This is a genomic window from Pseudomonadota bacterium, from assembly GCA_026388275.1.
Lineage (GTDB): Bacteria > Desulfobacterota > Syntrophorhabdia > Syntrophorhabdales > Syntrophorhabdaceae > JAPLKB01.
This window is the reverse complement of the sequence record JAPLKB010000029.1, coordinates 1-48316: the sequence shown is the minus strand read 5'-3', so window position 1 is coordinate 48316 and position 48316 is coordinate 1. Positions and strand designations below refer to the sequence as shown.

General features: G+C 42.7%; 43 protein-coding genes, 1 tRNA gene, 1 other RNA gene and 1 pseudogene. 26 read left to right on the top strand and 20 right to left on the bottom strand.

Annotated elements, in window-relative coordinates:
• On the top strand, positions 1-337 hold a 337-nt coding region (locus NT010_08155), incomplete at its 5' end, for a hypothetical protein (protein MCX5806023.1).
• 468 nt (positions 338-805) lie between these two features.
• Here the strand turns inward: NT010_08155 and NT010_08150 are convergent.
• Entirely contained in the window at positions 806-1723 is a 918-nt protein-coding gene (locus tag NT010_08150) for a helix-turn-helix transcriptional regulator (protein ID MCX5806022.1), read from the bottom strand.
• A 67-nt stretch (positions 1724-1790) separates the two neighbouring features.
• On the opposite strand from NT010_08150, the pseudogene NT010_08145 reads away from it, so the two are divergent.
• Positions 1791-1952: pseudogene (locus tag NT010_08145) on the top strand (helix-turn-helix domain-containing protein).
• Positions 1953-2154: 202 nt separating this feature from the next.
• Here the strand turns inward: NT010_08145 and NT010_08140 are convergent.
• The gene (locus NT010_08140) at positions 2155-2859 is read right to left on the bottom strand and encodes a VPLPA-CTERM sorting domain-containing protein (GenBank protein ID MCX5806021.1); all 705 of its coding nucleotides are present in this window, start codon (positions 2857-2859) and stop codon (positions 2155-2157) included.
• Positions 2860-3150: 291 nt separating this feature from the next.
• On the opposite strand from NT010_08140, the gene NT010_08135 reads away from it, so the two are divergent.
• The 5 genes from NT010_08135 (at position 3151) to NT010_08115 (ending at position 7214) form a co-directional block, all read left to right on the top strand.
• Positions 3151-4041: an energy transducer TonB gene (locus NT010_08135; GenBank protein ID MCX5806020.1), complete on the top strand. Its 891-nt coding sequence runs from the start codon at positions 3151-3153 to the stop codon at positions 4039-4041.
• Positions 4042-5478, top strand: coding sequence for an ABC transporter ATP-binding protein (locus tag NT010_08130; GenBank protein ID MCX5806019.1), 1437 nt, complete (start codon positions 4042-4044; stop codon positions 5476-5478).
• Positions 5475-6182 (top strand): energy-coupling factor transporter transmembrane component T, encoded by a 708-nt coding sequence (locus NT010_08125; GenBank protein MCX5806018.1) that lies wholly within the window; start codon positions 5475-5477, stop codon positions 6180-6182. The genes NT010_08130 and NT010_08125 overlap by 4 nt, the downstream gene beginning before the upstream one ends.
• Before the next feature lie 165 nt (positions 6183-6347).
• Positions 6348-6554, top strand: coding sequence for a hypothetical protein (locus tag NT010_08120; GenBank protein ID MCX5806017.1), 207 nt, complete (start codon positions 6348-6350; stop codon positions 6552-6554).
• A 66-nt stretch (positions 6555-6620) separates the two neighbouring features.
• Positions 6621-7214 (top strand): hypothetical protein, encoded by a 594-nt coding sequence (locus tag NT010_08115; GenBank protein MCX5806016.1) that lies wholly within the window; start codon positions 6621-6623, stop codon positions 7212-7214.
• Between the two features lie 46 nt (positions 7215-7260).
• Here NT010_08115 and NT010_08110 read toward each other — a convergent pair whose 3' ends face one another.
• The 9 genes from NT010_08110 to NT010_08070 form a co-directional block, all read right to left on the bottom strand.
• Positions 7261-7491: a hypothetical protein gene (locus tag NT010_08110; protein MCX5806015.1), complete on the bottom strand. Its 231-nt coding sequence runs from the start codon at positions 7489-7491 to the stop codon at positions 7261-7263.
• 2 nt (positions 7492-7493) lie between these two features.
• Complete coding sequence (locus tag NT010_08105; GenBank protein MCX5806014.1) at positions 7494-8114, bottom strand: hypothetical protein; 621 nt, start codon at positions 8112-8114, stop codon at positions 7494-7496.
• 572 nt (positions 8115-8686) lie between these two features.
• Positions 8687-10495 carry a fibronectin type III domain-containing protein gene (locus NT010_08100; protein MCX5806013.1) on the bottom strand — a complete coding sequence of 603 codons (1809 nt, stop codon included), beginning with the start codon at positions 10493-10495 and terminating at the stop codon, positions 8687-8689.
• An 18-nt stretch (positions 10496-10513) separates the two neighbouring features.
• Positions 10514-12586 carry a TonB-dependent receptor plug domain-containing protein gene (locus NT010_08095; GenBank protein ID MCX5806012.1) on the bottom strand — a complete coding sequence of 691 codons (2073 nt, stop codon included), beginning with the start codon at positions 12584-12586 and terminating at the stop codon, positions 10514-10516.
• Between the two features lie 403 nt (positions 12587-12989).
• A complete protein-coding gene (locus NT010_08090) occupies positions 12990-13757 on the bottom strand; it encodes a PilZ domain-containing protein (GenBank protein ID MCX5806011.1) in 768 nt (255 codons plus the stop codon).
• A gap of 118 nt (positions 13758-13875) precedes the next feature.
• Complete coding sequence (locus NT010_08085; GenBank protein ID MCX5806010.1) at positions 13876-15144, bottom strand: sugar phosphate nucleotidyltransferase; 1269 nt, start codon at positions 15142-15144, stop codon at positions 13876-13878.
• Positions 15141-16376, bottom strand: coding sequence for a sugar phosphate nucleotidyltransferase (locus NT010_08080; protein ID MCX5806009.1), 1236 nt, complete (start codon positions 16374-16376; stop codon positions 15141-15143). Before NT010_08080 ends, NT010_08085 begins: the two co-directional genes overlap by 4 nt.
• A 326-nt stretch (positions 16377-16702) precedes the next feature.
• Positions 16703-16948: a lipopolysaccharide assembly protein LapA domain-containing protein gene (locus NT010_08075; protein ID MCX5806008.1), complete on the bottom strand. Its 246-nt coding sequence runs from the start codon at positions 16946-16948 to the stop codon at positions 16703-16705.
• Between the two features lie 356 nt (positions 16949-17304).
• Positions 17305-19734, bottom strand: a complete 2430-nt coding sequence (locus NT010_08070) for a PAS domain S-box protein (GenBank protein ID MCX5806007.1) — start codon at positions 19732-19734, stop codon at positions 17305-17307.
• Between the two features lie 467 nt (positions 19735-20201).
• Here NT010_08070 and aspS point away from each other — a divergent pair, with 467 nt between their 5' ends.
• From aspS to NT010_08005, 13 genes are all read left to right on the top strand, one after another.
• Positions 20202-21947: an aspartate--tRNA ligase gene (gene aspS / locus NT010_08065; GenBank protein ID MCX5806006.1), complete on the top strand. Its 1746-nt coding sequence runs from the start codon at positions 20202-20204 to the stop codon at positions 21945-21947.
• A 42-nt stretch (positions 21948-21989) separates the two neighbouring features.
• Entirely contained in the window at positions 21990-23798 is a 1809-nt protein-coding gene (locus NT010_08060) for a histone-lysine N-methyltransferase (GenBank protein ID MCX5806005.1), read from the top strand.
• A 4-nt stretch (positions 23799-23802) separates the two neighbouring features.
• Complete coding sequence (locus NT010_08055) at positions 23803-25104, top strand: 3-isopropylmalate dehydratase large subunit (GenBank protein MCX5806004.1); 1302 nt, start codon at positions 23803-23805, stop codon at positions 25102-25104.
• Positions 25105-25106: 2 nt separating this feature from the next.
• The gene (locus NT010_08050) at positions 25107-25601 is read left to right on the top strand and encodes a 3-isopropylmalate dehydratase small subunit (protein ID MCX5806003.1); all 495 of its coding nucleotides are present in this window, start codon (positions 25107-25109) and stop codon (positions 25599-25601) included.
• 56 nt (positions 25602-25657) lie between these two features.
• Positions 25658-26800, top strand: a complete 1143-nt coding sequence (gene icd, locus NT010_08045; GenBank protein MCX5806002.1) for an NADP-dependent isocitrate dehydrogenase — start codon at positions 25658-25660, stop codon at positions 26798-26800.
• Positions 26801-26886: 86 nt separating this feature from the next.
• Positions 26887-28006, top strand: a protein-coding gene (gene prfB, locus NT010_08040) for a peptide chain release factor 2 (protein ID MCX5806001.1) whose coding sequence is annotated in 2 segments (ribosomal slippage) — positions 26887-26955 and positions 26957-28006 — 1119 coding nt in all. Because the reading frame shifts where the segments join, the coding sequence is not laid out codon by codon here.
• Between the two features lie 6 nt (positions 28007-28012).
• Positions 28013-28246: a hypothetical protein gene (locus tag NT010_08035; GenBank protein MCX5806000.1), complete on the top strand. Its 234-nt coding sequence runs from the start codon at positions 28013-28015 to the stop codon at positions 28244-28246.
• A gap of 8 nt (positions 28247-28254) precedes the next feature.
• On the top strand, positions 28255-28515 hold the full coding sequence (locus tag NT010_08030) for a cell division protein ZapA (GenBank protein MCX5805999.1): 261 nt from the start codon (positions 28255-28257) through the stop codon (positions 28513-28515).
• A non-coding RNA gene (gene ssrS / locus NT010_08025) (6S RNA) lies at positions 28516-28694 on the top strand.
• A gap of 152 nt (positions 28695-28846) precedes the next feature.
• On the top strand, positions 28847-30400 hold the full coding sequence (gene rny / locus NT010_08020; GenBank protein ID MCX5805998.1) for a ribonuclease Y: 1554 nt from the start codon (positions 28847-28849) through the stop codon (positions 30398-30400).
• A 1-nt stretch (position 30401) separates the two neighbouring features.
• Positions 30402-31166: a TIGR00282 family metallophosphoesterase gene (locus NT010_08015; GenBank protein ID MCX5805997.1), complete on the top strand. Its 765-nt coding sequence runs from the start codon at positions 30402-30404 to the stop codon at positions 31164-31166.
• A gap of 95 nt (positions 31167-31261) precedes the next feature.
• Positions 31262-32497, top strand: a complete 1236-nt coding sequence (gene tyrS, locus NT010_08010) for a tyrosine--tRNA ligase (GenBank protein ID MCX5805996.1) — start codon at positions 31262-31264, stop codon at positions 32495-32497.
• 42 nt (positions 32498-32539) lie between these two features.
• Positions 32540-32616 (top strand) — tRNA-Asn (locus NT010_08005).
• A 205-nt stretch (positions 32617-32821) separates the two neighbouring features.
• Here the strand turns inward: NT010_08005 and NT010_08000 are convergent.
• A complete protein-coding gene (locus NT010_08000) occupies positions 32822-34228 on the bottom strand; it encodes a DEAD/DEAH box helicase (protein MCX5805995.1) in 1407 nt (468 codons plus the stop codon).
• A gap of 352 nt (positions 34229-34580) precedes the next feature.
• Here NT010_08000 and NT010_07995 point away from each other — a divergent pair, with 352 nt between their 5' ends.
• The gene (locus NT010_07995) at positions 34581-35027 is read left to right on the top strand and encodes a CBS domain-containing protein (GenBank protein ID MCX5805994.1); all 447 of its coding nucleotides are present in this window, start codon (positions 34581-34583) and stop codon (positions 35025-35027) included.
• Between the two features lie 67 nt (positions 35028-35094).
• On the opposite strand, the gene NT010_07990 is transcribed toward NT010_07995, so the two are convergent.
• A complete protein-coding gene (locus NT010_07990) occupies positions 35095-37230 on the bottom strand; it encodes a PBP1A family penicillin-binding protein (GenBank protein ID MCX5805993.1) in 2136 nt (711 codons plus the stop codon).
• Between the two features lie 150 nt (positions 37231-37380).
• Positions 37381-37779 carry a PaaI family thioesterase gene (locus NT010_07985; GenBank protein ID MCX5805992.1) on the bottom strand — a complete coding sequence of 133 codons (399 nt, stop codon included), beginning with the start codon at positions 37777-37779 and terminating at the stop codon, positions 37381-37383.
• A gap of 77 nt (positions 37780-37856) precedes the next feature.
• Here NT010_07985 and NT010_07980 point away from each other — a divergent pair, with 77 nt between their 5' ends.
• The 3 genes from NT010_07980 (at position 37857) to NT010_07970 (ending at position 40728) form a co-directional block, all read left to right on the top strand.
• Positions 37857-39491 (top strand): radical SAM protein, encoded by a 1635-nt coding sequence (locus tag NT010_07980; protein ID MCX5805991.1) that lies wholly within the window; start codon positions 37857-37859, stop codon positions 39489-39491.
• A gap of 112 nt (positions 39492-39603) precedes the next feature.
• A complete protein-coding gene (locus NT010_07975; protein MCX5805990.1) occupies positions 39604-40185 on the top strand; it encodes an NAD(P)H-dependent oxidoreductase in 582 nt (193 codons plus the stop codon).
• 66 nt (positions 40186-40251) lie between these two features.
• Positions 40252-40728, top strand: a complete 477-nt coding sequence (locus NT010_07970) for a MaoC family dehydratase (protein ID MCX5805989.1) — start codon at positions 40252-40254, stop codon at positions 40726-40728.
• Positions 40729-40764: 36 nt separating this feature from the next.
• Here the strand turns inward: NT010_07970 and NT010_07965 are convergent, their stop codons facing one another.
• The 4 genes from NT010_07965 to NT010_07950 all read right to left on the bottom strand — a co-directional run bounded on the left by NT010_07965 (position 40765) and on the right by NT010_07950 (position 43916).
• Entirely contained in the window at positions 40765-41283 is a 519-nt protein-coding gene (locus NT010_07965) for a pyridoxamine 5'-phosphate oxidase family protein (protein MCX5805988.1), read from the bottom strand.
• Entirely contained in the window at positions 41280-42626 is a 1347-nt protein-coding gene (locus NT010_07960) for a deoxyribodipyrimidine photo-lyase (GenBank protein ID MCX5805987.1), read from the bottom strand. The genes NT010_07965 and NT010_07960 overlap by 4 nt, the downstream gene beginning before the upstream one ends.
• A 102-nt stretch (positions 42627-42728) precedes the next feature.
• Positions 42729-43172: a hypothetical protein gene (locus NT010_07955; protein ID MCX5805986.1), complete on the bottom strand. Its 444-nt coding sequence runs from the start codon at positions 43170-43172 to the stop codon at positions 42729-42731.
• A 12-nt stretch (positions 43173-43184) separates the two neighbouring features.
• Positions 43185-43916: a DUF2071 domain-containing protein gene (locus tag NT010_07950; protein MCX5805985.1), complete on the bottom strand. Its 732-nt coding sequence runs from the start codon at positions 43914-43916 to the stop codon at positions 43185-43187.
• A gap of 72 nt (positions 43917-43988) precedes the next feature.
• On the opposite strand from NT010_07950, the gene NT010_07945 reads away from it, so the two are divergent.
• Positions 43989-44915: a TIGR01777 family oxidoreductase gene (locus tag NT010_07945; protein ID MCX5805984.1), complete on the top strand. Its 927-nt coding sequence runs from the start codon at positions 43989-43991 to the stop codon at positions 44913-44915.
• Positions 44916-44957: 42 nt separating this feature from the next.
• The gene (locus tag NT010_07940) at positions 44958-45527 is read left to right on the top strand and encodes a nitroreductase family protein (protein MCX5805983.1); all 570 of its coding nucleotides are present in this window, start codon (positions 44958-44960) and stop codon (positions 45525-45527) included.
• A gap of 174 nt (positions 45528-45701) precedes the next feature.
• Here NT010_07940 and NT010_07935 read toward each other — a convergent pair whose 3' ends face one another.
• Complete coding sequence (locus tag NT010_07935; protein ID MCX5805982.1) at positions 45702-45962, bottom strand: hypothetical protein; 261 nt, start codon at positions 45960-45962, stop codon at positions 45702-45704.
• Positions 45963-46436: 474 nt separating this feature from the next.
• Positions 46437-48122 carry an NAD(P)/FAD-dependent oxidoreductase gene (locus tag NT010_07930; protein ID MCX5805981.1) on the bottom strand — a complete coding sequence of 562 codons (1686 nt, stop codon included), beginning with the start codon at positions 48120-48122 and terminating at the stop codon, positions 46437-46439.
• Between the last annotated feature and the right edge of the window lie 194 nt (positions 48123-48316).

Genomic DNA, 48316 nt, shown 5'->3' with positions numbered 1-48316 from the left:
TACTGCTAACCTTGGAAGTCCTGACTTTTTTACCATATTTGATGAAATAATGGAGACGCCTGTAACCAATGTTAAATTAGAGAAAATGCTTACCGCATATAAACAAGCCAAACCGAAATCGACATCTAAACCTATGCCTATTAAAAAGAAAGTTGCTGTCTTAAAAAATGCAAAATCATACTTTGAGAAAAAGACCGGGATGTATACGAAATCAGATATTCAGACATTTCTTGATGAACTGCGGGTTTTAGTCTCTTTCATGGAAAAGCATGTTGAAACAGCCCCGGAGATTGTATCGGTGAAACAACCAGATAAAAAACCTGTTCCGCAGGTGTGAGAATTAATGTGTGCAAGCGGCTTTACTGTTCCTTGAAAGGCAAGGATTATCAATAGAAACGTGTCTCTTCCATCATTATTGGTATGGTTATTTATAACACGAACAAATGCACACACTACACGGTTTCCCAGAGGCAAGAATTACAGGAAGGCAGTAGTACCACAGCCAAAAGCCACGCAGTGTGCATTTCGAGAAGAAAGCAGTGCCTCAGGCAAAAACCGCGCAGCGCGCATTCCTGGAATACAGCCGTTCTATAAAAGTACACAAAAACCGGATGAACCTGAATTTCTAACATAAAAATGCAATTTGCCTCACAAATTTAGTGCAATTTACTTACGGGATGAGCTTTTGCTGCTGTTTGTGGAGTAAATATGCCGGTTTTATTATAAATATGTTTTTGCAAATTTATATATAATTCTAAAGAGTTATAAAGATTACTGAAACTTAAATACGAAAGAAGCTAATTCTTCATTTAGTCGAATAGAGGATTTTTCCGGAATCCTTAAAATTATAGTTGCCCATTTTTGCCACCCTTTTCCGGAAGTCCGGTGACCGCAGGACCTCAATGAATGCCTGGACTCCAGGCTCGAAGAAGGTTGACTGGTCCAGGATCATATCGAATTGCTCCTCACGGATGGGAATAAAGGCAAGCCCGAAAATGTTTGCAACTGTAATAGTGGCAATACCTACATCCGCTTCTTTTGAATAGATCGACTGGCCGATTTCCAGGTGTGTATAGGATTCGTTGCCGTAGCCTCTTATTTCAGAGGCAGGGATTGACAATTGCTTCAGGTGGAGGTCCGTCAGGACTCGTATGCCTGACCCCTTTTGGCGATTGATAAATTTTACATCCTTGCGCCTCAGATCGTGGAAGTCTTTGATACCCAGCGGATTTTTCGTAGCCACTACAAAACCGATTTCCCGGTGAAACAGGTTGACGACGACAGGCTTGATGTTCGGGGTACAGGCAGGAAGGAAAGGGACATTGTATTCCCCGGACTTCGGATCAAAGAGATGCGACCATGCGATATCCGTGTGCCCTGTGTTCAGCGCCTTCAGACCTTCCGTACTCCCAACGCTCGCAGAGAACATAAAGAATTCGGGATAAGATCTCTTCATGTGTGCCTGAAGAAGGTCCAGGATGATGTCATTACTTCCGGCTGCCAGAAGAGCGTACTCCATTTTTCTGGTCTTCTGTTTTGCCTGTTCCAGGCCGGCATTTGCGTTAGTCTCTATCCACTCCTCGATTATTTTTCTGGGGAATATCCATTTGCCTGTTATCCGTGTCCCGGGAATCTTCTGGGCTGTTGTCAAAGCATAAACCTGCTTCTCGTGTATGCCCAGGAACTTGGCAAGCTCTTTCGTGTTCATCATCTCGTCCGACATTATTTTCCCTCCTTGAGATAGTAGTAAATAATAAATCTAATTTGGACGGCTGTCAAAGAGAATTATAATGCGGGAGAGGGCACACATGAGTCAAACTGTGTTTGCCCATTGCCTCAATGTTTCAGCCGGTTATGTATCTCAATTGGAACGCGGCACGAAGCCTCCTACCGGCGCCGTACTGACGCTTCTCAACGTGATTTATCGCAAAGGCATTGACACAATCCTCTGACCTGAGATTTCAAACAAGTGACTGAATAATCGTCAAGGAAACGATACTGCCATCCTCTTAATTAGCTATTGAATATAAAGAAAGACTTGTCTTATGAATTTACAGCGAAAAGATTAAACTGCAAGAAAACATGAGCAACAAATTAGACAGCCCGCAACTTACAAGGCTGCAGGCTGTCTAATTTGTGAAATATGCTATTATATCAGATTGATTTCCTTCTCTTTATAAACCCAAGTCCGGCAAGACCGGAACCGAGGAGCCATATAGCTGCCGGAATTGGCACCATATTGACCTGGAAATTGTCCATAACGAATTTATTGTAGCTTTGAGTATTGGGGTCGTAGCCCGACATGTAAACTGCGTCAATATTATTCCCGGTCTGAGAAAAGGGTCTCCACGTCGAGTCTGCAGTTACTCTACCGGAATCATATATTTTTGTCCAATTTCCATTATCATCATAGTCATAAAACTGGACATTGATTGCGCCTGCCGCTTTCGGTCGCCTATAGTCAAACGCAACTGAGTTAACAGGATGATCAAATTGAATCCATCCATCTGCAAATCCACCATTATACCACATAATATGGCCATCCACGTTGCCATTTTTATCAGCAAATACTTCGGAAGGGTATCCAGGTTTATCGGCATAGCCAAATTCATAGCCACTAGTGATTACATTGGCCACAACACCGCTATTGATTGGATTAACTGTCCAATTCACTCCCTTGGCCGCATACTGATTGGTAATCTTGTCGCCGAGAGGCCTTGGGTCAGGAGAATGAGGGTTAGTGTAATGGGTCCCGGAGCTAATTCCCTCCTCATCAAAGCTGATCGTGACCAGCCCAGCTCCTGCGCCCGATGCCATACAAAAAACCAATACTAAACTTAATAATAATATCTTTTTCATAGTTCCTCCTAAGAAATTGCTTTATTGTTCTTGTACTTATTTGTAGTTATAAGTAAGTTTTAGTTCCACATTGTCTAACATACACTTTTTTACATTATTTGTCTGTAGGAAAAATACGACATTTTTTGTAATCCAAGAAGATTTTTAGCCCCATAGGACAACCTGGTAAAAATATGTTACCCCGCAGGCTGCTTTGCCGGTGCGGAAAAGTACCTTATCCGGACTGGAACCAACTAAAACCTACAACTTTTACCCTCATTATGTTATATTTATTCCCTCATTGGAGTTGGAGTGAACCGCGGCCCCGCAATTTCGGGGAATGAATTGCTCCGCGATAAGCCGCTGGTTAGTATTATTGTTGATTACAGGTCTGAAATGAACGAAAGCATATTTAGCGAAGTGAAAATCATTCCGGGCAACAGGTCCGTCTGGATGAAGTACATAGCCATTGCTTTGGCAATTCATGCCTCGGTGCTCTGCATACCCTTGTCTAAGAGGGTTCCGGAGACGGCTAATGAAAGGGCCATAGATGTGATAGTGATGAGTCCGGAGGCGGCTCCTCCGCCAATGCTTAGTTTCACAAGTAAACGCCTGCCCGGTGCTCCCGGCCCGGAAAAGTCTGCTCCTATGCCGGGTAAAAAAACCTCTATACCAGGGCTGACTAAGCCGGGTGAAATGGAAAAAAAGAAAGAGCCCGGGCCTGCCGGTCCAGGGAACGTGGCGGACGAGCAGGTTATTGCACAGGCCGTTGACAGCCATGGTCAGGCAGACGGCAAAGGAGTGGCTGTAGCCGGGTTGAATTTAGGAGGAGACAAAATAGGATTCGGGAGCGGCGGCACCGGGACCGGTACAGGCAGCGGCGGTGGTGGAGGCGGAGGAGAAGGAGGACCCTGGAGCGGCCGGTTCGGAACAGCCGACGGTCCGCGGTTTCTTCACCATGAGATTCCTGAATATCCCTTCTCGGCAAGAAAGCGCGGTAAGGAAGGAAAGGTGGTTGTCATTGTGACAATCGACGAAAAAGGCAAACTTATAAAATCAGAAGTGGTGGAAGCAACAGATAAAATATTTGTCCAGCCGGTGATGGAAGCACTCAAGCGGTCGACGTTTCTGCCCGCGAAGAGAAATGGTGTTCCCATCGCCTGCAGGGCCGCGCTTCCCGTTTTATTTGCAATGCAGGATTGAATGTCTTTGAAGGAATCGTCTTATGCCATGTCTAATCAACCGGCAAATACCGCCCCATCAGGCGGCCTGGACGTCGTTGACTTATCCTACCGATATCCTGGAGCAAAGACAGATGCCCTCCACAATATATCGCTCTCTATTAGACAAGGTGAATGCCTTTGCCTCACAGGACGGTCAGGGTCTGGAAAGAGCACGTTGCTGCTTGCCATTTCAGGTCTTCTTGAAGGGGGGATACTTACCGGTGAGTGCCGGATGGACGGAGGTGCAGCGTGGCCCTCTATAGGGATTGTTTTACAGAATGCAGATTCACAGATACTTTCCACGACGGTGGCGGACGAGGTAGCCTTTGGACCCTCTAACTTGAATATCCCGGCCCATGAGATTGACGAAAGAGTGGGCAGAGCGCTTGAAGCAGTCGGGCTTATTGGCTACGAAACGAGAAACGTGGAAGGACTCTCTGCCGGCGAAAAACACCGTTTGACTCTCGCAGCGGTCCTGTCAATGGAGCCGTCCATTCTTCTCCTCGATGAGCCCACAGCCCAATTGGATGCGAGGGGAAAGACAGCCCTCCAGTCCATCCTTAGAGGTTTGAAAGAACGTTCCTATACTATCATTGTGGCTGATCACGATGTGCGCCCCTATGCGGATATTGTGGACCGGTTTATTTGCATCGACAGCGGCATGATTGAGAAGGAGACGTATGAGGCACCCTTCCGGGAGATTGACCGGGCAGGCCATGCAGGCTCGCACCCGCGGGATCGAGCGGCACGCGGCGAACCTGTTGTCGATCTCGACGCGGTGTGTTTCGCCCGGCAAAAAGGACAACCTGTGATTGTCGATCTTTCAATGAAGGTTTACGCGGGCGAGCGTATCCACATATGCGGGGACAACGGCGCGGGAAAATCGACTTTGTTCAAGTTAATTACCGGCCTGTTGCAACCGGATTCGGGATCTATCAACGTGCTGGGTTTGATAAAACCCAGGCCGGAAAAGCTCAGGGGAAAGGTGGGCTTACTGCTCCAAAACCCGGTGCGCCAGATATTCGAAAGCACAGTCCGTGAGGAACTGGCTTTTTCGCTAAAAAGACAAAACCTCACTTCAGATCAAATAGATGCCCGCACAACAGAGGCTCTTGCCTTATGCGACATGCTTGGTTTTGACAGCCGTTCCCCATTCGCTCTGAGCTATGGTCAGCAGCACCGGATTACCCTGGCTTCACTGATAGCCCTGAACCCGCAGATATTCCTTCTGGATGAACCTTTCTCAGGCCTCGAATTCGAGTTCAGGTACAGGATGCTCGACATACTGAAAGACTACGGTGATCAACGGGGTTGTACCGTAATCCTCACATCCCACGATCCGCTTGTTGACCCTGCCTGGGCAGACCGCTCCTATTTTATGGAAGCGGGAAAGCTTACTGAGGATTCAATGACATGAAAGAATATGGAGCGCTCCACAATGCTTTTCAGTTCCAGTATCACGACTCTCCGATCCATCGTCTTGGCGGCGGATGGAAACTCGTCTTTGCCCTTGCTTTGTCGGCCGCTGCCGTAGCTGCGCGGGGACCATGGACTATCCCTGCCATTCTGGCGGTGATTATGGTGCTTTACGGAGTCGCACGCCTCGGAATAGCAGGATTCTGGGGCGATGTTCGACTCTTCATCATTCAGATTCCTATCATTGTTGCTCTTTACCTGATCAGGGACGGCGTGGCAAAGGGACTGGGGCCGGGATTAAAGATAGGCTTTCAGATCCTCCTTTTTTTCCTGCCGAATGCCCTGTTCCTCCGCACTACGAGGAGTTCCGAGATCATGGCAGGTTTGAAGAAAATCATGCCGGTTAGCCTTGTCTTTATAATCATCACAAGTCTTCGCTTTGTCCCCTTTTTTGTCCGAGAAATCGAGGAGATAGCTCTCATGCAGAGACTCAGGGGCGCTTCGGTGGCGCCCCGTGATCTGATTGATCCCCGGAACTGGAAAGACCTATTTAATTGTCTCTTTATTCCACTCTTGGTCCGGGCAATCAAGACTGCGGAAGAAGCAGCCCTTTCTGCCGAAGCAAGGGGCTTCGATACCCGGCGCCGACCGCGAAGCAGTTCAGCGCAGGATGCAGCCAGTCCGGACGATGAACAGATTAAATAAATGGGTCTTGCCAAAAAGTTGAATGAATAATTAGTCTGAAGATTGATTAAAAGCAGACTCTTACAAAGTAAGGGGTATTGTCAAAAGTTACATGATAAATTGGTATGAAGATTAAGCAAAGGCAAGCCTCTACAAAGATAAATTAGGGGGAGGTAGAAAATAGAAATGAAAATAAAGAAACTCACCCCCTTCTTTATTCCGGATTCACATAAGTGTATATGTGAATCCGGGTTGAGTGGTCAGCGGCATGGCAGCAATGTCTCAGATGTGGATGAGATGCAAGCCTTGCAGGCCGTAGGCGTACTGAACGTACGTCGGAGGGCGCAAGGTGAAACATATCGCCGCAGATGGACATTACAATCATGCCGATGACCGACCAAGAGAAAAGGCGTACAACAAAACTGCTCAAGAAAAAGACATCCTGAAGGAGGATAAAAAATGGATAATAATAAAAAGAATGAACAGAAGAAAGAATCACGGATGAACCGGTGGGACCGGTATTTCTTCGAGAGATTCAGTCTGAAGGATGCCATATTTCTTGGTTTTTGCGCTGTCTTCATCGTCATAACGCGGGCAGGGTTGAGGCTTCATCTTAATATTCCCGGCCATGCCATGTTCTTTATGTGTTTTTTTCTCCTTCTTGCCGCCGCCTGTGTTCCGAGGATGTGGTCTGCAACTATTGTGGGTGTGGTAACAGGCATTGTGGCGGTCCTGCTCGGGATGGGAAAGGGTGGTCCTCTCATGATAATGAGGTTCATTCTGCCTGCAGTCATCATCGATTGTTCCCGTCTCATCTATCCACGTTTGACCACAAACTTCGTGGCCTGTGCTCTGGTGGCTGTTATTGCAGCAGCAAGCCGATTTGTGACAATCGTGGTTCCCGATTTGATAGCCGGGGCAGAATGGAGCGTTATCATAGGACATGCAATAGTGACGACACTCATGGGTATGGGTTTTGGAGGGATCGGCGGCCTCATGGTTCCTGCCATCGTGCGCCGGCTTAAAGCTCACCACCTGATCGCTGAGAGTTAAGCACGGGCGGGAGATGGCACACAAGTTGTGAAAGAAGCCCCTATCCTTACCTGTGGAATAGCAGCAGACCCTTCATGCACTCGAATCCGTCTGCGAGCCACCGGCGGTACCGGCAGTTGAAACAAGTCCTTGCACCGTCACAATAATCCTCATCATCATCGTCTATGGAATATGCCGGGCATTTTGCGGCAATTTCCGAGGCAGCAAGGATGTCTTCATCATCTTCGACAGCGCCGCAAAAACGGATATTGCCGGATTCTTCTATTATCTGGCGCATTGTTAGTAGTTCCTGAAGATCTTTTTGCCGGACGCTTTCCATGCCGGTCCTGAAATATCTTCGGAAGGAACTACAAGTAGAACGGCCTTTTCGTTCAAGAGCACCCGCTTTACCCACTCTCCTACATGAACATCCTCGCTGTCATTGAGCACTACTCCATCAAGGGTAGTCACAACATCAATCCCGAAATCGAGGATATGTCTCACAGTTGCCGTTCCGTTCGGGGAGGGAATGCGTAATTTGCCCTTGAACCTGCCGTCGTTGCCGGTGAGGCGGAGACCTGCACCGGCGAGGGCGCCTATCACACCCTGGCCCGTGCCGCCATGTTCAGAAAGATGTATACCGAGAGCGGCAGCCGTATCATAAGCCTCTTCCTTGGAGATGACCACTTTTTTTGCCTTTCGTCCGTAGTCCATGAGCACTTCCGGTTGTTTCAGCAGTTCCGGTGTGAGAATGCAGAGCCCGGGATCTGATCCGGGAGCGCTTTCTGCGGCAAGAGCCGAGCAGCAGTAGTCCGTTACGGCTTCGAGCATATGTTCGGGAATCTCAGCGGTGAAACACATGGAGCTGTTGTGGGACGTATAGGGAATGTCGGGATGGACGAGAAGCTGGTGCCGCGTCACCGGTCCGCACTTGCCCCAGCCCTTTGCCGTAATGCCCTCACATAGTAGCTCTGCAATATCACCGGTCCCACGGCTCTCGATATTGTCCGTGTCGTCGATGGAAATCAGTATTTTCATGCTATCCTCCTGATGGTTATATTCGGTATTGTTCGTTTATTTATTAAGCATTTTCCATTTTGTTCTCTTGGTCGGTCAGCGGCATGTCGGGGATTTTGATCTGCGGCGGTCTGCTTCGCCTTGCGATCCTCCGACGTTTGCCACCCACGTGACAGGTGGCTGCTTTCTATATAATTGGCTGCTCGTGGGTACCCGGCTAAAACAGTTTTTTAACATTTAATCCTGGCCTCCAGCCTGCAAATCTCACAGCCCATCCACATCTGCAAAATCCCCGACATGCCGCCGCCCACTCAACACGGATTCACATATACGCTATGTGAATCCGGAAAATAAAATATATTTTTCTTAATTTTTAATCCTATTTTCTTCTTCTCCCTGATATTTACCTGTAAAAGTTTGTCTATATTCATTCTATACACCAAATTTTCATTAAACTTTTGACAACACCGTTATATTCACTTCAATCCTATTAACATGGTGTACCCGAAAGCATCTGTTCTGGTCATCACGATAAGGTCTTTGTTGTACGAGATCGTTGCATGCTCGTTGTAGTAGGTTGTGGCCATGGGAATTTTCTGTACGCCTGCACCGCTTTGCACCCCATTTGAAATCCCGTTCCACCAGGTCCAGACAGAGGAGTAAGCCAGACCGGTGATGGGATTATAATAGCGTGAGTGTGCGTCAACAGCGCCTGTATTGGGTGTAACGAAGTTTGCGAAGGTGGAAAAGGTTTCTCCGCTGCTTCCCGTATCCGGGTAGTAGGCAAGGGTGAAAGTCTCCGGGTTTACCAATAACAAATTGCTGTCAGTATAAAGGGGGAAGGCCGTCACTCCCGAAAGTGCAACCTGCATCTTTCCGTATGCCCAGGATGCCCGTGCAATACCTCCGCCATCATAAGCAGCTCCTATTTTGTGAAACTTATAGCTCCCGCTTGCGTCGTTCAGGGTATAGGTTGGTAGCGACTGGTCTGTTGGAATGAAATTCAACTGCAGAATTCTCATGTAAAACTGACCTGGGATAGTTGTGATGGCGCCTGTGCTTGCGGGTCCCGCGGGAATGTCGTTTTTCGTGGAAACCCCCACAATTACGGTCTTGTCGTCGGTAAATCTGCCGGTGAAAATCACGTTGTGAGACCCGTCCTTTACGGCAGCGAAGCTGTCGTATTCCTTCACCATCCCGTCCGGCTGCACCCCGAAGCAGGTCACTTTCCACAGCACATCATACATCGGCCCTGATTTGTATGCCGGAGTGCTGAAATCCCAATAGATGATATCCTTTATACTGCCACTCCCGCTTGGGAAGAGGGCGGATACGGGCGGGCTCCAGAATTGTCCCTTTTGCCCCACCCTTGCATTGCTGTATTCCCACTGGATACTGCTCCCGCTGTTGAGAGCGTCATATGAAAACTGGGTCGGGCCGTTCCCCGCCAATGTAGGATAATGGGGATTCTGGCCGGAGCCGGTACCGGATATATCCCAAATGTCATAATCACTGGCAGCTCTCTTCTTCTGGAATATTGTGATAGCTTTCGAACCATCCACTATGGAATATGTCCATGTCCCGGCTAACATGTTCTTCCTGGACCCCATGGAGCCGTGAAAACCTGTCCAGGCGCCGGCTCCCGACATGTTCAGTGTGAGGGAGTCCTGCACTGTAAGTTTTAAATCCGGAGGCAGGGCCACCGGTGTGGTACTGTCATCGGCGGGGTTGTAATGAGTGCTGTCCAGGAACTCGGTGAATGAGGCATTGCCGCTGCCGTCAATAACCAGGGTTCCCCGTTCCCACTTTGCAGTCGGACCGGTGACAAGGGTATGAAAATACCATGTACCGGTCAGATCGGCCTGGGAGATAGGGGCCGGTGTCGATAGCACCTGTGTTGATGCAGAGCCCTCCCCGTCGTGATTCTGGGCCGTTACCATAAAGTAGTAGGTTGTGTTGTTCGTCAGCCCCTGAATTACATAGGAGTTGCTCGTAACATTCAATCTGATAGAATTTGCCTTGGTTACCTGTCCGCCAGTGGGTATTGCAGTGTAATAAATGTTGTAGGACGTTGCCACATATTCAGAAGTCCAGTTTAAGGTAACTACCTGGTCGCCCGCAGATGCCTTCAAGCCCGTAACCTGTGAAGGGATGCCAGGACTAAACCGGAAAGGATCTCCGCTGAAGGCATCACCGCCGCCGCCCCCGCCCGAACAACCGTTCAGCAATAATGCCATGACAAGGCACAAGAGCAGAAGCATCTCTTTGCGCCATTGGATTTTCAAAACAATTTCTCCATCATATTAAAGGTCGAACCTGTATTCAATGCCGCCATAAACGTACCTGCCTGGTCGTGGAATGCCATAAGTGTCTTCATAATTATTATTCATGATGTTATCTGCTCCGACGTATATTGTGAACCTGTTCTTGAACAACTTCTGGCTCAGCCTACAGTTAATCACGGCGTAATCGGCCATCTTGGCTCTCATAACGGTGATATACTGCTGTTTTGAATAAACGTAGGAGTCTGCTACATAGACCAGTGAGACGAAAGGGATCAAACCGAAGGCGAACTCGTATTTACCGGTGAAAACAAACTTGTATTTGGGAACATACTGCACTTCGATCCTGTCGGGGAGAGAGTAGTCCCGGGACTGATTCAGCGTATATTGCACTTTTAACTGAAGCTCTTTGATGAAGTTGGTTTCCAGAGATGTTTCGAAGCCGTAGAAGCGGTATTGGGAAAAATTAAAGTTGTAGGGCGCAAACCCCTGCTGTGGTGTTATGTTCTGTTTCATGGCTATAAAGTTGAATATATCGCTGTGGAACCCATTGATCTTAAAGGAACTCCTCCAGGGCAGCTTCTGCTCCACACCGAATTGATAATGGTTAGCCTTCTCAGTCAACAGTCTGGTGTTGTTGGTATTTCTTAAATACAACTGACTTATGCTCGGAAAGTGGATATTCCTCATAAAGGCAGCTTTGAGTTTCGTTGCCTTGAAGATATCATAATAAATGCTCGTGGAGTAACTGTAATCATCGAGTCTTTTGTCTTCCCGCAACTGCCAGTGGCGGCCGTAGCCCACGGCAAAACCCAGTTTCTTCAGGAAGGTGACTTTATATTCGACAGCCGCGGAATAGAGATGGACCACATAATTATCGGAAACAGGGTATAGGATATAAGGGGGGCTGCCGGAGCCGACACCGTGTCCTCCCGAGGCCCCACTTTCCCCACCGCCCGGTTTGACGCCCCCGGTAGCTATCCATTGATCTTGCTCTCCGGAGAAATCAAAGGTAATGGATCCCGCTTTGCCAAAATCGTAGGCCGGCTGTATCGATGCTCCGGTGTTGATCCCTGTGTTTTTCAAATGGTAGGAGTTCGGCATGACGGGATTGTCAAAGGTGCTGTAGGTTTCGTCGTCGTATTGATTGTTGTCCTGGGTCATCTGGTTGTAATAGATCCTGGAACGGATATCCAGAGACTCCGTGGGGTTGTAATTGGCAACAAATTGAAACATGTATCCTTCATAGTTGTCAACCCGGCCGAACCGCGCAGGCGGCGCATAGGGATCGAATTTGTTGTTTATCGCGCTGGCCGGTTTGCCGTACCCTCCCTGGACATAATTACCGGAGACGGCAAGATGGAGAGTGTCGTTGGGAGTGAACCCGAGGTTCATGTAGGCATTGTTTCTGGTATTGTCGCTGTTTATCCGGTATCCGGCCGACTCTTCTAATGTGCCGATGAACGGTTTGGCAACAGGAAAGTAGTCGCGGCGATACATACTGCCGCTTAAGAAGAAGTCATATTTCCCCTTGGCGCCGGATAAACTGCTTTTAGTCAGATATGGAGTGCCCTCACCTGTCTCGTAGCTCAGGGTGCCTTTCAATCCCCGCTTCCCCTTCTTGGAAATGATGTCGATCACGCCGCCAAGAGCTCCCTGACCGTAAAGCACGGAACTTGCTCCGGCAATAACCTTTATTTTGGAAATGCTGTCTACCGGGATAATGGATGGATCGAACTGTCCGTCAAGAGCGGAATTCATGGGTACACCATCCATCAGCACAAGGATATTTCTTGTCTTAAAGCCCCTGATTTCGACGCGTGGTACACCTTCCGCGCCCATTTTAATATTGACGTCCGATAGAAGAACCAGCGCTTCATCGAGGGTTCTGGCACCGGTTTTTTTGATATCTTCGGCATTGATCTCATGTACAGTCTCGCCGGCCTCCATAGGGTTTACAGACGTCACCGTTGTTGGCTCAAGCTGGAAGATGTCTTCGCTCTGGTCTTCCGGTGAGCCCATGGCAAAAAGAGGCTGAACAGGGAGTAACAGAAATATCAAAAGGCTTGCCAATATAAGTAATGTTTGTTTCATTATTATTCCGGTCGTATTCAGTTGTTCCTTTGAAAACTGCCTCACTGAAATTCTATGCAAGTCACGCTATTTCTTCGGGAGTCCCGTGGCTTTTCATCTACCCTCATAAAATGTTTGATTTTAAGAGATTTGTTAAGATAAATCATCATGACCTGCACTGTCAAGAGGAAGTTGGAATATCTGGTAAGAATATGTAATTATTAGGGAGTAAATGGATATCAGGTCCGGAATATTAATCATCCCGCAGGCGGACAGGGTATCAAAGGCAAGACAAGAACATGAACCAATTTCGAAGCAAGCTTGAGGGTATTAAGCTGAAATCAGGACACTACAAGAAAAGTATTGAATATGAGGCCGAAAGTACCGAATCTGAAATCATTGTTAAACTGTAAACCACTAATACTTAAAGTGAATTTACGTACAACATGACTATAATATTGTAATTGAAATACAATCTTTCTTCCAGCTTTTTTATAGCATTTAGATAGGGGATAATACGTTCATCGGAAAAGTTTATTCTAAAAATTTCCACGTATATCTCGGACTCAACTATCGATCTGAGCCTTGCAAGATCTATGAATTTTGGTATATCTGATTCCGATGTCATATAATTTTCAATCTTAATCAATGTGTTTTCAAGTTCTACATGATGCTTACTTACTTTGTTTCTCACGTTATCAAGAAAAAAAGCTTTAAGTTGGGGATACTCCTGTGGTGAATATTCAGTAATCTTTGAAAAATAAGGAATTAGATGACATAGATAGACATAAACCCCTTTTTTTAATAATACCATGTCCTTTATAAGATTGATAAGTGTATTTCCTTTCTGAGTTACAGGCAATGCATAGGGATATGAAATGGACTTAATGCTTTCAACAGATATACCGCATGACTGTATTTCCATGTTTTCGTCCCATTCTATCCATACCACCTTTCCCTGATCGTAGAATGTTTTATCTATTTCATAAGGGAGATGAAAATTTATAATATCACCTTTTTTAATCTGTTCACGATTTACAACCCACCTGGGAATTGCTATTTTTAAGCCGTTTTTGCTAAGATCGATAAGGAGATATTCAAAACAGAGATGGTCCTCATCTTTTGAACCTATAAACGGAAGGTTTAAAGAATCAACTATTTTACGTACTTCTTTGCGTCGTTCTTCTACCATTATTTATAACCAATACAAATTTTTACTCTAAAAAATACAGACTTTCAATAAAAACATCAAAAAAACATTTTAAAATTAATAAAGTTGCTTAAGAAACAATAAGAGTCAATCAGGTTTATTAATTGGTTTCCGTTTTTTGAAGATTTTCCCCGTCTGCAACGTGTAATGTGCAAAAATCAGTTTCATCAACCATCGAATATATAACGCAGTTAGTGCCGATTGTTAGATTTTCTGGAATGATGGAATATTTTCCTATAAGTGTGAGCCCCGTATTGATATGGTCTGGAAAAAGTCGATTGATAACCGTAGAATCACCCACACCTATTTGAGATTTTCTCCCGATAAGCACTTTTTTATCTATGATGCTCCGTTCTATATGAGATTCTTCTTTAATGACTGTGTCATGCATAACAACTGAATCTTTTACTGAGGCACCTTGCTCGACAATTACCCCCGGAGAGAGAATGCAGTTTTCCACTTTGCCGTAAATTATGCAACCAGGTGATATTACAGAGTTTATTGTGCGGCCTGTTTTTGTAACTTTTATTGGGGGGCGGTCGTAAAAAATTCCTTTTGTACTCAAATTTGACATAATTTTCCATGCTTCGGGAGAGAGCCCTGTTGAAGTGTCAAGGATGTCCATATTGGCATCCCAATAAGCCTGAACAGTTCCCACATCACGCCAATAGCCATCAAAGGGATATGCGAAAACATTGCCTTCCTGCAATGCATTGGGGATGATATGGTATCCGAAATCCACTTCTTTTGTTGCTTCGAGAAGCTCAATCAGATAATCCCTGTCGAAGACGTATATTCCCATTGAGGCAAGGTTTGATTTTGCCTGTGGGGATTTCTCTTCCCACTCTATTATGCGATGCTGTTCGTTTATTAAGCCTGTACCGAATTGATTAGTTTCTTCCCAGGGCACCTCTATCATACTTATAGTAACCTTTGCTCTGTGATCGTGATGAAATTGAAGCAGCGACCGATAATCCATATGATATATATGATCCCCGGAGAGAACGAGAACATTATTGAAATTTCCTGAGTTGAAAAAATCCATATTTTGACGAACTGCATCAGCTGTGCCTCTATACCAATCCCATTCCTTTTCCCCTGTTTTTGGGGGTAGTATTTTTGTACTCCGGGAACGTCCTGAAAGATCCCAGGATGAACCGTTGCCAATATGGCCCATAAGCGAGAGAGGCTTGTACTGAGTGAGTACCGCAACATCTGCAAGGCGTGAGTTTGATATATTGCTGAGTGTGAAATCAATAATTCTGTATATGCCGCCAAAGGGAACAGCGGGCTTTGCCCGATGGCTTACGAGGATATTCAATCTGCTTCCTACTCCGCCGGCTAAAAGCAATACAGCGGTATCATTCATTTAATAATTTCTCCTGTGGAATAAAAACTTTTTGTAAATTTTCCAGGTCCAAGATTCGGATATATTGTTACACCCGATGAAATCCTTGTTTCTCTTGCTATACGCGTTCCCATCCCTATTACGGTGAGTTCCTCGGAGGAGTTTTCTCCTATATGTGCATTTGTTCCGACAGTTACATCCTCATCAATTATTGTTTTTATTACCTTTGCATTTTGTTTGATGACAGTATTGGAAAAAAGTATGGAGTCTTCCACTACCGCATTACTATCTACTTTAGCGCCCGGGAAGAGTATTGAACGGATTACCTTGCCTTTAATCCGACATCCGGAATAAAACATGGAGTCCTCAACTATTGCGTCGGGGCCTATCAAGGCGGGCTGACGATCACGAATATGGAAATTGGAAAGGTTTGTACATATATGCCAGGATGCAATATTAATCCCGGGGAGATCACCCAGAAGATCCATGCTTGTTTGCCAATACTCATCGAGTGTGCGGGTATATCCCCAATAGCCGTGATGTTTATATCCGAACACCTTATAATTATTAGCCAGTAAAAAAGGAATAATATCCTTGCCGAATTCATGTGAATCCTCAGATGCATTTGCTTTCAGAGCTTCAAAAAGTGTATAGGGGGTAAACACATAGATAGTTAATGAAGCCCAGTCAAAGGGTATTTTGTCGCTTTTTTCCGTATACTGCAGAACCCTCCCGCCCCTTGAATCTCCTTCTTCAATTGCAGCCGTGCCAAAACGATGAGCACCTTTTCTTGGCACTTTTGCAAAGGCTATGGTAAGATCGGCACCCTTCTCCAGATGAAATCCTATTATTTTTCTGTAATCCATTTTGTATATATGGTCCCCTGATAGTACAATGATAAGACCAGGCTTATGGATGCTTAGAAAATCAAGATTCTGGTATACTGCATCGGCAGTGCCCTTGTACCAGTCAGATGTGCCCATGCCTTTAAACGGCGGGAGAATGGTTACAAATCTGTCTCGGCCGTTCATATCCCATGGTTCCCCATTTTGCATATGCTCCATCAGGTAAAGAGGTTTATACTGAGACAATATTCCTACCTTCTCAATGCCTGAATACATCAGATTGCTCATTGGAAAATCGATGATGCGATAAAGTCCGCCGTAAGGCATTGCAGATTTTGGTCTGAAAAAGGTGAGTACTCCCAGATCATCTACTCTTGCGCCTGCCAGTATCATTGCTATGGTATCCAAAAAAGACTCCTTTTACTCAATTCAAAAACTTATAAATCAAGCTACACTTTTATTCTATCGCCTTCTCCGTATATAGTCAATTGCACTGTTTAAATTCAAATCATTTAACTAAATTTTTCTATTTGACACATAATTCTTGTATTGAAAGGGTATTTAAAATCAATAGATTCCTCAAAGCTCTGCTTCAGGGCAACCGCATTCCCTCGCCCCTTGTGGGAGAGGGCAGGGTGAGGGGGAATAAACATGTTTCCCATTCCTCTGATACCTTGCAGCTTTGCTGCGGGGGAGGTTTATTGCAAACAGGATTTTTATGAGTTTTTTATACATCAATCCTTTTTTATGTTTCCACTTTCTTTGTTGTTTGTATGGATTAGTTTATATCTTGATCTTTGGAAAGAGAATGCAATTATACCACCTATGATGAAACCGATCAGCACAGAAAGAAATACTATTATTGCAAGAGATGCCTCAAATTTCCAGAAAATAAAGGAGACTGCAACAGGTGCAGCATTTTGAATTGAAAAGATGGTCACCAGCAATAGAATTATTATAACAACTATCGATATCATCATTCATCCCTCCCTGGAATAACGATCAGATTCGTTATAATTTCTCCCGGCATATTATTGCCGATAAATTATTTTCAATTAGTACCTTTCTCATCCTATTATCTTTGTGCTATTTTTTCAACACATAAACATGTTTGCGGCTATAAAACATTAAAAATTATATTTATACAAAAACCATGACCTGGCTCCCAGCTTTATTGCCCCGCCGGGTCAATACCCCGAAGCTTGCTTCGAAATGGTTCCATATTCTTGCCTTTGATACCCCGTCCGCTTGCGGCGGGGTGATCCATTTCTTTAATAGAAGTGGCATTTTTAACAATGATCGGAAAATAGAGCTGTTGACTTATTTGATACATTGCTTATGAATCCAATATTCCCCGGACCAGCCTGGAAATTTGAGTCATGTCGAATGGCTTCTGGATAAACCCGTGACATCCTTTATCCATAATCTGCTGTGCCTGACTGTTCAAACTGTAGCCGCTGCTGAGGATTATCTTTGTCTGGGGGTTCACTTCCCTGATACGGTCAAAGGTTTCATTTCCTGAGAGCCCCGGCATGATCATATCGAGGACAACAAGATCAATTTTGTCTTTCTTTTCTTTATAGAGCCTGATTGCTTCCTCTCCGTTTTTCACTGCATATACACTGTACCCAAGGGACTCAAGGAATTCTTTGCTCACCACAAGGACATCGGGCTCATCATCGACTATAAGGATTGTCTCTGTGCCTCTCATAATTTCCGGGGCTGCAGATTTCTCTTTTACAACATCCTTATCTGATGCAGGGAAGTAGAGTGCAAATGTAGTTCCCCTGCCGGGTTTGCTGGTGACGTCAATGAAACCGTTATGATTCTTTATAATGCCATAAACCATTGCAAGTCCCAAACCGGTACCCCTGCCGAGCTCTTTTGTGGTAAAGAAGGGTTCAAAGATTCTCTCTTTCATCTTTTTGTCCATGCCTATACCGGTATCGCTGATAGATGTCTGCACATACCTTCCGGGTGCCATCCAATATGGTTTTGCATGATTCTCACCAACAACAATATTCCTGGTTTCAATGGAGAGGTCTCCTCCTTCCGGCATAGCCTGCCAGGCGTTGAGGTAAAGATTGAGGAGTACCTGTTCAATTTGGCCCTGGTCTGCCTCTATAACCCATATGTCCTTTTCGTATTTACAGTGTATGGTAATCTCTTTTTTAGTTCTGCCGAACATGGTGGAGGTCTTTTCAATCAGTTCATTCATGCTGACTGGTTTGACCACATATTTCCCGCCCCTTGCAAAACCAAGAAGCTGGCCGGTGAGGTTTGATGCGTTTTTTATCTGCTCTTCAATACGTTTTAGCTTCTCATAGTGCGGATGATCCGGACTAATGTCCAACATCATGAGTGAAGCATACCCCTGAATGCCCATAAGGAGGTTGTTGAAGTCGTGGGCAATACCTCCTGCAAGGGTACCGATAGCCTCCATCTTCTGGGCGTGCATGAGTTGTGCTTCCAGCCTTTTCTGCTCGGTGATATCCTCACACACCATAATATTGTCGCCGTTCTCCAGTAGCACAGGGATAAAATTGATTACCTTCGTTGATCCGTCTTTGCATATTGTGTTGAAGATCCTTGGCCGCTGCTCTCCATAACCGGCAGTATTCAGATCATCTAACCATACCGATATGACGTTGTGCCGGTATGTTTCATCAGGATATGCCTTTTTGAACCATGTTTTCCCGTCAGGTATGTCACTAAGGTCGTAGCCGAATATGGCCCGGTATTTTGGGTTGATATAAAGAAATTGTCCATTTTTATCGATTAAAGCCATCCCGAGAGGTGCATTTTCAGTAAGGATGGCGAACTTCTGTCTCTCATATCTTAGTTGGTCTTCTGCCTGTTTACGTTTAGTTATATCCTCTACGGTGCCTTCAAAGTAACGGATGTTCCCGGCATCATCACGGACTGCCTGGACATTCATGGACGTCCAGATTTTATCCCCGTTCTTCTTGTACATCTCGGCTTCAAAATTCTCAATCCCTTCTTTGTCTTTGAGAAGATGCATATACTCTTTTCTTTTTTCAGGGTTGACGTATATTTGAGCTCCGATATCGGAGACGTTCATCATCTCTTCGGGAGAGTCATATCCGTGGATACGGGCCGATGCAGGATTTACGCTTATAAAACGTCCTTCAGGTGTGCTCTGGAAGATGCCTTCAACGGCGTTTTCGAAGATGGAACGGTATTTTGCTTCGCTTTCACGAAGCGATGCCTCTACAGTCATCAGGCTCGTTATATCATCGAGGGTCTCAATGCCGGCTATAATATTTCCTGATGAATCTCTCACAACTGCTGCGGTAAAGCGAAGCCATACCCCTCCCCTCATGTGCGGGAAGTAATCTGTTGTCTCATATGTTCCCTCAATGAGTCTTGATTTATTGAACATGCCGTACCATTGGGAAACCTCATCTTCTTTAGAGCCCTTGATGACCAGGTCTACGAGACAGGGCCTTGATTCCTTGTAAAAGGCTTTCCAGTAATCGGAGCGGCCCAAAATGCTATTTGCCTTAATACCGCTATATATCTCAAGGGCTTTATTCCAAAGAATGATGTTATGATCTTTATCTATGGCAAATTGGGGAATTGCAGACCCTTCTGCAATCGCTGCCAATCTCTCCTTGCTCTCTCGCAGCGCCTCTCGCGCCTGTTTATGCTCTAATTCTGATTGTTCAAGCTCTTTGATTCTCTGTTTTAAGACTGATATCTCTTGGATCAATGTTGAATCTGTGCTTGATAGATCTTTCATCATGTCCTCGTGGTGATAAATAGTGCGAAAATGTATCAATAATATATTCAGGAGATTATCGAATATTCATCGAGGTGTCAAATACTAATTCATATAAAAATAAAATGACAACATATATAAACTTCCGGGCTTGTATTGATTTTTTATATGGGTACTATGCATACGTAAAGATTTGAGCAGAGGTCACTATTACCAATCGAAACATTGTATGATGCTTATTTGTGAAAAACTTGATTGCAGGAAGAAGCTTATGCCGCAAGCAAAAACTACGCAGAGTGCTTTTCAGGAGGAAAGATTTTTCTCAAGTACGCAAAAATCTGATGAACAGAAAGTCAAACGTTCCAATAACGGCTAATGACAATCATGAATAATGACCAATACCCAATTAAAGGAATTGCTCATTATTCCAGGTAGCCCTTGATTTACTTCATTTAAACCTATATAATTATGGATATTTAACGGAGGTTAACGTGAGAGATACTTTATGTGGTTTAGTAAAAAAGGAAGATATTGGAAAAACACTCTGCCTGACTGGATGGGTATATAGAAGGAGAGACCACGGTGGTCTTATTTTCGTTGATTTGAGGGATGTAACCGGAGCTGTGCAGGTTGTCTTTTCGCCAGATATTTCTGCTGATGCCCACCAGAGGGTGGGGAATATTAAGCAGGAATATGTTATCAGCGTTAAAGGTAGGGTTGCAGCAAGGCCTAAGGAGACTGAGAACCCGAATATTCCCACCGGAACTATCGAAGTTCTGGCAGATACTTTTGAGATATTAAATACCTGCAAGCCGTTGCCCTTTCAGCTTGATGATGAAGAAACAAGCGAATCCCTTAGGCTAAAGTACCGGTATCTGGATATGAGACGGCCTGAGATCCAGAAGATATTTATCGACAGGAGTCGTGCATATAAAGTTACAAGAGATTATTTTGTATTGAATGGCTTTCATGAGTTCGAGACGCCATTTTTTACAAAGAGCACGCCTGAGGGCGCCAGGGATTTTATTGTGCCGAGCCGCCTGAACCAGGGTATGTTCTATGCTTTACCCCAGTCTCCTCAGCTTTACAAGCAGATATTGATGATAGCCGGATTTGACAGGTATTTCCAGATAGCAAGATGTTTCAGGGATGAGGATCTGCGGGCAGACAGACAGCCTGAGTTTACCCAGATTGATGTTGAAATGAGCTTTGTAGATGTAGATGACGTGATCAAAATGGGGGAGGGGCTGATTAGCGACCTTTATGAAGCCTTGAGGGGCGAGTCGATAGAAACCCCGTTTATGAGGATGAAATATGACGAAGCTATGAATCTCTATGGATCAGATAAGCCTGATTTACGGTTTGAACTAACCATGGTAAATTTGACCGATATTTTTGAAAATACCGAATTCGGAGTTTTTAAGAAGACCATAGAAAATAATGGTGAAATTAAAGCTCTTGTGCTTAAAAGCAAGACACTTTCAAGAAAAGATCTCGATACCGCTGTTGATGTTGCAAAAGAGTTAGGGGCAGGCGGTCTTATCTGGATTCGCAAGGAAAATAATGCATTACAGTCACCGACAGTCAAATATCTGAGTGAGATCGAAAAAACAGCCATGATTGAAAGGCTGGGCGCTGAGAATGGTGATGTTGTTTTCATTATGAGTGATAAGCGAGATAAAGTGAATGAGCTTATGGGTAGGTTCAGGCTCTATCTTGGCGAGAAATATGGATTAATACGCAAGGATGAATTCAAGTTTTTGTGGGTGGTAGACTTCCCGCTTCTTGAGTATAGCGAAGAAGAGAAGAGGTATGTAGCACGACATCATCCCTTTACATCTCCACAAGGGAAGATAAAAGACTTTGAAGGTAACTACGATTCCATTAAAGCAAAGGCATATGACCTTGTTCTAAATGGTGTAGAACTTGGCGGAGGTAGTATAAGGATTTTCAGGACAGATGAACAGATGGAAATGTTTAAGCTCCTCGGCATTAATGAAGATGAAGCATCTGAGAAATTTGGATTTTTGCTTGAAGCTCTTGAGATGGGTGCACCCCCGCACGGCGGCATAGCTTTTGGTTTTGACAGGATAATTATGATGTTTTTAAAACTTGACAGCATAAGAGAGGTTATACCTTTCCCGAAAACCCAGAAGGGAACATGCCCGCTTACAGGTGCCCCATCAAGGGTTGGGCAAAGACAATTAAGCGAACTGAAGATAAAGGTAACGGCATAATCAACATAAAAGGTATAAGGGGTCAAATTTCAGGAGGTTCCTTTGAAAAAGAAGAAAGGCTTTATATTTAAAAACATCGTCGGAAAAACAAAATACCCTTTAATAGATGTTGAAGCTCCTGAGCTTTTCAGAGATGTCTTTCCTTATACAGAGATGTGCAAAGTAAAATTTGACCATAAGATTGAACTTATTGACCCTCCTGATGAAATATATATTACAGATACGACATTCAGGGACGGTCAGCAGTCCAGACCACCTTTTACAGCAAAGCAGATTGAAGAGCTTTTTGACTTATTGCACCGGCTTGGCGGTACAAATGGTGTAATAAGGCAATGCGAATTTTTCTTATACAGTGAAAAAGATAAAGATGCTGTTGTGAGATGTCTTGATAAGGGTTACCGCTATCCGGAAATCACCGGTTGGATAAGGGCTGTTAAGGAGGATTTGCAACTTGTAAAAGATCTTGGATTGAAAGAAACCGGTATACTTACCAGTGCCTCTGATTACCATATATTTATGAAATTAAAAAAGACGCGCTCACAGGTTTTTAAAGATTATGTAAAGATTGTTGAAAACACTCTCGAGAACGGTATAATCCCGAGATGCCATTTTGAGGATATTACCAGGGCTGACATATACGGTTTCTGCGTTCCCTTTGCCCAGGCACTTATGAGCATGTCGGAAGAGGCTAAAATACCGGTAAAAATAAGACTATGCGATACATTGGGGATTGGCATCACATACCCCGGGTCTGCGCTTCCGAGATCTATGGGAAAGATAATAAGGGCTATGATAGATGATGCAGGTGTCCCATCAGAGTATCTTGAGTGGCACGGTCATAATGATTTCAACAAAGTTATTATAAACAGTGTTAGCGCATGGCTTTATGGTTGTGCCTATGTAAACGGAACACTTCTCGGTATAGGAGAGAGGACAGGGAATGCGCCCATAGAAGGGCTTATAATGGAGTATACCTCTCTCACAGGCGAAGAGAATGGTGTGGATACAAAGGTAATTACAGAAATCAAGAACTATTTTGAAAAAGAGCTGGGTTACCATATACCACGAACTCAACCTTTAGTTGGACTTGATTTTAATGCTACATCAGCCGGTGTACATATAGACGGCATTTTAAAAAATGAAGAAATATATACATCTTTTGATACGAAAAAGCTTCTTGACAGACCAATAACCGTTAATATAACAGATAAGTCGGGTCTTGCCGGAATTGCGCACTGGATAAACTCGCGTTTTGCACTGGTCGGGAAAGAACGGGTAGAAAAAACACATCCTGGGGTGGCTAAAGTTAATAAACGGATAATCAAGCAGTATGAAGAGGGAAGGATAACCGCAATATCCGATGATGAAATGGAACATGCTGTGAGAAGGTATATGCCAGAGATATTTGTATCTGAATTCGAGCTGTTGAAGAAGAAAGCCCACGATATGGCGGCAGATTTGATGGAAAAATATATTGAAGATGTTGCTATTAAAAGTATGGTGCCGGAACAGCAGGAGCAGGCCTTAAAGAATATTGTTGAAGAATATCCTTTCATACAGTTTGCATATACTGTCAACAGTGAAGGCATTAAAATTACGAGAAATATCACACAGGCTGTTGATAAAGCCAAATATCACAGAATAGGTTTGCACGAGGATTTTTCAGACAGGGACTGGTTCATAAACCCTATGAAAACAGGAAAAATCAGTGTGACAGATATATATTCATCAAGGATTACCGGCGCACTTTGTGTTACCGTATCAGGGCCGATCAGAGATGAATTAGGAGATATAATCGGCATTTTGGGTCTTGATATCAAGTTTGAAGATTTGACTAAAGCCGGGGAGTAAACACGTGGGTAAGACGATTGTAGAAAAGATATTGAGCATGAATACAGGAATAGACTTAAGACAGGGAGATTATGCAGTCGTGAATGTTGACAGAATACTCCTTCAGGATGGCACTGCACCACTTGCTATTAAAAAGTTTAAGGAGATGGGTTTTAAAAAACTTTTTGACGGCAGCAAAATTAACTTTTTCATTGACCACTCATCACCAAGTTCAAGGATGGAGCTTTCCAATGACCATATAATGATAAAAAAATTTGCGCAAATATATGGGGCCAATGTGTATGAGGTTGGTGACGGCATATGCCATCAAATAATGATGGAACAAACATTATCCCCGGCCGAAGTGCTTCTTGGTGCAGATTCACATACATGTACCGGGGGTGCCCTCGGTGCCTTTTCCACCGGCATGGGTTCAACAGATATTGCTGTTGCAATGGGACTGGGGAAGAGCTGGCTCAGGATTCCTGAAACCATTAAATTTGATATTGATGGCGAATTCCCTTCAGGTGTTTTTACAAAGGATTTAATTCTTAAAATTATCGGCATGATTGGTGCTGACGGTGCTACATATAAATCAATGGAGTTTACAGGAGAAACATTGTTCCATCTTGATGTGGAAGAAAGAATGACCGTTGCCAATATGGCCGTAGAAGCCGGTGCCAAATGCGGGCTCTTTCCATCGGATATTATGACATTCCTTTTTCTTAAGAAAATGAGAAGAGAAAAGCAGTATATTGAAATTCTGCCCGATGATAATGCTCATTATGAAAAAATAATAGAAATTAATTTAGAACATCTTATGCCTATGGTAAGCCTTCCGCATGAGGTTGATAATGCAAAAAGCATCGAAGATAATGGGGTAAACGAAATAAATGTCAACCAGGTATTTATAGGCTCATGTACAAACGGGAGAATAGAGGACCTTCGTATAGCATCATTTATTTTAAAAGGAAGAAAAAAACATAAAGATGTTAGACTTCTGGTGTGCCCTGCGTCGAAAATGATTTACTATCAGGCTTTACAGGAAGGCATACTCACAAGTCTTTTTGAGGCTGGTGCAACAATTTTACCACCGGGATGCGGACCCTGTATAGGTCTTCATCAGGGTGTACTGGGTGATGGAGAAGTTTGTGTTTCAACTTCAAACAGAAATTTTTTGGGAAGGATGGGAAACCCAAATTCAGGTATAGTACTTGCCTCACCAGCCACTGCGGCGGCAAGTGCATTAAAAGGAAGACTCACGGACCCCAGAGAGGTTTTTGATGATTTCAAAAGGAAGACATATGGACCTGGTGGAGGCTTTTAATGATTTTAAAAGGAAAGGTGTGGAAATTTGGAGATAATATTTCTACCGACCATATAATTCCAGGTAGATTTTACCATTTAAGATCAAATCTTGAAGAATTAAAAAAGCATGTTTTTGACGATGTTGTGTCTGAATTTTATAAAAAGGTGAACAAGGGTGATATTGTTGTGGGCGGAAAGAATTTCGGCCTTGGCTCAAGCAGAGAGCATGCGCCGTTAATTATAAAAATGGCAGGTATCGATGCCATAGTTGCTCATTCATTTGCGAGGATATTTTACAGAAATGCCATTAATGTTGGGCTTGCAGCAATAATATGTGATGTCGACGATATAAAAGAGGGATCTATACTTGAGATTGATATGGATGAAGGCATAATATTTGATAGAGTGAATGGCATTCATAAAAAATTTCCCAGACTTCCATCGATAATGAGAGATATTTTAAATGAAGGCGGCCTTGATTACTATATTAAAAAGCACGGGAAGCTGGTGGTCTAATAGACAGAGTAGACTTCTCAATTGTTCATTAAGAATACTTATGGAGAGTTAATAGTTTGAGCGAAAAAATAATAATTCCCTATATTTCAGGAGATGGTGCCGGTGAAGATATCTGGAAAGCGTCAAAGGAGGTGCTGGAAGAGGCAATCATAAAGGCATACGGTGGTGAAAAGAAGATAGAATGGATAGAAACCTTTGCAGGGCTGAAGGCTTTTGAAAAAACAGGATCATTAATTCCTGATGAGACCCTGGAAATCATAAAGCAGCACCGGACAGCTATAAAAGGTCCTCTGACGACGCCTGTTGGGGGAGGATTCAGAAGTCTAAATGTCTATTTAAGACAGGTTTTCGATCTTTATGTTTGTCTAAGGCCTGTCAGGTATTTCAAGGGTCTGCCGAGCCCTTTGAAAATGCCGGAGAAGGTTGATATCATTATCTTTAGAGAAAATACAGAGGATATTTATAGAGGTATAGAATGGAAGGAAGGTTCAGAAGAAGCAAATATTTTTATAAAGTTTTTAAAGGAAAAGATGAATGTAGTACTGCCGGATGATGCCGGAATAGGAGTCAAACCGATAAGCAAAGACAAAACAATAAGATTCACGAAATGGGTTATTAATTATGCCATTAAAAACAGAAGAAAGATGATTACTGTTGTCCATAAAGGCAACATTATGAAGTATACGGAAGGTGCTTTTAGAGAATGGGCATATGATGCCGCAAAGGAGTTCGAAGATTATATTACCTTTGATACAGCGAACGACAAGATATCTTTCAACGACAGGATAGCTGATAATATGTTTATGCAGGTGATAATGAAGCCTGAAGATTATGATATTTTATTATGTCCTAATCTTAACGGGGATTACCTTTCTGATGCCTGCGCAGCGCTGATTGGAGGGCTTGGTGTTGCTCCAGGCGCTAACATCGGTGATGATGTGGCAATTTTTGAACCGACGCATGGGAGTGCCCCGAAATATGCAGGTAAGGATTTGGTTAACCCTGCCTCTTTTTTGCTTTCAGGATCAATGATGTTTGAATATATGGGTCTTGATGAAGCAGCGGAAATGCTGAGAAAGGCAATAGAGGAGACAATAAGGAATGGGATTATGACCTATGATCTTGCGCGTCAGACAGAAGGGGTAAAGCCGGTTAAGTGTTCAGTGTTTGGGGGAGAAGTATTAAAAAGAATAAAATAGAATATAGCAAGCGTAAAAGAAAAATATTGATCATATAAGTTGTATTTGACCTATATTAGTTCCTTTTCAGATGATAGGAGATTATTATGTTAGAAGATACAAAAAACAAAATAGATACATTAGTAGAAAGAATCAACAACCTAAGGGGTTATCTTTGACCTCCCTGCTGTAAATAATCAGATTGCACAGCTTGATAAAGAAATTTCAAAAGAGAGTTTCTGGGATGATCAGGAAAATGCCCAGAAAATATTAAAGGAAAGAGCGAGACACCAGGAAGAACTTGATCGATGGGAAGGACTGGAAAAAGAGCTTGAAGAGATACTTATATTAAGTGAGATAGTAAGAGAAACTGAAGACCCGAAAGACATGGATGAATTGTTTAAAAGGGTCGAATATCTTGATGGGTTGTTAAGCAAATATGAGATCAAGAGAATGCTTGGAGGTGAAAATGATAAGGAAAATGCAATTGTTTATATAAATGCCGGCGCCGGCGGCACAGAAGCACAGGACTGGGTTGAGATGCTGCTTAGAATGTATCTCAAGTGGGCTGAAAAAGAAAAGTTTGAAACAGAGGTAGTTGACCTTCTTCAGGGTGAAGAAGCAGGTGTAAAGAATGTAACTTTCCTTGTAAGAGGTTCGTATGCATACGGGTATTTGAAGTGTGAAAGCGGAATTCACCGACTGGTCAGGGTTTCGCCTTTTGACGCAAATAACAGGAGACATACATCTTTTGCATCTGTATATGCATATCCCGAACTGCCGGACAATATAGCGGTTGATATTAATGACGAAGATCTGAAAATAGATACATTCCGATCAAGTGGCCCTGGAGGGCAGCATGTTAATAGAACCGAATCTGCTATAAGGATTACCCATGTCCCCTCTGGTATTGTTGTTCAGTGTCAGAATGAGCGCTCTCAGCACAAGAATAAGGCAATAGCAATGGCTATATTGAAATCAAGGCTGTATGAGCTTGAGAAGAAAAAGCAAGAAGAGAAGATGGATACCTTAAACAAGGAAAAGAAAGACATTGCCTGGGGCAGCCAGATCCGTTCGTATGTCCTGCATCCATATAAGCTTGTTAAAGATCACAGAACAAAAATTGAAGAGCATAATGCGGATGCAGTACTTGATGGAGGGATTGAACCCTTTATTAAGGCCTGCCTTTTATTCTTGACTTTCGAGCAGAAAAAGGAGGATAATTGACAAGATATGGAAATATTAGGCGATAACAAATTAGACGAACTTGAAGGGAAAATTGAGAAGTTAGTAATAAGTTATAAGGCTGTAAAAGAGGAAAAAGATAAGTTAATTGTTAAAATTAAGGCTTTGGAAGCACAAAATGTGGAACTGAAGGAAAAAGCTGAAGGTTCAAAGAGTGAAAAGGAACTGATAGCAAGTAAAATTTCAAAGATATTAGAGAAGATAGACAAGGCAGAGGCTTGAAAAAGTAAATGGAAAAAAAGGTTGAAGTCAATATATTAAATCAACCATTTACATTTATTGGCGAGGACGAAGATAGGATAAGGAGAGCAGCACAAGATGTAGATGAAAGACTAAACCGTATTGTTAATGATTACGGGATAGTAAACACAATGAACGCAATTATGATGGCAATGATGGAACTGACAGATGAAATTTTTGAGATAAGGGCGCATGCCGAAAGGTTCGAGGGGAGGACCTTGAGTCTTTTGAAAAGGGTTGAAGAATTATGAAATTCCCTGCGGTGTACGTGATAGATGGTGGACTTTGAGCCAACACCTCTTTTATGGGAACTTCCTCTTGTTGCGGTGTGCATGCTTGCCTTTGAGCAAGAAGCCTGATGCAACAAAAAAGTGCCCACTTAACCGAGAGGTTCAAGATATACTGTTTACACGGCACTCGCGGGGGCTTTTTTAGGTTAGTTGCTGAGGAAATTGAGTTTTAAATATAAATAACTTTATGTTACTCGGAGGTAAAATAATTTCATTGCAGCAGTAATATAAGGTACTCTTTTCCCTCAACATACTGGCCCCTAATGTATTTATATATTTATGAGGGGGCAATTTGAACAATATAGCGATAAATATTATTATAGCCATAGTTGCTCTGTTTGCAGGTTTTGTGCTTGCCAGATTTATTCAGAAACGAAAGATTGGTGAGTACGAGAAGATAGGCAGAAAAATACTGGAAGATGCAAAGAAGGAAGCCGATGTTCTTATCAGAGAGGCATCTATCCAGGCTAAAGATGCTGCAATTCAATCAAAAAATGAGTTTGAACAAGAAATAAAAACTAGAAAAGTTGAGCTTCAGAATATTGAAAGACGGCTTTCCCAAAAAGAATCAAATCTTGATAAAAAAATCGAATTAATCGACAAAAAAGAAGATGAATTATCAAAGAAGGACAAAGAAGCAACAAACAAGCATTCTCAACTTGACAGTAAAATCCGGGAATATGAAACTCTCTTGTTAAGTGAAAGGGAAAAGCTCGAAAAAATATCAGGATTAACTGCAGAGGAAGCGAAGAAAATCCTCATGGAGTTAATGGAAGATAATGCAAAGTACGAAGCTCTGAAGATATGCAAAAAGATTGAAGAAGATGCGAGAGAACGTGCTGACAAAAAAGCAAAAGAAATTATCGCACAGTCTATTCAGAGATATGCAGGTGATTATGTCGGGGAAGATGCTGTGTCAACCGTTCCTCTTCCAAATGAGGAGATGAAGGGCAGGATTATAGGAAGGGAAGGAAGGAATATAAGAGCGTTAGAGGCAGCAACAGGTGTCGATATTATTATTGATGATACCCCTGAAGCTGTTATTCTCTCATGTTTTAACCCTATAAGGCGGGAAGTTGCACGGATAGCCATTGAAAGGTTGATAAGCGACGGGAGGATTCACCCCGCAAGAATTGAAGAGATAGTGTCGAAAGTTGCAGAGGAAATGGAAGAGAAGATAAAAGAGGCTGGTGAGCAGGCTATATTCGATCTGGGAATTCATAATGTGCATCCTGAGCTTGTAAGGCTTCTGGGACGCTTGAAATACAGAAGCAGCTATGCTCAGAATATATATCAACATTCGCTTGAAGTTGCATTTATATGTGGAATCATTGCATCCGAATTAAGAATTAATATCAAAGAAGCAAAGAGAGCAGGACTTTTGCATGATATAGGGAAGGCAGTTGACCATGAAGTCGAAGGTTCACATGCTTCACTTGGTGCTGATCTTGCCAAGAAGCATGGCGAAAGCGATATAATTGTCCATGCAATCCTTGCGCATCATGAAGATGTTCCAGCTTCGGGTATTCTTGACGTGATAGTCCAGGCAGCCGATGCTCTATCCGGCGCTAGACCGGGCGCGAGAAGGGAAATGCTCGAAACATATATTAAAAGGCTTGACGAACTTGAACGTATTTCCAACAGTTTTCCTGGTGTTGAGAAATCCTATGCTATTCAAGCCGGCCGAGAAATACGGATAATTGTAAGCAGCGAGAAGATAAACGACGAGCAAACATATTTGTTGTCAAGGGATATTGCAAAGAAGATAGAAACGGACCTTTCCTATCCTGGACAGATTAAGATAGTGGTAATCAGAGAAACAAGGGCCGTTGAGTATGCAAAATGAAATAAAAGTTCTCTTCCTCGGTGATGTCATAGGTAAACCTGGTAGAAGAGCTGTTGAAACATTCATAAAAACCGTCAATGCAGACTTTAAAATAATAAATGGTGAAAATTTAGCAGGTGGTATCGGAATTACCCCAAGAGTTGCATTGGAAATGCTGTCTTGTGGAATAGATCTGATAACTACCGGTAACCATGTATGGAAGAAGAAAGAGACAGCTCCTTTCCTAATGGAAGAGCAGCGGGTCATCAGGCCGCTAAATTATCCTGAGGGAACTCCTGGTTCTGGGTATAAGATAATCAAAAGAAATGACAAGGAATTATGTATAGCCAATGTCGAGGGAAGGGTTTTTATGAATTCTCTTGAATGCCCTTTCAGGGCAATGAAAGATCTTGCTGAACGTTATGGCGAAAAGGTCCCGATAATTGTGGATTTTCATGCTGAAGCTACATCGGAGAAAGTTGCTCTGGGTTGGTATCTTGACGGTAAGGTTTCGGCAGTCTTAGGGACTCATACACATGTTCAGACAGCCGATGAAAGAATTCTGCCGAACGGTACTGGATATATCACCGATGTCGGGATGACCGGCCCTGCAGATTCAGTAATAGGTATGGATAAGACAGCTGTTTTGAAAAGATTTACGACTATGATGCCACATAAATATGAAGTTGGTAAAGAAAATATAGAAGTCCAGGGAGTATTGCTTACTATAGACATAATAACTAAAAAATGTTTAAAAATTGAGAGAATAAAGGAAAAAATAGGTTAAATAAATTTCATTGTCAACATTGCACGCTTAATATAATAAGCTAAAGCATTTATCGTGAGATGTTAACCGTAAGCAGTGAATTCAGGCAGGTATATATGGATATAGAACAGGAAATTGAAATAATAAAACGTGGTGCAGTTGATCTGATTAGCGAAAAGGAACTGAGAGATAAGCTAAAAAAGGCAAAATCCGAAAAAAGACCCTTACGGATTAAGCTCGGGCTTGACCCTACTGCCCCAGATCTACATCTTGGTCACACAGTTGTTCTCCAAAAGTTAAAACAATTTCAGGAGCTTGGCCATATAGCAATTTTTCTTATCGGAGATTTTACCGGTATGATTGGAGATCCGACAGGAAGAACTGAGGCAAGACCTGCATTAACTAAAGAAGAGCTTCTTCAAAATGCGGAGACTTATAAAGAGCAGGTTTTCAAAATCCTTGACCCTGACAAGACGGAGATCAGGTTCAACAGCGAATGGATGGAATCTATGACCGCTGCCGACATGATCAGGCTATGTGCTAAGTACACGATGGCACGGATTATGGAACGGGAGGATTTTAAGAACAGATATACAAACAATATACCAATAAGTATACATGAATTCCTGTATCCCCTGGTGCAGGGATATGATTCTGTGGCTTTAAGGGCTGATGTAGAGCTTGGCGGACACGACCAGATTTTTAACCTTTTTGTAGGAAGGGAATTACAGAAGTCCTATGGGCAGGAGTCACAAGTGATTGTAACAGTACCCCTACTTGAGGGCACAGATGGTGTAAACAAGATGAGTAAAAGCTACGGGAACTATATTGGAATAGATGAACCGCCCGATATTATGTTCGGGAAGTTAATGTCTATATCGGATGAGCTAATGCTCAAGTATTATATACTCTTGAGTGACATAAATATTGATGAGTTCAGAGTCTTAAATGAAAATTTAAAAAATGGAAAAGTTCATCCGAGAGATGCAAAAGTAAATTTTGCGAAGGAAATAATAACAAGGTTCCACGGAAGCAGTGAAGCCGAAGCTGCGTATATGAATTTCGAGAAGATACACAGAGAAAAAGAAATACCCGATGATGTTGAGGTTGTAAAATTAAAAAAAGAAAATGATACTATATGGATACCGAAGCTGCTCCTTGATATGGGTATGGTTACATCAACATCAGAAGGAAAACGCATGATCGGACAGGGCGGCGTTGCTGTAACAGATTCCGGAAGTATGATAAAAATAACATCTGAATCAATGACTGTTGATAAGATCGATGGAGAAGTTTTAAAAGTTGGTAAGAGAAAATTTAAAAAAATCGTTTTTGAAGATAATCAATCTTAACTTGACACAAGAGGGTGTTTTATAGTTTACTTAATACCGCACTCCCCGGTAGCTCAATCGGCAGTAGCGTCTGGCTGTTAACCAGTAGGTTGCAGGTTCGAGTCCTGCCCGGGGAGCCATAAATAAATCCCTGCAAAATTATTTGCCGGATTCGAATATTCAGGATCTATGGAAGGAAATTCCCATAGATCTTTTTTTATATTATCATTTCTTATTTTAATTGAAAATACGGGATAATATTATCTGTTGGACAAAAGGCTACTTGCAAGAATCTAATCTTCTTGCATGCCATGCGGTTAACCGATGATAGCCGGGGCGATGTTGTTAATATCTCCGTTTACCTTTACTACTCCTTCCGTTTGTCCTTCTTCTTGGAAATGAAGTGCGTTCGCTTCGGGAGGTATTTTCTGTTTCACGCGGGATTTCTCTATACTCTTTGCCTTCCTCATCCATAGTCATCTTGAGGAGTGCTGTGGCAATATCAAGAGATGTATAGTCTTCTTTTAGAAGCGGTTCAATAAGATGCTCATATTGTTCGAGCCCGCCTTTGTCGAGAATAGTCTTTACTTTTTCAAGGAATGCCAAAGTTTTTACTTCACCCACATCATCAAGCGTTGGTATAGGTCTGCGGAAGATCTTTGTTGAGGCATAAGATTCAATATCTCTAAGCTTGTATATTTCTCTTCCTACTACAAAGGTGAAGGCTTGACCTTTTTTGCCTGCGCGGGCAGTTCTGCCGATACGGTGGACATAATATTCATCATCCTGAGGAATGTCGTAATTAAAAACAGCCTCAATATTCTCGATGTCGATACCTCTTGCTGCAACGTCTGTGGCTACAAGGATCTCCGTATGACTACGTTTAAACCTCTCCATAGCATGTATCCTCTGGGGCTGCGTCATATCGCCGTGGATGCCCTGTACAAGGTAGCCCCTTGCCTCAAGATGCATCACTACCTCATCAACCCTTCTTTTCATATTGCAGAAAACAAGGGAAGATTTAAATCCGTGCATATCGATGATGCGGCACAGAACATCGAGTTTTGCAGACTCTTTTACTTCAATATAGGACTGCTCTACGTTAGGGACAGTCAACTGTCTTGGAACAACCCTGACAAACTCCGGTGATTGCTGATATCTTTTGGTAAGTTCCAGGATAGGTTTGGGCATTGTAGCTGAAAAAAGGAGGGTCTGTCTCTCAGGTGGAATACTCCGGAGAATAGTTTCTACATCGTCAATAAAGCCCATATTCAACATTTCATCAGCTTCATCGAGGACAACTATTTTTACGTCATTAAGTTTTAAAGTACCCCGGTTGATATGATCTATGGTACGGCCAGGAGTGCCGATAACAACGTGAGCCCCGGCTTTGAGGGTTTGTATCTGGCGCTCTATTGGCTGACCACCATATACGGACAATATCACAATGTCTTTTTTGTATTTGAGAACCCTTTTCATTTCTTCTGCAACCTGTATGGCAAGTTCTCTGGTTGGACAGAGAATAATGGCCTGCACTTTCTTCATCTTCGGATTAATAGACTCCAGTATAGGGAGGCCGAATGCAAGTGTCTTCCCTGTTCCTGTTTGTGCCTGTCCAATGATATCTCTCCCTTCGATAATGAAGGGGATTGCCTGTGCCTGAATGGGTGTCATTTCTTCAAAACCAATGTCTTGAATTGCTCTGCGTAATTCTTTCGATAACAAAAGTTCTTCAAACTTTTCTGCTGCCATAATAATTCCTTCTTCTTTTTTAATTTTGGCTGTGAATCAGATTATCCGTATCAGTATTTGGTTGAAAGAGATGAAAAAGCGAATAAATTGACTACACAACGAAAGTATTATAACACTTATCGATAGGCAATGCAAAGGTTATAATTAGATACAGGTAACCTAATCGGTTATAGCGGGTTGTAGCTTGTTGAAGGGAAACGCAACACAAAGGGTATAAGATCAACAGCAGATAATCCGAAGAGTTACCTTTTTTGAAATATTGCTTGCTTGATGGCCTCATCCGCTATATATTAATTAACATATAGCGAAGTAATTTTATAAACCAAAATAAGTTATTATACGGAGGCGATAAATGAAAACAGTAAAAGAAATTCTAAAAGTTAAATCAAAAGATGTCTGGTCTGTTTCTCCGAAAGCGACGGTTTTTGAAGCATTGAAACTTATGGGAGAAAAAGAAATCGGCGCAGTAATGGTAATGGATGATAATAAAAAAGTAGTCGGCATTATCTCAGAGAGGGACTATGCCAGAAAGATTATTCTGAAAGGCAAGACTTCAAGAGAGACTCCTGTGGAAGAAATTATGACCCCAATGTCCAAAATGTTCACTGTGAAGCTTGATAATACTATTGAAGATTGTATGGTAATAATAACCGGCAAGCGTATAAGGCATCTCCCGGTTTTTGATGGTGATAAATTTTTGGGCCTTATTTCTATCGGTGACGTTGTTAAGGGTAAGGTGTCTGAGCAGGAGAAGCTAATAGAACAGTTAAGCGATTATATAACAGGAAAATACGTATAATTTTACCTGTAAGTGTGAAAGGCTTGCCAACACTGTTGTATTGATTACAATAACAAACCAGCGGAAACTACTTTTCAGGAGCAGTTGCACCAGTCGTATCATCCTCCTTTACAGGTTCTACGGACTGACCAAAATCGTCTGGTGGGTAGTTTCTTAATGCAGACCCCATAAAGTTCATCCATATAGGCAGGCAGACCCTTGCACCGCTTTCTCCCTTGCCGAGAGATGTCCTTGTGTCAAACCCTACCCATACGCCTGTCGCTATATGTGGTGAATAACCCATAAAAAGAGCATCATAATAGTTGCTTGTAGTGCCTGTCTTCCCTGCAATAGGATAACCTATCCTTGTTGCCCCCTTTGCTGTTCCGTATTCGACCGGACCTTTCAAAAGCAGGTTCATTTTCTGTGCTATTTCTTCGGGGATAACCCTCTGTTTTTCAATTCCGTTCTCTTCGAGTATATTTCCGTCTTCATCAACTATCTTCCTGATAAAAACAGGTTTTATCCTGTATCCTCCGTTTGCAAATGCGGAAAATCCCTTTACCAGGTCAAGAAGCGTCATATTTGATGAACCCAGTGCAATAGATAGGTTATCCGGGATTTCTGCGTCAATGCCTAGTTCAGCTATAGCTTCCTTAACAGTGCTTATGCCGACTTCTTCAAGAAGCCTGACAGTAGCAGCGTTTTTTGAGTATGCGATAGCGTCCTTTATAGTAATCCGACCTTCATATTTTCCGTCGTAATTTCTGGGTGTCCACGCTCCCCCAAGTCCTGAAGAGTAAGTTTTAGGCTCGTCAATAATTATGGAATCAGGTTCATACCCCTTCTTAAGAGCTGCCAGATAAATAAAGGGCTTGAAGGCGCTCCCGGACTGTACTTTTGCAGAAACAGCCCTGTTATAAGGGCTTTTATCAAAATCACGCCCACCAACCATTGCGAGCACATAACCCGTATTTACGTCCATGCACAGCAATGCCCCTTCAACTTTCAGGCTCCTGACAGGCTGAAAAATATGGTTTTTCTTTTTGTCTGTGCTGCTATATAATACTTTTACAACGTCTCCTGGTTTATATGGAAAAGTATCTATGGTAAGAGTCCCTTTTTCGTGTCCTATAAATACCTGATAGCCATTTTTCATTCTTTCTGAAATCAGAACCGAATATTCCTTGCCCGGCAAAAGTCCGGAAAACTTCAGGTCCCTATCGCTTGCCCGCATAAAGTCGTCCCATTTTCTTCTTCCAAGGCGATAGAGCACAAAATAATCACCTTTGCGCTGCTCATATAGATATAAGCCTCTCTTGACTGCATCTTCTGCATGTTTCTGGGACTGGCCATCTATTGTTGCATATATCTGAAGTTTTTTTCTTGATAGTATGCCTTTTCCAAATTTTTCTTCAACATGTTGAAGGATAAAGTCCTTAAAATAAGTATCTGCAAATACACCGTCATCTTCCTTGATACGAATCTTTTCGTTTAAAATTTCCTTCTTTTTCTTGTTGTCAATCATATTTTTTTCGAACATCTGATCAATTACATATTCCTGCCTTGCCCGTGCATTTCCCGGATGTTTCTTCGGTGTATACCTTGAAGGCGCTTGAACTATTCCGGCCAGAAGAGCTGCTTCTGCTCGGGTAGTCTCCCAGATGTGCTTTCCGAAATAGACCTGGGATGCAGCCTCAACTCCATAAACGCCATGCCCCATATACACATTATTCAGGTAGAGGTTGAGGATTTCTTTTTTTGTCAGGTAGTTTTCCAGCTTATATGCAAGGATGGCCTCTCTCAACTTTCTCAATGCACTTTTTTCAGGGCCAAGAATAAGTGTTTTAATTACCTGCTGAGTAATTGTGCTGCCCCCCTGGACAAGTCTCCCATGTACTATATTTTTCCAGAATGCTCTTGCAATACCTTGAAACTCAATACCACCATGTTTAAAAAATTCTGCATCTTCAGCAGCCAGAAAGGCATCCTTAACATGTTTCGGAATCTTATTGTATGAAACAAATATTCTGTTGTCAGGTACAATAAGGTACACAAGTTGGTCGTTTGAGCCATAGATACTGCTCGCTGGCTTGTTGTACAAATCCTTCAGCATATTTACTGATGGTATATCTTTTATTATATAGATGGTATAGCCTACAACCATGAATAATATAGATAAAATCACAAGTGAAACAAGGTAAAATTGTAATCTTTTCTTCAAAATTATTTCCCCTCGGGCTTCTTACTCCGAAGCTTGCTTCGAATCAGCCGGCTATAAAAACTCAGCGTAAAGCTTACTTAAAATAAAATTTAAATGCCATGCATATTTTAGGGAAGTTTTAGCTGACGATAAGAAACCGTTGAACGGTTTTTATCTAGTAATTGTACATGTTACAATAGCCTTTGCAATCAGTTGTCCTTCAGTATTTTTTACATCAACATCAGACACTGCAATTTTCCTCCCTCTGTGGACAACCTTAGCTTCAGCATATATCTCCGGATTTTTTGCCGGCAAGAGAAAATTTATCTTCATCTCAAGGGTAAGGGCCTTTTCGCCTTCCCGCAGGGTAGTCATCACTGCATTGATGCCTGACGAATCTGCAAGACTTGCAATAACCCCTCCGTGAAAATATCCGAAAGGGTGAGAAAGGCAGTCCTTATATTTCAGGACAAGTTTTGCAAATCCATCTCCGGCCTCAACAATTTCGATGCCTATGTGCTGATAATAAGGCGTATTTTTTGCCAACTCGAATAGTGCATGTTCATACATAATTATCGTATAAAGATTTATACTAATGTTGACATCTTATCAAGATATTTATTTCAAAAACCGGCTATCATTTTCCCATGCTTTCAATTATACTCTCTGTTGTGAAGGTTCTGCTTATCCAGCCTCCTATTGATGATTTTTATCACACAAAGATAAGGACATATCCTTTGCAGCTTCTGTATCTTGCTACAAAGATAAAAGATATTTGTGACGTATCCATCATTGATTTCAGGACAAATATGAAATCAATGATAATATCGGAAAACCCTTTCCCTGAACTGGAAAACTATTACAAGGACGGTATTCATACGCCTTTTTCCATGTTTAGTAGATACTACCGTTTCGGAGCCGGCACGGGCGAGATAAAAAAGGCTATCTCTGATAGTAAACCAGATGTTATTGCCGTATCATCTCTGTTTTCAACATATGCAGCAGAGGCTCAAGAGGTTGCAGGGCTTGCTAAAGAAGTAAGCAGAGAGATTATAACCATAATGGGAGGGACACATCCTACAGTTTTACCGGAGCTTGTACTGAATGATCCGGATATAGATTATATTGTCAGAGGAGAAGGTGAAACGCCCCTGTTCCAGTTGATTCATTTTTTGCAAACAGGCCGGAAAGACAAGGTTGACGAAATCCCGGGGATTTGTTTTGTAAAAAAGGATAATAGCAGGCATATTTCGAATATAAATATTGAAAGCAGCATTGATTTGATCCCTGAGAGGCGGTTTTTACGTGCGGAAGACTACAGGATTGGCAAAAAAAACTACACTTTCTTCCTGACTTCGAGAGGTTGTCCCTTCCATTGTTCATTCTGCGGTAAACCGCCCGTTCCATACAGAAAAAGAAGCATTGAGAGCATTGAAAAAGAGATTGAAGACTGCATTAGTCTGGATATTCAAGCTATTGATTTTGAAGACGATATGCTTACATATGACACAAAATTCTTTAATCGTGTTTTAGGTATGTTGCAAGGGCAGGGTATTACCCTCTCTGCCATGAATGGAATTTATGCTGAAACGTTGAATGAAGACACGCTTGATAGAATGTACGATGCAGGGTTCAGAAGACTCAACTTTTCCCTGGTAGACATAAGCTCATCGGTTATCAGGAGACAAAAAAGACATTTGCCGTCAAATTTCCTGAAGCTTTTACCCTACCTCGAATATTCTCAGTTTCTTGTTGAAGTCCATTTCATTATAGGGCTGCCGGAACAAAGACCTGAAGATGTGATTGAAACGCTTGTCTTTCTTATGGGTAAAAGGCTGCTCCCAGGACCGAGCATGTTTTACCTTGCACCTGGTAGTCCCATGTTCGACAAAAATTTGAACAATAATCCGGAAGAACGCCTGAAATCAATGAGATCAAGCGCTATGACCGAAGTAAACCCGTTGTTCCCAAGAAATGCTGTTCATACATTTATGAAACTCACGAGGTTTATAAATTTTGTAAAGAACTGTCTCGATAAAGAGAGTTCTCTGAAGAAGTTAAGCGATCTCCCGGTTTTACTTGATGCCGGAAAGGGAAACACTGAAAGGCACATTTTTAATACGCTTTTATTCGAAAAAAGATTGATCCATTATGATATGAGAAAAAAATCTTTTGTCGATGAGCAGCAGGACAAAGAACTAATCAGCGCATTTTTCAGGAAAGCTGACAATGCTGTAATAAAGGGTTTTAAAACAACTAACTCACTGATTGTTGATGTATAATAATGCCTCAAGGGTGTTTCTGCAACCCATTGACAAGATTAAAGCGCATTACTATACTGTGAACACAGCCGGAAAAAAGACTGTTAAAAAATCCTAAAAAAGGAGCGAGATTATGGGAAATGCTGAGGGAACAGGAAGCAAAAAAATTTCTATTCTTGGCTTTGCGGGAAGTCTTAGAAAAGGTTCTTTTAACAAGGCGATCTTGAGAGCAGCGGTTGAACTTCTCCCTGAAGAGGCTGAGCTTGATATTTTTGATCTCGAAGGCATACCACCCTTCAATCAGGACCTTGAAAGTCAGATGCCGGAGCGGGTAAAGGAATTTAAGCAGAAGATCAGGGCGGCTGATGCAATTTTAATCGCTACGCCGGAATATAACTATTCCGTACCAGGTGTGCTTAAAAATGCAATTGACTGGGCGTCACGCCCTTACGGAGATAACGTATTCTCTGGTAAACCTCTGGCGCTTATGGGTGCTTCCATAGGAATGCTCGGAACTGCAAGGGCACAGTATCACCTCCGGCAGACGCTTGTCTTCCTCAATGTCTACCCGTTAAACCAGCCGGAAATAATGATTCCCTTTGTTGAACAAAAAATTGATGAGAATGGGAATCTGGCAGACGAAAAAACAAGAAGCAAAATAAAGGAATTGATTGAAAGTTTGATTAGCTGGACCAAAAGGCTGAATTTGAAATGATGTTAAGTCATGTTCAAAAGCAAGATCTGCTATTTCGGGTACTTCACAAAACGGCGGTGAATAATAATGAATTCTGTTTTTAACGTGCCCATCGATGAGCGGTATTTCGAGGATTATGTACCTGGCGCAATGTATGAATTTGGATCTATAGTGGTGACTGAAGAGGAAATCATTGAATTTGCGAAACGATATGACCCACAGACCTTCCATGTTGATCCGATTGCTGCCCGAAAGACCGGATTCGGCAGCCTTATCGCAAGCGGATGGCATACGGCAGCACTGGCAATGAGACTGCTTGTCGACAACTATATTTCACATGTTGCGAGCCTTGGTTCACCCGGTGCTGATGAATTGCGCTGGCCCAAACCGGTACGGCCAGGCGATGAGCTTTCTATACGAGTAAGGGTTCTGGAAGCAAGACGCTCCAAATCAAAGCCTGATCGGGGAGTTGTCCGGTCATTCGTGGAAGTGTTGAATCAGAATCACGAGGTAGTGATGACCCGAACAGCGGTAGGGATCACACGCTGCCGTAACAGGGTTTGACATCGGCCGCTGCTTTATAGTGCCTTACCGGAGATATCAATAGTCACATATTGATAGTGTTTGAAAGCTGCTAACATGTATGCATCGGGTGATCTCTATTGCTATGAGAGCTGTAGCAGGGGAGACCAGGAACGAGTCAAATTCAGGATGTTTACCGAGAAATACCATTGCAAGTTCCTTCCATATCTTGCCTCTCCTAATTGGTTTTGCGGTTCCGATAACGGTTATTACTTCTGTTTCAAGCAGCTTTTGTTGAGATTGAATGCGGTTATCTATAAGCAGCGCAACGTGGTTAGAATGAAGAATGTTTCTATATTTGCTTGTTTTCTTTGACGTTGTAAAAATAATATTTTTTAAATCCGGTGATAGTGCATAAGCAACAAGGGAAGTGTAAGGTTTTCCGTTGTCGCTGGTAGCAAGAACCCCAAAATGTTCTTCTTTATCCAGGACTCTCAATCTCTCCGGTACGAATACGTTTCCTTTATTTGCCGCCACAGGTATTTGTTCATCCTGAATGACCGTATTTCGACTTTTCCTTTCTGTTTTCCTACTCATAACCCTCCTCCCCGATCAATGTATTCCTTGATGTTGAACTTTGATTTGCAACCATTATAACTCATGTAACGAATTTTTCCAAAAATAACTCTTTCATTCCATGCCCTATCGTGGACTCCACCGATGCTCCAGGCGATACCGGCATATCCGTTAGGGTCTCTGCCGTCAAGTTCGTATTTGTCGTTGAGATATATAGCTACACTCATGGCCTCTTCCGGGGAATTTGTCCACTCAAGTATCTTTTTTGCCCAGTACATTCTCATATAGCCATGCATCTTGCCGCATTTTACCATTTCTTTCTGGGCGGCATTCCAAAGTTTGTCGTGTGTTGCCGCATCTTCCAATACTTCCCTGGAATAAATATAGGATCTCATGTCCTGTCTGTGCATATTCAGTGTCTTCTGCGCCCACCCGGGGAAACCCTCGAAACGGTCATAATTATGGTTATAAAAACAATAGTTGTCTGATAGTTCCCTGCGAACTATAAGTTCCTCAAGAAAGGCATTTTTCGAAAGAACCGGAACGCAGCTTTTTTCAACCTCAAGGACAACGCGCTGCGCTGAAAGCTGACCGAAGTGAAGGTAGGGAGAAAGACCGGATTGGCCATGCCTTGAAGGGTTGTTTCTTCCTGTTTCATAGCCTTCGAGTTTTTCTTCAATGAATCTTTCCAGTGCTTTGTGTGCATGGTGTTCTCCGGGAGCAATCCAGTCAGCATCCTTTACACTTCTATTGATCTTAAGTGAATTCAAAATTACGTCCCATTCAATGGGAGGCGTTACTTTCATCCATGTAAAAGGATGCTTTTGTATAAAAGGAAAAGCGTCCATAAAAAGAGGTAAGGCTCTCTGAATTTTTTTTCTGATCGTGTAAGCCCCATACTCTGCCTTTTGTGATACTATAGTGCAGGGCACAATATTATGAGCATCCACCTCAAAAAAGGGGATCTTTATGTTTTGTGCGACTTTATTCTTCCATCCCCTTTTTATTCTAAGCGGATCAAAATCGGTTACGAGGGCAGAAACCTTCTGATCGTTTACAAACTTTAGGATGGCGGTTCCAGGGTCTCCGGTTAATAGAAAAAAAGGGACATTGAGTTCTTTCAGTCTCCACTGGAGTTCTTTCAATCCTGTCAGCAAAAAGTTATACTGGCGCAGTGCTGCATCGAGAAAACCGGGTGCGATGCAGAAAACCACCGCAAGAGGCGCATTTTTTCTAAGCGCCAGTTCCTGTGAATAGATGAGCGCCCAGTTGTCTTCTATTCTTTGATCGCGGCTCATCCAGTAGACAATGGAACCGCTATTGTCGGGCCCTTCCTTGATAGTTGATATTCTATCCCTTAGCATATCCCAATGTCAGTTTTTCGAATCATAATCAGTTTACGTCCTTCATAGATGCCCGCGGTTAAGAAAGCCTTTAAATTGATAAACCTATGTCTCTCAAGAATACTACAAAAAAACTTTCAGGGGCACATAATAGAAGACAAAAAATATTCCATGAAGCAAAAGCTGTTCAAGCCATGTAAGCGGCCCCGATTTATTTCCGAGAAATCCTTCACCTGCAATGGGCAGGGCGATAAAAAGCATAGACAGCCAGAGCATCAGGATATAGAGGCAGACAAGCCCGAAAGAAAGGCTGTTAAAACCAAACAGCTTCGATGCAAAGACGTAAGCAGCGCCGAAGACACCGCTTGTCATGAGGTGTATAAAAAGACCTGCCGTATAAAGAAGAAGAGGGTTGTCTTTAAGTCTGAGCGTTCGGAACAGGAAGGAACCATCGACAATAATCATGCTGGACTTGAAGATATGAAGACGAAAAAGAATATCAGAAGTTAAACCCATAATAATCCCGGAAATTGCTCCTGAGATAAAACCTGTCAATACTTGATGCATATCTTCTCCTTTCTATTGTATGGAAATCATTGCCGGCGGCATAAAAACAGTGAAATGGCCATAAGGAGCAATGAGTATACTGTTTGGGGTTTCCAGCTCATTGTTTATGATAAGCCCTGAATTGACCAGTATAGGACACTGTATTGATATAAGCCTTCCGTTTGAAGGTTTAATCGCCGAGTGATTTACCTCAAAGCGGATAAGTTTTTCTGATCTTCCATAGAAACCTACGGCAGGACATGTGAGAAACCTGGCTGCCTCTTCGAGATTTTGAAAAGGGGCAGGATCTAAAGGGTTAAAATCTTCTTTTAATTCTATGTTGAAATGCTCCTCCCAATTGCCCTCAACGTGATATTGATAAAGATGATCATTCTTGTACCGGACATCAAGACACATGGAGATAGAATTCCAGGGTATTTTCAAAAGTCCCGTTACGAAGGAAACAAATGGTGAGGTAATGCCGCTCTTAATAAAGAAAACTGCAGGCATCCCGCTTACAGGGTCAATCACATAAGCACGTATGTTTGCCTGATTATATGAAAAATGAAGAAACGGGAAAAAAGATGAAACGACATTTTTACTCCGAAAAATGACAATTGAGATGATTGTTTGACCTTCATGTGTTAAAGCAAAATGCATATGAGCAGGAATGGCGGGTTGCAACCTTTTTTCAGGTATGAGCCAGGAAAGGTATAGAATATCATGAATGTCCATCTGAACGGCAAATGAAGGGAAAATGCTCATATAATCATTTTTATTATATCGGACATTGTTATAAAATGATATTGCAAAAGTATATTTTGTGAAAGGAGAGATATGAAGATCTTCCTAACCGGCGGAACCGGTTTTCTGGGGCAATACCTCTGCAGGGTATTTATTGGAAAGGGGCATAAAGTAACAATGCTTGTCCGTAAACCGGTTGCGAATAATTACTTTAATCAGGGTATTAGTATCATCAGCGGCGACCCATTAGCTGAAGGAGACTGGCAGAGGCAGATTGCCGGTCACGAAGCAGTTGTTAATCTAACCGGGGCTTCTATCTTTCAAAGATGGACAAAGAGCGTTAAGAAGGAGATTCTTGAAACAAGGATTATTTCTACTTCTCGCATTGTTGATGCAATGAAAAAGTCAAGGGCAAAGGGAGTAACTCTTTTTAATGCTTCAGGCGCAGGCTATTATGGCCCTTGCGGTGAACCTGCTATTAATGAAAGCGTTAAATCCGGCAATACCTTTCTTGCAAGGGTTGCTTCAGCTTGGGAACAGACAGCTTTAAAGGCAGAGGATGACGGTGTAAGGGTTATACTGTGCAGGTTCGGTATTGTCCTCGGCAGACACGGCGGTGCATTCCCAAGATTGATGGTGCTTGCCCGCTTTCATGCCTGTACTCCCTGGGGAAGCGGTGAACAATGGTTTTCCTGGATTCATGAAAGGGATGTGGCGGGAATATTTGAATTTCTTCTTGAGCACAATGATATCAGAGGTCCTGTCAATTTTACTTCTCCACTGCCAGTTAAAAACCGTGAAATGGCAAACATTCTTAACGGTATACTAAAAATGAATCCACTTTTACCTGTAATGCCTGCCTGGTTTTTGCGAAGCATACTTGGAGAATTCTCACAGGTTTTCCTTGACGGACAAAGGGTCCTGCCTGATGTGCTTACAAAGCAAGGTTTTGTCTTTAAGCTCCCTGTTCTCAGAGATGCTGCGGCAGATTTGCTGCAATATGAAAAAAATAAGGCATAAAAAACATGTTTTAAAAATCTTAAATTATGCTAATCTTAAATTATGATATATGATCTGATCAGGAAGAACAGAAGCTACCGCCGTTTTTACCAGGAAAGGGCAATTACCGAAGAACAACTTAAAAACCTTGTTGAACTTGCCCGTCTTTCCCCTTCAACCGCTAATATCCAACCCTTAAAATTTATCCTCTCATGGACGCCGGAAAAAAACGGCTTAATATTCTCATGTCTTACCTGGGCTGCCTATCTTAAAGACTGGGACGGTACCGTAGAAGGCGAAAGGCCGGCTGGTTATATAACAATCCTCGGCGATAAGGATATTATGGCAAATTTCAGTTGTAATCATGGAATTGCAGCACAGAGCATTATGTTAGGGGCAGTAGAGTCTGGTTTTGGCGGATGTATCATAGCTTCAATAAATAGAGAAAGATTAAGGGCTGAGCTGAAAATACCTGATAAATATGAGATATTGCTCGTAATAACCCTTGGTGTTCCCAAAGAACCTGTTGAAATCGACGAAGCAAAAGAGGGGGATATAAAATACTGGCGGGACGAAAAAAATGTGCATCATGTCCCGAAACGCCCTTTGTCGGAGATTATTCTCGACCTATAGTAAAACTCAGGAGCAATGTGAAAGATACAGATTTGATTCCCACGGTATCCACAATTATGACTTAAAAAAGAACAGATTTAGTTTTGAATTGATAAAATATTTCGAAGAGCACTAAGTTAAGGGTACTGCCGGGTTAAATTAATCTATAAAGCAGGGGGCAGTACCCTTAAAAAATTATTTCTTCTTCAATAAATCCTTGCTTTCACCGAAAGGATATACAGGAAATGTCTCAAAAAACATGATGTCTATCCAATCGGCCCTGCTTTGAATCAAACCTTTTTCGTCGGTGTCCACAACATTAATTGTCCTGCAACCCTGGAGATCAATAAACTCGCATATCACTTTGACACCCTTTGGCCATTTCCATTTTGCCCTTCTTTTCTCTACTTCTTTTTCGTTTTCCGGAGTCCATGTACAGATATTCATGATATACATTTTAGTCCCCCTTTTTATGAATTTTCTTCCTTAAATAAGTATAGCAAAGAATTTTCAAATTTGAACAAGCAATTTTAACTATTTCAAATAAAAATGCTCAAACAATGTCTCGATTGTCACAAGCATAAAAAAACATAGAAGAGTGGACATGACAAAATAGTAATCTTTATTTAGAGCTGACGATGCCTTAAGTTTTGCAGATATTTTAATTTTGAAAAACAGGTTGATTGCGGATGAATTCTACTTCAAAGTGTACTATATTAGATAATATATAGGACATGACGGGTTTTTCTGGCAGAGTGAAGTACGAGAAACACTCATAAAGGAAAGGAGCCCATCATGCCTTACAATCATTTAGCATATGTGTTAAGTACGGGTAACGGACAGCCCTGTATGGGACAGACCTGTGCTGCGTATCACAACAACAGGCCTGTCCCCATATAAATCATTCTATTAATTCAGTTTGCTTTATCTCTACCAACCGCGTTCTTCCCATGGTTTGTATTTAAGGTTAAAATCCTGTGCAATCAGTTTATAGGCATTGTAGCTCTGGCCGCGTCCGATGCCGTGGGCAGGGTGCATACACATACCCGTCATGTAATAGTTCTTGATGGGCGTACGCTGGCTCGAAAGCTCAGGCATGGGCCTGTTTCTTCCTGAACATTCATAATGGGCGTCAAGACCACCCCAACCGCCCTGAGGCATACAGGGATTCCTGTTGACAACGTCATCCGGGGTTGCGATCCAGGCGGCTATGAAGTTTTCTTCATTGACATTCGGAGCGTACTTTCCCCATTCCTTGACAAACTTCATTTCTATTTCTTTTTTCATCCGCAGCCACTCACGCTCACTGAAATTTCTCCACGGACAGGTAAATTCCTCCACCAACGCGGCGAACCGTCCTTCAGGAGCACGGGTCTTATCCCACTGGACATCAGGGGCAACCAGGAGATAGAGCTGGTTGGCAATGCCTGTTGCCCATCTTTCCTTCTGGTATCGGCCGGAGAGAAAGTACTCGGGATCTGCGGGACCGAAGTAGAGTCTGGGAACAAAACCAAGCTGTTCATTCTGCGGGTATTTTGGTGCTTCCATAAGAGCCACATTTCCCCAGAAGAGCTGGGTTCTCTCATAACCCTTGTCATCATAGAGGGAATCTGGTTTTTCTTTCAGTCTCTGGCCTTTTGCCCAGATCTCCGGCGGCCAGTTTTCTTTGCCGGCTGCATCTATAGTCAGCTCCGTATTCAGGTCGCTCACGACGATGTCGGCAAGTATTCTTTCACCGCTGGTAAGCTCGATCCCGTAGGCTTTTTTATTGTCTACAAGGACCCTCTTTACTTCATTAAGAACAAAGAACTCTCCTCCATATTTTTCAAAAGCCCTGAGCAGAGCATGTGTAATGCTGTGGGTACCTCCGGTAACAATTGCTGCGGAGTCCATGGACAGGATCAGGCCCAGGGCATGGATATGCCAGTAGGGACCAGGTCTATCCTGAGGGAAGAACCCGGTGGACGTCTGGATGGCCCTCATATAGAAGGTCTGCATCTCAGGGCTCTTGAACAGATGGGTAGCGATATAACCTACTGTTCCGAAGGCGATATCCGGGTCAATGCCGTCCTTCGTATCGTAGGCCAGAGCTTCTAAGGGATCTGGTCCTTCAGGCCATTCGGAAGTACCACTGAAGCGGTAATGGTGCCATGCATCTCTCCACTTGGCCTTGTATCTCCTGATGATTTCTTCAACAGTGTTGGCGTCATCCTGGTTGATCTTGGCAATCTCATTAATGGTGTACTGGGCCGCCGCCGAAGAAAATTCACACCTGCCCGTAAACTGATCAACAACCGGGAATATCGTCTTACCCAGGATGTAATTGCCGTCAGGATAAATCCATGCCTCATTGTTTTCAGGGAAGAGATAAACGAGTCCATGATCTCTCAGATCGAAATCCTGATAAGCCGGGTTTGTATAAAATCTGGTAAAATGCGCGCATACATTCTGAATGAAACCGGGTACCGGAAGTTCTTCGCCGCAGGCACCGCCGCCCATTTCGTGCCACCTCTCAAACATCGCCGTCTTTAAACCGGCCCTTGCCAAATAGCAGGCTATGATTGTGGCGTGATGCCCGCCGCCTACTATAACCGCATCGTATTTTTTATCTGCCATAATAACCTCCTTATTTTTATATCTTCATTAAATTTATTTTTTCATTAAATGATTCCATTTTATTCCCGTTGCTAAAATAACCCTAAATCCCTTGCTTCTTTGACGCCCCGTGGTTCAGGCCACCATTTTTTAATCTTCAGGTCTTCAGCAATTTTTTCTGCTGCATTAAAGCCGGGACCGTAGGTAATCATACC

What these genes read in the sequence shown, in the direction of transcription:
- NT010_08150 (MCX5806022.1), bottom strand. Translation starts at nt 1,723, where the DNA reads ATGTCGGACGAGATGATGAACACGAAAGAGCTTGCCAAGTTCCTGGGC.
- NT010_08140 (MCX5806021.1), bottom strand. Translation starts at nt 2,859, where the DNA reads ATGAAAAAGATATTATTATTAAGTTTAGTATTGGTTTTTTGTATGGCA.
- NT010_08130 (MCX5806019.1), top strand. Translation starts at nt 4,042, where the DNA reads ATGTCTTTGAAGGAATCGTCTTATGCCATGTCTAATCAACCGGCAAAT.
- NT010_08125 (MCX5806018.1), top strand. Translation starts at nt 5,475, where the DNA reads ATGAAAGAATATGGAGCGCTCCACAATGCTTTTCAGTTCCAGTATCAC.
- NT010_08120 (MCX5806017.1), top strand. Translation starts at nt 6,348, where the DNA reads ATGAAAATAAAGAAACTCACCCCCTTCTTTATTCCGGATTCACATAAG.
- NT010_08115 (MCX5806016.1), top strand. Translation starts at nt 6,621, where the DNA reads ATGGATAATAATAAAAAGAATGAACAGAAGAAAGAATCACGGATGAAC.
- NT010_08110 (MCX5806015.1), bottom strand. Translation starts at nt 7,491, where the DNA reads ATGCGCCAGATAATAGAAGAATCCGGCAATATCCGTTTTTGCGGCGCT.
- NT010_08095 (MCX5806012.1), bottom strand. Translation starts at nt 12,586, where the DNA reads ATGAAACAAACATTACTTATATTGGCAAGCCTTTTGATATTTCTGTTA.
- NT010_08090 (MCX5806011.1), bottom strand. Translation starts at nt 13,757, where the DNA reads ATGGTAGAAGAACGACGCAAAGAAGTACGTAAAATAGTTGATTCTTTA.
- NT010_08085 (MCX5806010.1), bottom strand. Translation starts at nt 15,144, where the DNA reads ATGAATGATACCGCTGTATTGCTTTTAGCCGGCGGAGTAGGAAGCAGA.
- NT010_08075 (MCX5806008.1), bottom strand. Translation starts at nt 16,948, where the DNA reads ATGATGATATCGATAGTTGTTATAATAATTCTATTGCTGGTGACCATC.
- NT010_08070 (MCX5806007.1), bottom strand. Translation starts at nt 19,734, where the DNA reads ATGATGAAAGATCTATCAAGCACAGATTCAACATTGATCCAAGAGATA.
- NT010_08035 (MCX5806000.1), top strand. Translation starts at nt 28,013, where the DNA reads ATGGAAATATTAGGCGATAACAAATTAGACGAACTTGAAGGGAAAATT.
- NT010_08030 (MCX5805999.1), top strand. Translation starts at nt 28,255, where the DNA reads ATGGAAAAAAAGGTTGAAGTCAATATATTAAATCAACCATTTACATTT.
- tyrS (MCX5805996.1), top strand. Translation starts at nt 31,262, where the DNA reads ATGGATATAGAACAGGAAATTGAAATAATAAAACGTGGTGCAGTTGAT.
- NT010_08000 (MCX5805995.1), bottom strand. Translation starts at nt 34,228, where the DNA reads ATGGCAGCAGAAAAGTTTGAAGAACTTTTGTTATCGAAAGAATTACGC.
- NT010_07995 (MCX5805994.1), top strand. Translation starts at nt 34,581, where the DNA reads ATGAAAACAGTAAAAGAAATTCTAAAAGTTAAATCAAAAGATGTCTGG.
- NT010_07985 (MCX5805992.1), bottom strand. Translation starts at nt 37,779, where the DNA reads ATGTATGAACATGCACTATTCGAGTTGGCAAAAAATACGCCTTATTAT.
- NT010_07980 (MCX5805991.1), top strand. Translation starts at nt 37,857, where the DNA reads ATGCTTTCAATTATACTCTCTGTTGTGAAGGTTCTGCTTATCCAGCCT.
- NT010_07975 (MCX5805990.1), top strand. Translation starts at nt 39,604, where the DNA reads ATGGGAAATGCTGAGGGAACAGGAAGCAAAAAAATTTCTATTCTTGGC.
- NT010_07970 (MCX5805989.1), top strand. Translation starts at nt 40,252, where the DNA reads ATGAATTCTGTTTTTAACGTGCCCATCGATGAGCGGTATTTCGAGGAT.
- NT010_07965 (MCX5805988.1), bottom strand. Translation starts at nt 41,283, where the DNA reads ATGAGTAGGAAAACAGAAAGGAAAAGTCGAAATACGGTCATTCAGGAT.
- NT010_07960 (MCX5805987.1), bottom strand. Translation starts at nt 42,626, where the DNA reads ATGCTAAGGGATAGAATATCAACTATCAAGGAAGGGCCCGACAATAGC.
- NT010_07955 (MCX5805986.1), bottom strand. Translation starts at nt 43,172, where the DNA reads ATGCATCAAGTATTGACAGGTTTTATCTCAGGAGCAATTTCCGGGATT.
- NT010_07950 (MCX5805985.1), bottom strand. Translation starts at nt 43,916, where the DNA reads ATGAGCATTTTCCCTTCATTTGCCGTTCAGATGGACATTCATGATATT.
- NT010_07945 (MCX5805984.1), top strand. Translation starts at nt 43,989, where the DNA reads ATGAAGATCTTCCTAACCGGCGGAACCGGTTTTCTGGGGCAATACCTC.
- NT010_07940 (MCX5805983.1), top strand. Translation starts at nt 44,958, where the DNA reads ATGATATATGATCTGATCAGGAAGAACAGAAGCTACCGCCGTTTTTAC.
- NT010_07935 (MCX5805982.1), bottom strand. Translation starts at nt 45,962, where the DNA reads ATGTATATCATGAATATCTGTACATGGACTCCGGAAAACGAAAAAGAA.
- NT010_07930 (MCX5805981.1), bottom strand. Translation starts at nt 48,122, where the DNA reads ATGGCAGATAAAAAATACGATGCGGTTATAGTAGGCGGCGGGCATCAC.